Raw genomic sequence first — 57,671 nt, 5'->3', positions numbered from 1 at the left:
CGGCCGGAAACGCTGCAGGCATGCCTGGAAGATCGCCTCATCAGGGGCAAGCCCCAGCCGCCGCTCGGCCTGCAAAGCAAAATCGACCAGCATGATGCCGTTCTTCTTGACGATGCCGATCAGCAGGACGATGCCGATGAAGGCGATGATCGTCAGCTCCGTCCCACTGATCATCAGGGCGAGCAGGGCACCAAGCCCCGCAGACGGCAGGGTCGAGATGATCGTCAGCGGGTGCGCGAGGCTCTCGTAGAGAATGCCGAGCACGATATAGACGGTCAGGATGGCCGCAGCCATCAATAGGGGCTGATTGTTCGACGAGCCCCCGGCACCGGCGTCACCCGCAAATTCGGCATGCAGCGAATCCGGAATATGCAGTTCGCCCACCGCATGCAGCACCGCATCGTTGGCATCCTGCAGCGTGCCCCCGAGCTTGACGTTGTAAGACATCGTCACCGAGGGAAACTGGCCCTGGTGATTGACGACAAGCGGCGCGAGCGTCCGCTCGACCGCGGTGACGCTTGAGATCGGCACCAGCTTCCCGCCCGCCCCCGGCACGTAGAGCGCGGAAATGTCCGACGGGTCGCGCGCAAAGCGCGGATCGGCTTCCAGCACCACCCGGTATTGATTGCGCTGCGTGTAGATCGTCGAGACCTGCCGCTGGGCAAAGGCGCTGTTGAGCGCGCTGTCGATCGACTGGATGCTGACGCCGAGGCGCGCCGCCTCGTCGCGATTGATATTGACCGTCGCCTGCAGCCCGTTCGGCTGGCGGTCGGAATTGACGTCGGTGAGCACCGGCTCCTTGCGGAGCGCGTCGAGAACCTTTGGCGCCCAGGTCGTCAGTTCGTTGAAATCCTCGTCCCAGAGCGTGAACTGGAACGGCGACGGCGCCGAACGGGCGCCGATGCGGATATCGGACGGCGAGAACAGGTAGCTGTTGAGCCCGGGAATGGTCGCCAGTTCCTGGCGCATCCGCTCGATCACCTCCGCGGTCGATGACCGCTCGGAGGGCGGCTTCAGCGCGATCGTCAGCTGACCGCGGTTGACCGAGCCGAAAAATCCGCCGCCGGCAGACGAGCCGATGCCGGATACCGCTGGGTCCCGGCCCGCAATCTCGGCAGCCTGTTTCTGCAGGGCGACCATTGCCGGATAGGAAATATCGGTCGAGGCCTCGGTGCCGCCCTGGATGAAACCGGTATCGTCCTGCGGAATGAAGCCCTTTGGAATTTTCACGTAGAGATAGGCGGTCAGGCCGACACAGGCGAGGATCACCACGACGGCAGCGACCTGATGGTGGAGCACGGCTTTCAAGGTACGACCATAGAAGCTGACAACCGCTCCCAGCACTCCCGCACGTTCCGCATCCCCCTTATGGCCGCGCTTTTCATGCGCCCGCAGGCGATGCGCGCAGATCATCGGTGTCAGCGTCAGCGAAACCACCGTGGAGATCACGATCGCAAAGCCGAGCGTCAGCGAAAAACTCTGGAAGAACTTTCCGATGATGCCGCCGAGGAAGAACATCGGAATGAAGGCGGCCAGCAGCGAGGCGCTGATCGAGATGACGGTAAAGCCGATCTGCCGCGCCCCCTCCGTCGCCGCCTGCATCGGCTTCATGCCGGCTTCGAGATTGGCATCGATGTTCTCGATCATCACGATCGCATCGTCGACCACGAAACCGACCGACACCGCCAGCGCCATCAGGGACAGGTTGTCCAGCGACAGGCCGCAGGCCCACATCGCCGCGAATGTACCAGCCAGAGACAGCGGCACGGTGACGCCAGCCGCAACCGTTGGCGTCCCGCGGCGTAGGAACAGGAAGACTACCATCATGACCAGCGCCACGGTGATCAGCAGCGTCCACTGCATGTCATCGACGCTCGCATGAATGGTCGTCGTGCGATCGGCAAGGATCGCGACCTCCACACCCGCCGGCATCAGCGCCTGGAGTTCCGGGATCAGCGTCTTGACGGCATCGACCGTCTCGATGACGTTGGCATCGGTCCCCTTGGTGATGTTGAGCAGCACCGCCGGCTTGCCGTTGTACCAGGCATCCGAACGCCGGTTGCGCACGCCCGGCTCGACGATCGCGATATCCGACAGGCGCGTGGCGACGCCATTGCTGCTGTGGATGACAATCCGGCCATACTCTTCCGGTGTTCGCAACTGGCTGTTCATGCCGATCGAAAAGGCGAGATCGCTGCCGTTGATCGAACCGATCGGCCCCAATGTGGCGGCGCTGACGATAGCCGTACGGACGGCATCGAGCGAGAGCCCTATCGCCGCAAGCCGGCTGGGATCGAGCCGAACGCGGATGGCGGGCTGGTCTGCCCCGCTGACACTGACATCGCCAACCCCGTCCACCTGTGAGATGCGCTGCACGACCAGCGTATCGGCCACATCGTAGATCGCGCTCGGCGCGACATTGTCGGAGGTTAGCGCCAGGATGAGGATTGGCGCGGCGGCGGGATTGACCTTGCGAAACGACGGCAGCGACGGCAGATCCGACGGCAAATCGACCGCCGCCGCATTGAGCGCCGCCTGCACATCCTGCGCCGCGCCGTCGATCGTCCGCGCGATATCGAACTGGATGGTGATATTGGTCGAACCGAGCGCGCTCGACGAGGTCAGTTCTGTGACGCCGGCAATCGCGCCGAGATGCCGCTCAAGCGGCGCGGCAACGCTCGCCGCCATGCTGGACGGATCCGCGCCCGGCCGGCTTGCCGATACCCGGATGGTCGGCAGATCCACGGAGGGAAGATTGGAAACCGGCAGGAAATGGTAGGCGGTGATGCCAAGGATCATCAGGCCTATCGCCAGGAGCGTCGTGCCGACCGGCCTGCGGATGAAGGTTTCCGAGATGTTCACGGCAACCCTCCGAGCTCTCTTTCGGCCGGAGAAGGCGATTGTCCCGTCGGCCGGCCGATGATGCGGCTGCGCAGGTTCTCGAATGCCAGGTAGATCACCGGCGTCGTGTAGAGCGTCAGTAGCTGGCTTAAAAGCAGGCCACCGATGATGCTGATTCCAAGCGGGATGCGCAGTTCGGAACCCGTCCCTTGCGCCATCGCCAAGGGCAAGGCCCCGAAAAGCGCGGCAAGTGTCGTCATCATGATCGGACGGAACCGCAGGATCGAAGCCTTGAGGATCGCCTCGCGGGGAGACAGCCCCTCCGTCCGCTCCGCCTCGAGCGCGAAATCGATCATCATGATCGCGTTCTTCTTGACGATGCCCATCAGGAGCACGATGCCGATCAGCGCGATCAATGACAGGTCCTGGCCGAACAGCATCAGCGCCAGCAAGGCGCCCAAGCCCGCGGACGGCAGGGTCGACAGGATGGTAACCGGATGGATGGCGCTTTCATAGAGCAGGCCAAGCACGATGTAGATCGTCACGATCGCCGCCAGGATCAGCCACGGCTCACCGGCCAGCGAATTGGCGAATTCCTCGGCATCCCCGAAATAGTCCCGCTGGATCGTCGCCGGAACGCCGATCTCCTCTTCCGCAGCCTTGATGGCGCTCACCGCCTCGCTGAGCGACGCGCCGGGAGCCATGTCGAAGCTGATCGTCACCGACGGAAACTGCTCGTTGTGGCTGATCACCAGCGGCACTGCCGTAAACGAGGTCTTGGCGAAGGCGCCGAGCGGGATCTGCGTATTCGAGGCGCCTGACACGTAGAGCCGCTCAAGCGATTTCGGATCGGACTGATATTGCGGCGCGGCCTCCAGAATGACGCGGTACTGGTTGGACTGCGCATAGATCGTGGTGATCTGGCGCTGGCCGAACGCGTCGTTCAGCGTATCGCTGACCGCCTGCATCGAGACACCGAGGCGCGACGCCGTCTCGCGATCGATATCGAGCAGCAGGCGACCGCCGCCCATCTCGACTTCCGACGAAACGTCGACCAGTTCCGGAAGCTGCTCCAGCCGTGTCGCCAGCCTGTCGGCCCAATCCGCCACGCTCGCAGCCGTTGCGCCGGTCAGGATGTATTGATAGGGCGCCCGGCTGACGCGGGTACTGATGCTGATATCCCGCACGCCCTGGAAGGTGACGCGCACGCCCGGCAATTGCGAGACCTCCCGCCGCAGCCGGTCGATGACCTCGGACACGGAGGAGGTCCGCTCGCCTCTGGGCTTGAGGACCAGGCTCAGCGTGCCGGTATTGAGCGTTAGGTTATTGGCGCTCGCGCCGACCACGGAGACGATGCCGGTCACGTCTTCGTCCTGCCGCAGCCTGTCGGTGACGATCGCCTGAGTCCGCTTCATCGCATCGAAGGATGTCGTCGGTTCCGTTTCGATGACGGCGGTGATCAGGCCCGTATCCTGCGGCGGCAGAAAGCCCTTGGGAATGAAGACGTAAAGCGCGACTGTAGCCGCCAGCGTCGCGATCGTTAGGATGAGCATCAGCGCGCTGCGGTCGACCACCCAGACCAGGCTTCGGTGATAGCCTGCGATCACCCTGTCCATGAAACGATCGGCACCGGCAAGCAGACCGCGCCGCCCTTCGGCCGGCTTGCGCAGGATACGGGCGCACATCATCGGCGTCAGCGTCAGCGAAATCACCGCCGACACGACGACGGCGATCGTCAGCGTCAGGGCGAACTCCCGGAACATCCGGCCGACAATGCCTGACATGAACAGCAGCGGGATGAACACGGCAATCAGCGAGGCGGTCAGCGAAATGATCGTGAAGCCGATCTCGCCCGCCCCTTTCAGCGCCGCCTGCATCGGGTTCTCGCCCTCTTCGATATGCCGCGCGATATTCTCGATCATCACGATCGCATCGTCGACCACGAAACCGGTACCGATCGTCAGCGCCATCAGCGACAGGTTGTCGAGGCTGAAGCCGGCAAACCACATCACCCCGAAAGTAGCGACCAGCGAAAGCGGCAGCGCGACCGCCGCGATGATGGTTGCCGTCAGCGTCCGCAGGAACAGGAAGACGACAAGGATGACCAAGCCGATGCTGACTCCCAGCGTCCATTGGACGTCATGGATCGAGGCCCGGATCGTCTCGGTGCGATCGTTGACGATATCGAGCGAAATGCCCGCCGGCAGCACCTCCCGCAGGCGCGGCACCTGCCTCAGAATGCTGCCCACCGTATCGATGACATTGGCGCCCGGCTGCTTCATGACATCCAGGATCACCGCCGGCTCGCCCTGATACCAGGCGCCCACGCGGGTGTTTTCAAGCCCCTGGACGATATCCGCCACGTCCTTCAGCCGCACCGGCGCATTGTTCCTGTAGGCGACGACGACATTGCCGTAGATTTCGGGGTCGATGATCTGATCGTTGGCAGCAAGCGTGAAGGACTGGTGCGCGCCGTCAAGCGCGCCCTTGGCGCCGGCGACGCTAGCGCTGGAGATCGCGGTCCGAATATCCTCCAGGCCGATGCCATAGGCGGCAAGGCGCGGAATATCGGCCTGGACGCGGATGGCCGGCCGCACGCCGCCCTGGATCGAGACATTGCCAACCCCGGAAACCTGGGCAAGCCGCTGCGCGAGCAGCGTATCGGCGAAATCGCTCAAGTCGCGGATCGGATAGCTGGTCGAGCGCAGCGCCAGCGTGATGATCGGCGTATCGGCCGGGTTCACCTTGGCGTAGGTCGGCGGGTAAGGCAGGTTGCGCGGCAGGCCCGAACCGGCCGCATTGATGGCCGACTGAACGTCCTGCGCGGCGCCGTCGATATCCCGGCCCAGAGCGAACTGCAGCGTCACCTGGCTGATGCCGAAAGCGCTCGACGAGGTCATCGAGGTCAGCGACGGGATCTGGCCGAGCGGGCGCTCGAGCGGGGCAGTCACCAGCGCCGCCATCGTCTCGGGATCCGCACCCGGCAATTGCGTCGTCACCCGGATCGTCGGAAAATCCACCTGCGGCAGCGGGGCGACGGGAAGGTTGAGATAGCCGAGAATGCCGCCCAAGAGAACGGCGACGCCGAGCAGCGAAGTCGCGATCGGGCGTTTGATGAACAGCGTCGAGGTGCTCATTGTTTTGCTTCGGGCGAGACGACCGGCGCAGCACTGGCCGCTTCGGCCCCCGTGGCGCCCTGCGGCCTCCGGTTCGGCCTTCGGTCTTCATTCGGCTTGCCGGGTACCACGGACGGCGGCGGCTGCGAGGCAGCAACCTCGACATGCTCTCCATCCCTCAGCCGCGAAAACCCGGTCGTCACCACCTTGTCGCCATCCGCCACGCCTTCGGCGATGACGGTTTGCACATCGTCCTGCTGGCCCAGCTTGACCATCTTCATGGCGACCGTCTGGTCGGGCTTCAGGAGATAGACGAAGGTGCCGTTCGGCCCCCGCTGGACCGCGCCCGTCGGCACGACGATCACGCCCTTCAGCGTCTCGACGAGGAGCCGGGCATTGACGAAGGCGCCTGGCCAGAGCGCCAGCTTGTCGTTCGGGAAATTGGCCTTGATCCGGACGGTGCCGGTGGTCGCATCCACCTGGTTATCCACCGCCGCAAGCACGCCGTTGTCGATCACGCTCTTGCCGTCGCCGGCAATCGCCTCGACGCTGAGCTGTCCGCCGCCGCTTGCTGCATTCACCTTGGCAAGCTGCTGCTGCGGGATAGAAAAGACCACCGAGATCGGCTTGATCTGCGAAAGGGTGACGATGCCCGCAGCATCGGAAGAGCTGACGATATTGCCGACATCGACATTGCGTATGCCGGTGCGGCCGTCAATCGGCGCCCGGATCGTCGTATAGTCGAGCGAGGCCTGGGCGCTGGCGATCGCCGCGTCGTCGGATTGTACCGCGGCCCGATATTGCTCGACCTGCGAGCGCGCCGTGTCGAGCTGCTGCTGCGTGCCGGAACTCGATTGCACCAGCTTCTGGTAGCGGTCCAAAGCGAGTTCGGCATTCTGGAGCAGGGCCTGGTCCTGGGCCTTCTTACCGATCGCCTGGTCGAGCTGCGCGCGATAGACCGCATCGTCGATGCGCACCAGGATATCGCCCTGCCTGACGTCCTGCCCTTCATCGAAATGCAGTTCGACGAGCTTGCCGCTCACCTGCGGGCGGATAGTGACCGTGTTCAACGGCCGGACCGAACCGACACCATCGATGAACACCGGCACATCGCTCGCCTTGGCATCGGCCACCAGAACAGGAACTGACTCCGGCTGCCCCGATTGCCGACCAGAGCGCCGCCGCCCACCGGCCGGTCGTCCTGAAGACTGCGCCGCGGTTGCCTCCGTCGGCGCCAACCCGAGCATGGTTTCCACACGGCCCAGCCAGCGGTCCCGAAGCGCATAGGCTCCGAAGCCCGCTGCGCCCAGAATTATCACCGAGACCAGGACCCAATGCCTACGCGCCATCGATCGCAACTTCTTGAATGCTTGAAAAGTCAGCTGGATTGAACGCTACCGGTCTAACGCCCCCAATGGAAGGCGCTTTCAGCGGCCCCGGATTACAAATTGGAGAGATTGGGCCGGATGCGGGAAGTGCCGAACTACCGACCGAAGCGAAGAAAGGCGTTGACAGGCGCGCAGTCGGTTAGAGACAAGCGGAGTGGATTTCACGCTTTGCCCTGTTCGCGGCAGGCGTCAACGAAGGCGGCGGATCGACTTTGATCGGCAGCATAGTAAGGGGACTTGAGAGCATGACCGATTTCAATGCCGTGCACGAACGCCGGGGCACCGGCAGCTCGAAGTGGAGCAAGTATCCGGACGACGTGCTGCCCATGTGGGTCGCCGACATGGACTTCCCCGCGGCACCGGAGATCGTCGACGCCATCCGCAACCGGCTCGAACATCCGATGCTCGGTTACGGCGTCGCCCGCGATGAACTGCGCGCCCGGATCGTCACCGATATGCAGGAAAAATACGGCTGGACCGTCTCGCCCGACGAGATCGTCTTCCTTCCGGGCGTCGTTCCCGGCTTCAACATGGCGCTGCACGCGATGCTTCAGCCCGGCGACGGCGTCCTGGTCCAGACGCCGGTCTATCGTCCCATCCTCGAAGCCCCGGCGAATTGGAACCTTGTCCGCCGCGAAGCGCCCCTCGCGCCGGCTGCCGAAGGTTATATGATGGATACCGACGCCTTCGCAGCGGAACTGGCAAAGTCGAAGGCGCTACTCTTCTGCAATCCTCAGAACCCGACAGGCAAGGTGTTCACCACCGAAGAGCTGAAGACGATCGCCGACCTCTGCCGCCAGAACGATACGCTGATCATCTCCGACGAAATCCATTGCGACCTTCTGTTCGACGGCCGCCGCCACGTGCCCATCGCCACGCTTTCGGAAGACGCAGCGAACCGCACGATCACCCTGATGGCCGCCAGCAAGACCTACAATATCGCCGGCCTCAAGACCGCCTTCGCGATCGTCGGCAACAAGGCGATCCGCGAGAAATTCAACCAGGCCCGGCTCGGAATGGTCGACAACGCCAATATTATCGGGCTTGAGGCAACCCTTGCGGCCTTCTCGAAGGCGGGCGACTGGAAAACGCGGATGCTCGCCTATATCGAGGCCAACCGCGATTTTCTGTCGGCCGAAATCGCGCGCCGGTTTCCGAAGATCAAGCTCATCCCGTCGGAGGGCACGTTCCTCGCCTGGCTCGACTGTACGGAACTCGGTTTGGCTCCGAATGCGCAGAGCTATTTCCTGGAGCACGGCAAAGTCGGCTTCAATGCCGGATCGGAGTTCGGTGAAGCCTATGGCAACTTCGTCCGCGTCAATTTCGGATGCCCGCGCACGCTGCTTGAGGAAGGCCTCAGCCGCATGGAGCGCGCACTCGGCCGGAATACCTGATCGGTTTACTCGATCGGACCACAAGAATTGGCCGCCGGCGGAACCCACCCGCCGGCATCATTGCAGGCTGGAGGGATCAGACGATCCCGCCGCCGCCGCTGGCTGAGGCCGGACGTTCGAGTGCAACTTGTTTCCGATACCCGCTGGCGCGATAGGTCGCGACCGGATCGATCGCTCCGCCTGCACGGCGGCGGGCTTCGGCAAGGATCGGCTCGACATCGGTGCGGTACGCCCGCTTCAGCGTCTCGGACGCCATCAGCGCATCGTTCTCCTGCTGGAAGCCGTCAAGCGCTCCCCGATCGACCAGCAATGCCTGGGCATAGGCGCGGCGGATCTCGTTGGCGCTGGAAATCAGGCTTTCGATCGGATCGGTGACGTTGTGCGACTGGTCGATCATATGCGCCGGGCGGAAATCCTTGATCTCCCGATGCTCGGCATCGACCAGTTCGTTGAAGACCAGGAACAGGCGGTAGGGCTCGATCGCACCGGCATCCAGATCGTCATCGCCATATTTGGAATCGTTGAAGTGGAAGCCGCCGAGCTTGCCGAACTGGATCAGGCGGGCGACGATCATTTCGATATTGGTGTTCGGCGCGTGGTGTCCGAGATCGACGAGGCAGAAGGCCTTTGGTCCCAGCGTATTGGCGATCAGGTAGTTCGTGCCCCAGTCCTGCACCACCGTCGAATAGAAGGCCGGCTCGTACATCTTGTGCTCGGAAAACAGCCGCCAATCGTCCGGCAGTGCCTTGTAGATCTCAGCCATGGAAGCGAGATAGCGCTCGAACACCCGCGTGAAATGGCTTTGGCCCGGAAAATTCGAGCCGTCGCCGATCCACACCGTCAGCGCCTTGGAACCGATTGCCTTGCCGATCTCGATACATTCGAGATTGTGCTCGATCGCCTGGGCACGCGTCGCAGCATCCGTATGGCTGAGCGAGCCGTATTTGTAGGAATGCGCCTGCCCCGGCGCATCGGAAAAGGTGTTGGAATTCATGGCGTCGAAACCGAGGCCCAGCGCATCGCCCTTGGCGCGCAGTTCCTTGGCATCCGCCTTGTCCCAAGGGATATGCAGCGAAACGGTGGGCGTCGCCCGCGTCAGTTGGTGAATGACGGCGCAATCATCGAGCTTGTCGAAAATGCCCCGCGGCTCGCCCTGCCCCGGAAATCGGGCGAAACGTGTGCCGCCGGTGCCGACACCCCAGGAGGGGACGGCGACGAAGAACTTTTCGACCTCTCTGGTGATCGTTTCGATATCGATGCCGCGCCGTGACAGGTTATCGCCCAGCGCGTCGTAGTCGGATTTGAGCGCTGCTGCGCGCTTGCCGTTTTCGGCGGCGATCACATCCGCGGCGATTTTTAACTCGACCATTCGGCCCTCCCATCTGATCTTTGTTTCTTCTCCCCAGCGGGGAGAAGGTGGCCCGAAGGGTCGGATGAGGGGGGACTTCGCGGCACATTCTGCCTTTCGCTTCTCGCTCAAGGCGTCGCTTCACTCCTCCCCCTCATCTGTCCTGACGGACATCTTCTCCCCGCCGGGGAGAAGAGAGTACCTTACCGCGTAAAACTCTGCGCGTTGCCGGCATCCACGTTGATGATGTTGCCGGTCGACTTGGCGGATGCATCCGACGCGAGGAAATAGATCGCCTCGGCAATATCCTCGGGGAAGACGTTGAGCTTCAGCAGCGAACGCTTGCGGTAATGCTCCTCCAGATCGCTCACTTCGATCTTGGACGAGGCCGCCCGCTGTTCGCGCCATTCGCCATTCCAGATCTTCGATCCGCGCAGCACGGCGTCTGGATTGACCGTGTTGACGCGAATGCCGACGTCGGCGCCTTCCAGAGCCAGGCAGCGGGCGAGATGGATTTCGGCTGCCTTGGCGGTGCAATAGGCCGACGCGTTCGGCGAAGAGGCGAGCCCGTTCTTGGACGCGACGAAGACCACATTGCCGCCGAGCTTCTGGCGGCGGAACAGCCGGAAAGCCTCGCGCGACACGAGGAAATAACCGGTCGCCAGAATGTCGATATTCTTGCTCCACATGGCGAGCGTCGTCTCCTCGACCGGCGCGGAAGAAGCGATACCAGCGTTGGAAACGAGGATATCGACGCCGCCGAATTCCACGCAGGCCTCGGCAAACGCCGTGATCACCGCATCCTCGGTCGTCACGTCGAGCAGAACCCCGCGCACCGCATCCCTGCCGAAGGATTTTTCGAAATCGGCTTTGGTCGTGTCGAGCGCGCCGCCGTCGATATCGGCAAGCACCACGCAGGCGCCCTCGCCCATCAGCCTGGCCGCGGTCGCCCGCCCGATGCCGCCGGCGCCGCCGGTGACGAAGGCGACCTGCCCGGCAAGGCTCTTCGGCTTCGGCATGCGCTGCAGCTTGGCCTCTTCGAGCAGCCAGTATTCGATGTCGAAGGCCTCCTGTTCCGGCAGGCCCTGATATTCGGAAACGGTCGATGCGCCGCGCATCACGTTGATGGCGTTGACGTAGAATTCGCCGGCAATGCGGGCCGTCGCCTTGTCACGCGCGAACGACAGCAAGCCGACGCCGGGAACCAGGAAAATGACCGGGTTCGGGTCGCGCATCGCAGGCGAATTGCCGTGCTTGCAGGTCTCGTAATAACGCGAGTAATCGGCGCGGTAATCTTCGAGCGCCTTGTCGAGCGCAGAGATCACCGCATCGACATCCGGCTTCGCGGGATCGAAATCGACGATCAGCGGACGGATTTTTGTACGCAGGAAATGGTCCGGGCAGGAGGTTCCGAGCGCGCCGAGCGGCTTCAGGTCCCTGGAATTGACGAATTCCAGCACCGCATCCTGATCGTCGAAATGGCCGAGCTTGCGTTCCGCCTTGCCGATCCGGCCACGGATCTCCGGCATCAGTTTTGCAACGATCGCCCGGCGCTCCGGCGCGGGCAGGCTCTTCGCCACCGCACCACCGAAGATCGTTTTGCCCTCGGTCTCCTTGGCAAACCATTCGATCGCCTTGTTGACGATGTCGAGCGTCAGCTCGTAGCAGGCCTTGGCGTCGTCTGCCCAGGTGAACAGGCCATGGCTTTCCAGCACGACGCCCTTGGCATTCGGGTTAGCCTTGACGAACGCTTCGAGATCGAGCCCGAGCTGGAAACCGGGCCGCCGCCAGGGCAGCCAGCCGATCTCGGCGCCGAAGATCTGCTGCGTCAGTTCCTTCGAGTTCCTGGAGGCCGCGATCGCGATGATCGCATCCGGGTGCATGTGGTCCACATGCGTGAACGGCACGAAACCATGCAGCGGCGTATCGATGGAAGCAGCGCGCGGATTGAGATTGAAGGTGCAGTGCGGCAGGAAGCCGACCATGCGGTCCTCATCCTCGACGCCCTTGTAGAGACCCTTCAGCGCTTCCAGCTTGTCCATGTAGAGGGTGGCGAAACCATCGAGCTTGATCGTGCCGACATCGCCGCCCGATCCCTTTACCCACATGACCTTCACTTTTTCGCCGGTCAGCGGGTCGGTTTCCATCACCTTGGCCGAGGTATTGCCGCCGCCGTAATTGGTGATGCGCTTGTCGGCACCGAGAAGATTGGAGCGATAGAGCAGCTTGCCGGGCTCATCGAGCTTGGCGGCCTGAACATCATTCCAACGGTTTTCGAGAAGGCGGGTTTGGCCCGACATCGCTTGTCCTCCCAACGTGTTTCGGCTCACGGCGACGAGGCGGCCGCCATCTCCCTGTTTTGGGTATCGCGCATTGCCGCGCCCTCTGTCAATCACAAACGATCATAAACTTTCATTGTGCAACGCAATAAAAGCGAATTTGATCGTTTCTGATTGACATCATAAATTTTCCGGCAATAGTTGTCGGCGAGGAGGAGCCCATGCACGAACGTGAACGCCATCGCATCATCTTGAGCGCGATCCAGGAAAAGCCCGTCATCACGGTGCAGGATATCGCCGAATTGACCGAGGCTTCGGAAGCAACGATCCGGCGCGACATCGCTTCCCTGCACGTTCAGGGCAAGCTCCGGCGCGTCCGCGGCGGCGCGGAAGCCGTTCATCCTCCGCAGATCGGCCAGCTTGCCGCCCGATCGTTCCGGGTGTCGGAATCGGTCAATATCGACAAGAAGCGCGCAATTGCCAGGCGCGCGGTCGAACTTTGCGACGAAGGCGACAGCGTCATCATCAACGGCGGCACGACCACGTTCCAGATGGTGCATTTCATGTCGGCGCGCCGCTTGCAGGTGATGACCAATTCGTTCGCGATCGCCGAACATCTGGTCAAGCACTCGAAGAGCACGGTGACGATACCGGGCGGCGCGATCTATCGCGAGCAGAGCCTGATCCTGTCGCCCTTCGACAATGATGCGATCCGCAATTTTTATGCGCGGCGCATGTTCATCGGGGCACAGGGGGTCGGCCCGCTCGGTGTGATGGAAGCCGACGCGCTGGTGATCCAGAGCGAGCAGAAGCTGATGCACCAGGCTGAAGAACTGATCGTGATGGTGGATTCGTCGAAATTTTCGCGCCGCTCGAGCCTCATCCTCTGCCCGCTGGAGCGGGTGACGACCGTTATCACCGATGACGGTGTAACCGACGACGCCGCACGGATGATCGAGGATGCGGGCGTCAAGCTGATCATTGCCGGTGCCGCAGCCGCGGACCTGGCCAAGGAGGATTCCTCGTCGGCCGCATGAGGAGCGACCGGCGGGAGGAAGATCGAACTATCAACTGGGAGGACCAACCATGAAACTTGCAAAGAAACTTGCCCTCGGCGTGGCACTTGCCTTCGCCGCAATGACGACGGCAGCAGGTGCCGCCGACATGAAGATCGCGCTTGTCGTCAAATCGCTCGGCAACGGCTTCTTCGAAGCCGCCAACAAGGGCGCTCAGGAAGCCGCCAAGGAACTCGGCGGCGTCCAGGTCATCTATACCGGCCCGACGTCCACGACGGCCGAAGGCCAGATCGAAGTGATCAACTCGCTGATCGCTCAAGGGGTGGATGCGATTGCCATCTCCGCCAACGATCCGGATGCCGTCATCCCGGCGCTGAAGAAGGCCGCACAGCGCGGCATCAAGGTGATCTCCTGGGATTCGGCGGTGGCCAAGGAAGGCCGCATAATGCACCTGAACCCGTCCTCCAACGAGCTGATCGGTAAGATGTGCCTGACGCTCGCCAAGGACCATCTCGAAGGCGGCAAGGGCGATTTCGCCATCCTCTCGGCCACCACCACCTCGACGAACCAGAACACCTGGATTGCCGAGATGAAGAAGCAGCTCAAGGATTTCCCCGGCCTGAACCTCGCAACCACGGTCTATGGTGACGACCTCGCCGACAAGTCCTACCGCGAAGCGCAGGGCCTCCTGAAATCGCAGCCGAACGTCAAGGTCATCGTCGCCCCGACCACGGTCGGCGTGCTGGCCGCCTCGCAGGCCGTCAAGGATGCCGGCATGATCGGCAAAGTCTACGTGACCGGTCTCGGCCTGCCGTCCGAAATGGCCGGCGCCATCAAGTCCGGCGCGACCAAAGAATTCGCCATCTGGAACCCGATCGACCTCGGTTATTCGGCCACCCAGATCGCCTACCACCTCGTCAAGGGCGATACCGACGCCAAGCCCGGTTCGGCGATCAAGGCCGGTCGCATGGGCTCGATCAAGGTGGGCGACAATGGCGAAGCCGCCATGGCCGACCCGTTCGTCTATAATGCCAAGAACATCGATGAGTTCTCCAAGATCTTCTGATCCGGAGAACTCCACTTGCCGGCAGGCGGGAGCGCCCCCTCATCCGCCTGCCGGCATCTTCTCACCGCTGGGGAGAAGATGTTTGCCGCGCCATAGCTAAACGGCCGCGTATATCTCATGATCTGTCGGAAATGTGCTGATGAACGGCGTAACGAAAATTCAAGACCGATCGCCCCAACCGGCACCGACGACGGAAGCAATGCCGATCCTGGAAATGCGCGGCATCAGCCAGATCTTTCCGGGCGTCAAAGCCCTGGATGGGGTCAGCATCAAGCTTTACCCCGGCCAGGTGACGGCACTGATCGGCGAAAACGGCGCCGGCAAGTCGACGCTGGTCAAGATCTTGACTGGCATCTACCGCCCGAACGAGGGCGAGATCCTGATCGACGGCGTGCCCACTACGTTCGCCAGCGCGCAGGCAGCGATCGATGCAGGCGTCACCGCCATCCATCAGGAAACCGTGCTCTTCGACGAACTGAGCGTCGCGGAAAACATCTTTCTCGGCCATGCCCCGCGCACCCGCTTCGGCACGATCGACTGGCGGAAGATCAATTCCGGCGCCAAGGCCCTCATGCTGCAGCTCGAAAGCGAGATCGACCCGACGATCCGGCTGCGCGACCTCTCGATCGCCCAGCGCCATCTTGTGGCGATCGCCCGGGCGCTGTCGGTCGAGGCGCGCATCGTCATCATGGACGAACCGACGGCAGCCCTGTCCCGCAAGGAGATCGACGACCTCTTCCGCATCGTCGAAGGCCTGAAACGGCGGGGCAAGGCGATCCTTTTCATCAGCCACAAGTTCGACGAGGTCTACGAGATCGCCGAGAATTTCGTGGTTTTCCGCGATGGCCGCGCCGTCGGCCAGGGCCGGTTGAAGCAGACGCCGCAGGACGAGATCGTCCGGCTGATGGTCGGCCGCGACGTGAAGGACGTTTTCCCCAAGGTCGAGGTTGCGATCGGCGCGCCGGTCTTCCGCGTCGAGAACTACTGCCACCCGACGGAATTCCGCGACATTTCCTTCGAACTTCGCCGCGGCGAAATCCTTGGGCTCTACGGCCTGATCGGCGCCGGCCGCTCGGAACTCTGCCAATCGCTGTTCGGCGTGACCCGGCCCTCGTCCGGCCAACTGGTGCTGGAAGGCAAGCCGCTCGACATCCGCTCCTCGGGCGATGCAATCCGTGCCGGCATCGTCTACGTGCCGGAGGAGCGCGGCCGCCACGGCCTGGCGCTGCCCATGCCTATTTTTCAGAACATGTCGCTGCCGTCGCTCGGCAAGACATCGCGCTCCGGTTTCCTCAAGGCCGCCAACGAATTGGCGCTTGCGCGAAAATATGCCGAACGGCTGGACCTGCGCGCCGCCGCCCTTTCGGTCCCGGTCGGCACGCTCTCCGGCGGCAATCAGCAGAAGGTCGTCATCGGTAAGTGGTTGGCGACACAGCCGAAGGTGATCATTCTCGACGAGCCGACCAAGGGCATAGACATCGGCTCCAAGGCCGCCGTTCACGCCTTCATCGGCGAACTCGCCGCCGAAGGCCTGTCGATCGTCATGGTCTCGTCCGAGCTTCCCGAAATTCTCGGCATGTCGGACCGGGTGATGGTGATGCGGGAAGGCCTGGCCGCCGGCATGTTTGAGCGCGAGGCCTTGAGCGCCGAAGCGCTGGTGCGCGCCGCGACCGGCAATCAGTGAGGAGAAACCCATGAACCGCCTCCTGAAGAACCGCGAAATCCTGCTTACCATCATCATAGCCTTGATGATCGCTGGCTTTTCTACCCGCGCACCCGGCTTTGCCGAGCCCGGCAATCTCGCCAACATCTTCAACGACACCTCGATCCTGATCATCCTGGCGCTCGGCCAGATGACGGTGATCCTGACCAAGTCGATCGATCTCTCGGTCGCCGCCAACCTTGCCTTCACCGGCATGGCGGTCGCCATGACCAATGCCGCCTACCCCGACCTGCCGCTGGCCCTGCTCATCGTCATGGCCATCGGCATCGGCGCCTTTCTCGGGGCGATCAACGGCTACCTCGTCTGGGCGCTGCGGATCCCGCCGATCGTCGTCACGCTCGGAACGCTGACCATCTATCGCGGCATGGCCTTCGTGTTGTCGGGCGGCGGCTGGGTGAATGCCCACCAGATGGGACCTACCTTCCTCAACATCCCGCGAATGCCGGTGCTGGGCCTGCCGATTCTCTCCTGGATCGCCATCCTCATCGTGCTCGGCGCCTGGTTCGTGCTGAACCGCCTGCCCTTCGGCCGCGCGGCCTATGCATCCGGCGGCAACCCGACCGCGGCGATCTATGCCGGTATCGATATCGGCTGGACCAAGTTCCTTGCCTTCGTCGTATCGGGCGCGCTCGCCGGCCTTTCCGGCTATCTCTGGGTATCGCGCTACGCGGTCGCCTATGTCGATATCGCCGCCGGTTTCGAACTGGACACGGTTGCGGCCTGCGTGATCGGCGGAATCTCGATTGCCGGCGGCATCGGCTCGGTTGCCGGCGCCGTGCTCGGCGCGCTTTTCCTCGGCGTCATCAAGAACGCGCTGCCCGTCATCGGCATCTCGCCGTTTGCGCAGATGGCGATCTCCGGCATCGTCATCGTGCTCGCCGTCGTCTTCAACGCCCGCGCCGAACGCAAGGCCGGCCGCATCATCCTGCGTGATCGCGGCGCAAGGGAGGTCTCCGCATGAGCGACGTCGTTTCCGCAAAACGGGTCATCCCCGATAGGCTCGGCAGCAGAACCTCGCGCCTCCTGGCAAGCTGGGAAGTCCTGCTTTTCGGCGTGGCGGTGCTGATATTCGTCTTCAATTCGTTCGCCTCGCCTTACTTTCTGAACGCCTGGAACCTCTCCGACGCCACCTTCAACTTCACCGAAAAGGCGATGATCGCCTTTGCCATGGCGCTGCTCGTCATCGCCGGCGAGATCGATCTGTCGGTGGCGGCGATCATCGCGCTCGCCTCGACCGCGATGGGCGCCGCCGCCCAGGCCGGCATCGGCACACCGGGGCTGGTGGCGATCGGCATCGGCACCGGGCTTGTCTGCGGCGCGTTTAACGGCCTGCTCGTCGCCGGCCTCAGACTGCCGTCGATCGTCGTGACCATCGGCACCATGAGCCTCTTCCGCGGCATTTCCTATATCGTCCTCGGCGACCAGGCCTATGGCAAATATCCGGCAAGTTTCGCCTATTTCGGCCAGGGCTATGTTGCCTGGGTCTTTTCCTTCGAATTCGTGCTGTTCATCGTGCTTGCCGCAGCTTTCGGCATCCTGCTGCACGCCACGAATTTCGGAAGGCAGGTCTATGTGATCGGCAACAACGAATTCGCGGCGCGCTTTTCCGGCATTCCGGTGGAGCGCGTGAAGTTCATCCTCTTCTTGCTGACCGGGCTGATGGCCGGCGTCGCGTCCGTCTGCCTCACCTCCCGGCTCGGCTCGACCCGCCCTTCGATCGCGCAAGGGTGGGAACTCGAAGTCGTCACCATGGTCGTGCTCGGCGGCGTCTCCATCCTCGGCGGCGCGGGTACGATCGCCGGTGTCGTCATCGCCGCGTTTGTCATGGGCCTCGTCACCTTCGGGCTCGGCCTGCTCAACGTGCCCGGCATCGTCATGTCGATCTTCGTCGGCCTGCTCTTGATCATCACCATCGCCATCCCGATCATCGCCCGCCGCATCAAGGAAATGAGCTGATGACGCTCGAAAAGCACGCCTTCAAGATGAAGCTTTATCCGGGCATGGAAGCAGAGTACCGCAGGCGCCACGACGAGATCTGGCCGGAACTCGTGGATCTCCTGCACCAAGCCGGCGCCAGCGACTATTCAATCCACCTCGACCGCGAGACCAATACGCTGTTCGGCGTGCTGACACGACCTGCGGACCATACGATGGCGAGCCTGCCCGAACACCCGGTAATGAAGAAATGGTGGGCTTACATGGCCGACCTCATGGAAACCAATCCGGACAATTCGCCGGTCCAGAGCGATCTGGTGACGGTCTTCCACCTGCCATGACGAAGCCGCAAAAGATCGCCGTCCTCGATATCGGCAAGACCAATGCCAAGGTCGTCGTGCTCGACTGCGCGACCGGCGAGGAGAGCGCCGAAAGGCGCGCGCCGAACCGGGTTCTGTCAGGGCCGCCCTATCCGCACTACGATATCGAGGCGCTCTGGGCTTTCGTGCTCGAAGCGCTGTCCGTCTTTGCCGCGCAGCCCGGCTTCGATGCGATCTCCATCACCACCCACGGCGCATCGGCGGTGCTTCTCGATGCCGAGGGCGGACTTGCCCTGCCCGTGCTCGATTACGAACACGAATATCCGGAAGATATCCGCAGAGCCTATCAGTCGATCCGCCCGCCCTTTTCGGAAACCTTCTCGCCGTCCCTGTCCGGTGGCCTGAATGTCGGTGCCCAGCTTCATTACCAGAAGACGGCGTTTCCCGAAGCCTTTGCCCGCACCCGCACCATCCTCACCTATCCGCAATATTGGGCGTTCCAGCTGACCGGGGTGGCGGCGAACGAAGTCACCTCGCTCGGCTGCCACACCGATCTCTGGCGGCCGCGCGAAGGCACCTATTCCCCGCTGGTCGATGCGCTCGGCATCCGCGACCTGATGGCGCCGGTCCGTTCGGCCTTCGACACGCTCGGTCCGCTATTGCCACACATCGCAGCCCAGATCGGCCTTCCGACACCCATCCCGGTCCACTGCGGCATCCATGATTCCAATGCCTCGCTGCTGCCGCATCTAGTCGGCCGCGAGCCGCCCTTCGCAGTCGTCTCCACCGGCACCTGGGTTATCAATTTCGCCGTCGGCGGCGATCTCGATCATCTCGATCCGCAGCGCGACGCACTTGCCAATCTCGACGCCTATGGCCGCGCCGTGCCCTCGAGCCGCTTCATGGGCGGCCGCGAGTTCGAGATGCTGACAGCGGAACTCGGCGCACTTTCGCCGGAAGCTGCCCTTGCAGCCATGCCGGATGTCATCGGAAAAGGCCTGATGCTCCTGCCCAACATTGCCGCCGGCTCCGGCCCCTTCCCGGGCCACGAGCGCCAATGGATCAACGAAACCACTGCTTCGACCGACCAGCGCTGGGCGGCAGCCTGCCTCTATCTCGCGCTGATGACGCAGACCTGCCTCGACCTCATCGGCGCCAAGGGGCCGGTTCTGGTCGAAGGCCCTTTCTCCACCAATCCGGCCTATCTTCAGGCGCTGACGGCTCTGCTCGGCCGCCAGGTGGTCGCCCTCCCCGGCTCGACCGGCACCAGCCAGGGCGCAGCGCTTCTGGCCGGCATTTCGCCGAACACCAAACCCGGCCGCGCCGTGCCCGCGCCATCCTGGGACGTTGCAGCCTATCGCACCGCCTGGCACGAAAGGCTGGAGCGCTGATCAGCCCGCGCTGGCCCGCCTACGGTTGCGGCGAAGGCGTCGTCCGGTCTGTTCCTCAAGCGCATTTTCCAGAATGCCGAGCCGCATTTCGGTGATCTCGGAGATCTGCGCCGGATCGCCGGATTCGATCGCCTGCATCATGATCTCGACCAATTCGAGCGACAGCGCGAGATCGGCCCGCGTATGCAGCGTCCCGCGCCGCATCGGCTCCACCCATTGCAGCAGCAGTTCCATCAGTTCCAGGACAAGGCTGTTGCGGGTCGCCTGCGCCAGGGCGAGGTCGAACCGCATCGAAGCGATGATGATCGAATTGATATGCTCCGGGCTGCTCTTGGTCACCTCCGGCGGCGGCAGTGCATCCCGGCCGAACCGGATCGCCTCCCGCATCCGGTCGAAATCGACATCCTCGGCATATTGCGAGGCGGTCTGCGCCACCCAGGGCAGGATCAGCCGGCGCACCTCGATGGCCTCGTCGATATCCCCCGGCCGCATGTCCGGCCTCGGCACGATCAGGTCGAGCGGCACGATCTCGCTGCTGACGAACGTGCCGCCGCCGGCGCCCGGCTTGACGTTGAGGATGTTGGCCTCGACCAGCAGCTTCACCGCCTCGCGCACGGTTGGGCGGCTCACCTGCATCTGTTCGGCGATGCTGCGTTCGGAAGGAAGGCGGGAGCCGAGCCGGAAAAATCCTGTCCTGATGGCATCGGCAAGCCGGCGCGCCACCTCTTCGTTCGGCAGCAGCACCTTGACTGGCTGAAAATGTCGATTCACCGGCACCTCCTATCCCGCTCAGACGGAAAGCACTTTTCCGGTATTCAGAATGTTGTTGGGATCGAGCGCCACCTTGATGCGCGCCATCAGCGCCAATTCTTCCGGCGTACGCGACAGCTTGAGATAGGGCTTCTTCAGAAGGCCGATCCCGTGTTCGGCGGAAATCGTGCCGCCTTCGCGCGCAATCGTGCCGAAGACGAGTTCGGTGATCTCCTTGTGCGGCTGGTCACTGCCGGCCGACGGAATGTTGCAGACGAGATGCAGGTTGCTGTCGCCGATATGGCCGTAGCTGAGCGCGATCGCGTCCGGCCAACGGGCTTTCATCGCGGCTTCGATCTCGTCGACCACCCGGCCGGCGGCGCTGGTCGGCAGGCCGACGTCGAAAGCGGTCAGCGGCCCCATCAGCTTGCCGTATTCCGATACGCTTTCGCGCACCGCCCAGAGGTCCCTGGTCTCGCGCTCCGAGAACGGCAGAACCGCATCGGAAACCCAGCCGGCTTCCAGCGCATCGGAAAGAACCTGCTCCAGCAGCGCCCGGTTTTCTTCGGCATTGCGGCCGCCGGTTTCGATCAGCACATAGATCCCGTGCGGCTCCTTGAAGGCGCGACGCAGGTCAGGAAGCTTACCCGTCATGAAATCGTAAAAGCTCGGCCACATCACCTCGAACGAGGTCAGCGCCGATCCCATGCCCTGGCGGGCGCTCTTCAGGAGCTCCAGAAGCGAGGGGAAATCCGGGCAGCCGCAGAAGGCGCTGGCGAGTTCCGCGGGCTTCGCCTGCAGCCGCAGCACGGCACGGGTGATGACGCCGAGCGTGCCTTCCGAGCCGATGAACAGCTGCTTGAGGTCATAGCCCGCATTGTTCTTCAGCATCTTGTTCAGCGATGTGACGATCGTGCCGTCCGGCAGCACCACTTCGAGGCCGAGCACGTGTTCGCGCGCCATGCCGAACCGAATGACGCGATTGCCGCCGGCATTGGTGGCGAGATTGCCGCCGATGACGCAGGAATCCCGAGCTCCGAGATCGAGACCGAAGAACAGCCCCGCCTCTTCCGCCTTCGCCTGGATGACACTGAGCGGCGTGCCGGCCAGAACCGTCATCGTCGCCATCACCGTATCGACTTCCTCGATGTCGTTCATGCGGTCGAGCGACAGCGCCACGCCATTTTCGATCGGCCGCGCGCCACCGGCAAGACCAGTCAAACCGCCCTGGGGTACGACCGGCACCTTGAACTCGTTGCAAAGGCGCAGCGTTGCCGAGACCTGTTCCGTCGTGCGCGGCCGCACCAAAGCCAGCGGCACGACCGGCGAAAGACCGCCCCAATCGTTGTGGAAGCGGACGGGAATATCCTCACCAAAAAAGACATCGGGAGCGAGTTCGCGCTGGAGCGCCTGGATGAATTCTTGTGTCATGAGAAGCGTTACCTCCGGAGGCCATCGATAAAGGTAAGCTTAACTGCCACTTTCGGTAAAATAAATATACCTATGGAATTTATCTGGGAAGAGCGCAGCGCGGACACGCCGCCACGATCGATGCCGAGATCTACAAGATGTCCGGCAGCCCAAAATGAAATCGGCGGACCGGCAACAAACCAGCCCGCCGATTCTCCCTGGGAGGAGAGTTGGGGTTCAGCGCAAGGCCCCGGCCACGCGCTTCTGTTCGTCCTTCATGAAGGCGATGTCGCCGACGACGCGCACCCGTACCCGCCGGGAGTCACCCGGCAGATAGGCGATCGGGATATCCTCGGTATCGAGCGTCACGATCGTATCGGCACTGGCACCCGCTTCGACGGCGCGGGCGCGGGCAATGCGCTCGGCCTCGGCAATCGCCTTTTCGCGCGACATGCCGGAAAACACCTGGTCGACTTCGCCGGAAACCTGCGCCATCGCAGCACCAAGCGCGTTCGCCACGCCGGCATGTTCGACGCGCAGCACTTCGCTGGCACCTTTGAGCTTTTCCGGGATCAGGAACGCACCACCACCGACGGCAATCAGTTGCACGCCCTCGGCCGAAGTCTTCATCCGGTCGACGCCGTCTTCCACCATCGCCTCGACACGCTTCAGGAGGTCGGCCACCAGCGCCTTGTCGAGATGCTTGACCCGGTCGCGGTCGCCGATCTCGACGAGGCCGGCGGCCACCGCCACGTCCGTCGTCGTCAGCGTGTCGCCGCCGAAGACCAGCGCCTTTTCGGTGATCCGGTAACCGACCGAACGCGGGCCGATCTTGCGGGTTTCCGGATCGATGATCGTGCCGCCGCCGAGTGCCATCGGCAGCAGGTCCGGCATGCGGAAGAGCGTGCGCACGCCGCCGACTTCGACGACATTGTTCGCCTCGCGCGGAAAGCCGCCGACCAGGCAGCCCACATCCGAGGTCGTGCCGCCGACATCGATGACCATGGCCTCCTTGAGGCCGGTCAGGAACGCCGCGCCGCGCATCGAATTGGTCGGGCCGGACGCAAAGCTGTAGACCGGGTTGGCGGCTGCAACATCCGCCAGCACCACGGTGCCGTCATTCTGGGTCAGATAGAACGGCGCATCGATGCCGGCCTGCTTCAGCGCATCCTTGAACGCATCGATCGTCTTGCGGCCGAGCCCCTGCAGCGCAGCGTTCAGCAGCGTGACGTTCTCACGTTCCAGAAGGCCGATGCGGCCGAGCGTATGGGAAAGCGTGATCCGCGCATTCGGGATCACCGACCGGACGATCTCGGCCGCTTCGAGCTCGCATTCCGCCGTCAACGGCGAAAAGAGCGCCGTGATGCCGATCGAATCGACGCCGGCATCGCGGATCTTCATCGCCGCGTCGCGGATTTCATCCTTTGCAAGCGGCACCAGCGGCCGGCCGTCGTATTCATGGCCGCCATGCACCATGAAGGAGAGCGGATCGACAGCATCGCGCAGCTCGTCCGGCCAGTCGACCATCGGCGGCAGCGAGGCGCCGGCCGGCATGGCGATGCGGATCGCCGCGACGCGATCGAGACGGGCGCGCTCGACCACCGCATTGGTGAAATGCGTCGTACCGATCATCACCGCATCGACCGGTGCCGACCCCGGCGCCTGCGAGGCGACCACATGGCCGATCGCATTGACCACGCCCTGCATCACATCCGCGGTGGTGGGAAACTTGATGGCCGAGAGAACCTTCTCGCCATCGATGAGCACGGCATCCGTATTGGTGCCGCCGACGTCAATTCCGATCCGCTTCATGCTGCAAACACCGATTTGAAATCCAGGTCATATCCGAAGGCCCGCGGGCCGACGTGTTCGAGGCCCTTGGCGCTGGTCAGAACCTCCGGCGCCGGCAGGGCGACGACCGTGACGCGCTGGCCGTAACGTACCGTTTCCGTGCCGATCGCCTCACCCGACACCGTGTCGAGCAGGCAGATCAGGTCCGGCGTCATGGCGATCGGCTGGCCGTCGCGGAAGGCGACTGCCCATTCGTTCTGGAAGGCGAGCTCGACCTTCGAGCCGCGATCACCATCGAGGCCTTCGATCATCGCCGAGCCGCGCAGGAAGCCGCCGGTCGTGGTGCGGTCGACATCGGCGATCTTGCCCTTGAACAGCACCTTGCCGCCTTCATGGGCAAGCACCGCTTCGACCGGATCCGAATGGGCGGCGCGGGCCTCAAGCACGGCGCGCCCGAGGCTGACCGCCTTGGTGACCGTGTAGAGCACGCCCCAGTCCTTGACTTCCCGGCCGGTGCGCGGCGCCTTGCAGGTGGCCGCCGTCGAACCGACTTCGGTGCAGATCTTGCGGGAAATCCGTTCCATCCACTTCCAGGAGGCAGCCTTGGCGACGATCGCCTCGTTGTCGCGGCAATCGACCAGCGTCAGCGGATACATCGGCAGGTCGCCGATCGCAAAGCTCGTCATCTGCGCTTCCGGATAGGCGCGGCCCATCGCGTCCGCATCGACGACCGGGATATCCAGCATGGCGCCGGCGAGGAATGGCGACAGCGCGTTGCCGCCGCCGATCTCGACGCTCATCACAGCGCGGAACTTGCGGCCGGTATACTCTTCCATCAGCTGCATGGCCCGGGCGAGATGCGCGGGATCGACGAGGCGCTCCTGGCCGACCAGCGGCGCACCCATCTTGGAGACGACCGCGACGGCATCGCCGTCATCGAGCGCCTGGGGATCGATAAGCTTGACGCGCTTGCCGTCCTTGTAGAGCTTTTTCAGGTTGAGCTGCGCCAGATAGGGGCTGCCACCGCCGCCGGTGCCGAGAATCCAGGCGCCAACGGCAAGCGGGTCGATCTCGCCCGCTTCGAAATCACGGATCATGTTTACCTCCGAAGAATGTGCTAGAACCTAGCCATGAGTGACGAAGGATGCCTATAGGGGACTGCCCCTAGAATGAGCTTGCCTTGATTTTAGGCATGCCCGGCGCCATCATGGTTTGACGATCGAAAGGACCGATTCCCTGCACATGTCGAAGAGCCCATATGCGCTGGCCCCGACCTCACCGGAAGGTGCGGAACCGCACCACCGGGTGATGTTCCTGAGCGTCGGCCAGACGCCGCGTGCCGATCTCATCGGGGACATGCTGACCAATCTCGACGTTCCGATCGAAGCGCTCGAGATCGGCGCGCTGGACGGGCTTTCCAAGGCAGAAATCGACGATCTGAAAGTGCGGCCGGGCGAACAGAGCATCGTCACCCGGCTTGCCGACAATACCGATATCGTCGTCTCCAAGCCGCGGATCGCCGAGCGCATGGCGAAGATCGCCGCCGCTTTCCAACCCAATGAATTCGATCTGGTCGTCATCCTCTCGACCGGCCTGTTTCGCGATTTCGAAAGCACCTGCCCGACCGTGAATGCCCAGCGGGCCATGGAATCGGCAGTGATTTCGCTTGCCGCGCACGGCGCTTCCGTCGGCCTCATCCAGCCGCTGCAGCAGCAGATAGCCGAACTCGATATCCCGGCGCTGGCGCCCTACAAGATCTGCGCCAGCTACGCCGCCGATGGTGACCGGAAACTGCTGGCCGGCGCGCTCGTCGATCTCGCCGATGCGGAGATCATCGTCCTGAATTCCGTGAGCTTTACCGAAGCCGACCGGCAAATGGTGGCGAAGGCCAGCGGCAAGCCCGTCGTTCTCGCCCGCCGCATCGTCGCAAGCGCCATCCGGCTTCTCCTGCATCGTTCGCAGCCCGTGACCCTGCCGGGCGTTTCGCCGGAATTTGCGGAAAAGTTGCTTCGCCTGACGCCGCGCGAGCGGCAGGTGTTGTCATTGGTGGCCGAAGGCCTGTCCAACAAGGCGATTGCCCGCCAGCTCGGCATCAGCCCGAAGACGGTCGAGATCCATCGCTCGAACGTCATGAGCAAGATGGAAGTCACCTCGTCCAACGCGCTCATCCGCATGGTCATCTCCGCCGGCCATCCCTGATCGAAAATAAGTGCGTTCGCGCAAGAAAATTGCGCCAAATGACCTGTTTGCCTAAAAATTGGTCGCCATGAGCATGTCAGAATCATGTCGTTCTAGGGGCATTACCCTATAGTGAAGCCGCGCTTCCGAGCGTTAGGCTCCGTTCCCATAATGCCATGCAAGGAACGATGAGAGCATGCCTTCCACATCCAAGATCGCCTTCGTGACCATCGGCCAGACACCGCGGATCGACTTGGTTCCGGAAATGATGGCCGAGATCGGCATCGGCCTGCCAGAAGGTCGCCTCGAGTTCCGTGAATTCGGCGTGCTCGACGGCATGGACCCGGCTGAACTGGACGCGATGCGCGCCGTGGATGGCGAACATTCCTTTGCGACGCGTCTCAAGAGCGGCGAGGAAATCGTCACCTCCAAGGCCCGGACCGAAGAGAAACTCAATGTCCTCCTGAAGACGATAGATGCAGAAGGCTTCGACCTCGTCGTTCTTCTCTGCACAGGCACCCGGATCGATCCGCTCGAAAACACGCTGGTCGTCGAAGCCCAGCGGATCGTCGATTCGACCGTCGAGGCGCTCGCCGCTTCCTCCCGCAAGCTCGGCGTCATCCTGCCGCTTGATCGGCAGGTCAAGGATTTCGCCGATCGCCACGTCTTCAGCGGCGAGCCAAAATTCGTGGCCGCCTCGCCCTATGCCGGCGACGATATGGGTGAGCGGGCGAAGACGCTCGAAGGCTGCGACCTTATAGTCATGCATTGCATGGGTTATTCCGCCGGAATGCTGGAAGAGGTGCGCCGCGCCGTCGATGCCCCGGTTCTTTTGTCGCGCCGCGTCGTCGCGGGCGTCGTCCGCCAGATGATCTGATTACCGAGCCACATTAAAAACAGAGGGAACCACATGTTCGGAAAAATCCTGAAAAACGTCGCGATCGCGGGGCTGCTCGCCTCCTCGATCCTCGCCGCGCCCGCCGGGGCCTTCGAGCGTACCGACAAGGGCAATGTCATCGTCTTCGGCGGCCGCCAGGCGATCCCGGTGCTCGATCCGCATGTCCGTTACGACTGGTCGACGCGCATGATCCAGCAGTCGGTCTATGACGCCCTGGTCAAGTACGAAGGCAACCCGGCCGAGATCAAGCCATGGCTCGCCGAGAAGTGGGAAACCAGCGCCGACGGCAAGAGCTGGACCTTCCACCTCGCCAAGAACGCCAAGTTCCACAATGGCGACCCGGTGACCGCCGAAGCCGTACGTTATTCCTTCGAGCGCGGCCTGAAGCTTAACAAGGGCGTCGCCTGGATGCTCAAGGACTTCCTCGCACCAGAAAATATCGTCGCCGTCGACGCCAACACCGTTCGCTTCGACCTCAGGGCACCCTATGCGCCGTTCCTCTCCTTCTTGCCCTGGTGGTTCGTCGTCAACCCGGCCGAAGTGAAGGCCCACGAGGTGGATGGCGACTACGGCCAGAAGTGGCTGACCGACCATGCCGCCGGCTCCGGCCCGTTCAAGCTCGGCCGCTGGGAACCGAACGTTCTTTATGAGATCGAAGCCAATGACGGTTACTGGAAGGGTTGGCCGCAGGGCGAAAAGAACCGCCCGGCCGGCGTCATCTACAAGATCATCCGCGAACCCGCCGCCCAGAAGGCCGCCCTGCAGCGCGGAGAAGCCGACATCGTCGAAGGTCTGACGCCGGACGACTATATCCAGATCAAGCGCGTGCCGGGCGTGGTCATCCAGGACCACAAGGGCATGACCACCTTCGGGATCAAGTTCAACACCCAGAAGGGTCCGACCGCCGACATCAACCTGCGCAAGGCGATCGCCTATGCGCTCGACTACGACGCGCTGATCCAGATCTATAACGGCGCCGCCTCGCTCGAGACCAGCCCCCTGCCGGACGCCATGAAGGGCCATGTCGCCGTTCCGGGCATGCCGCGCAAGGATCTTGCCAAGGCCAAGGAATACCTCGCGAAATCGGCTTATCCGAACGGCGGTATCACCCTGCCTTACGTCCATGTCGCAGGCCTCGAAGAAGCCCGTCGCATCGGCCTCGTCCTGCTCGACAACCTGAAGGAACTCGGCATCACCGTCGAGGTCAAGCCGGAACAGTGGCCGAACATGGTCGCCGCCGGTTCCAAGGTCGAGACCTCGCCGGCCATGACTTCGGTCTTCACCACGCCTGTCTCGACCGACCCGGACGCCGTCGCCTACCAGTACCACAAGGCGAGCTGGGGCCAGTATTACGCGATGATGTTCTACGACAATCCGAAGGTCTCGGAGATGATCGACCAGGCCCGCGCCGCCACCAGCTGGGACGACCGTGCCAAGCTTTATGCCGACATCCAGAAGCAGATCGTCGCCGACCAGCCGGAAGTCTTCGGCATGCTGCAGAACCGCCGCTGGGCGCATCGCGACTATCTGCAGGGCTTCAAGTTCAGCCCGGTCCGCTTCACCGGCGAGGTCGATCTCTATCCGATGTGGGTGAAGGCCGAATAACCTCTGGCTTGCGCCCCCTCCCGCAGCCAGAATGATGCGCATGGCCCGGACCATCCCAACCGGCCGGGCCATGCGCAGTTTTTGAGAGAATAGCCACCGGAGAAGACGATGTTGACATTCGCCTTCCGCAAAGTGCTGACGCTGGTCGGAACCATGATCGGCATTGCGGCACTCACCTTCGTCATCACCAATGTCGCGCCGGGCGATCCGGCCCGCCTGGTCGCCGGCCCCAATGCGACCGAAGACATGGTGACGACCATCCGCACCGAATACGGCCTCGACAAGTCGCTGCCCGAGCAATTCGTCGTCTATATGGGCGACCTCGTCACCGGCGATCTCGGCCAGTCGATCGTCACCACAAGGCCGGTGCTGGAGGAAGTGCTACGTTATGCGCCGGCAACGCTGGAACTCGTCTTCGTCGCCATGGCGCTCGGCATCATCGTCGGCGTGCCGATGGGCATGCTGTCGGCCGTCTACAAGGACGGCCCGATCGACCATGCGACCCGCATCTTCTCGATCTCGGGCGTCGCGTTGCCGGCCTTCTGGTTCGGCATCATCCTGCAGCTGACATTTGCGGTCGACCTCGGCTGGCTGCCGGTCTCCGGCCGCCTGCCGCTGGTCACCCGCCCGCCGGAAACGGTCACCGGCCTGTTGCTCGTCGACAGCCTGCTCGCCGGCCGGCTGGATACGTTCTGGACGTCGCTACGGCACATCATCCTTCCGGCGATCGTGCTCTCCTTCCCCTGCCTCGCCTCGATCCTGCGCGTCAACCGCGCCGAGATGATCGAGGTGCTGCAGTCCGACTACATCGTCGCGGCCCGCGCTCACGGCATCGCCTCCTTCCGCATCGTCGCCATCTACGCGCTGAAGAACGCGCTGCTGCCGACGCTTGCGATGATCGGCCTGCGCTTCGGCTGGATGCTCGGCTCCACAGTTCTCGTCGAAACCGTCTTCGATTGGCCCGGCATCGGCCTTTATGCCGTCTCCTCGGCGCTTTCATCGGACTTCAAGCCCGTCATCGGCGTCACGCTGGTAATCGGCTTCTTCTTCATCGTCGCCAACACCCTCGTCGATCTCGCCTATGCGTGGATCGACCCCCGCCTCAGGAGCGCCTGATGACGACGCCCGTGGAACTCTCCCGGCCCCTCACCTTCCGCGAACGGCATGAAAGCAAGATCCGCCAGTGGCGGCTCTATGCGCACATGTTCGGCAAGAGCTTTTCCTCCATGCTCGGCCTCGGCCTGGTCGTGCTCTTCCTGTTGCTTGCCGCTCTCGGACCATGGCTTGCGCCCTATCCGGAAGACACCGTTGGCGCCTTCAACATGGCCAACAAGCTGATGGGGCCAAGCGCGGGTCACTGGTTCGGCACCGACGAGATGGGCAGCGACATCCTTTCGCGCGTCATCATCGGCGCCCGCACCTCGCTCTGGATCGGCCTGATCATCACCGGCGTCGGCGCCATCATCGGCGTGCCGCTCGGCATCATCGCCGGTTATCGTGGCGGCTGGGTGCGCGCCGTCATCATGCGCATCACCGAACTTTTCCTCGCCGTGCCGGGACTGGCGCTGGCACTGGCGATCGTCGCCGCACTCGGACCGGGCATTACCAATTGCGTGGTCGCCTTGTCGCTCGTCTGGTGGCCGGGTTATGTGCGCCTGGTGGAGGCGAAGACGCTCTCCGTCAAGGAAGAACTGTTCGTGGAATCGGCCCGCTCGATCGGTGCCAAAACGCCCTGGATCCTCTGGCACCATATCCTGCCGAACTGCATGTCGCCGATCATCGTCAAGATGAGCATGGACATGGGCATGGCGATCCTGTCCGCCGCCAGCCTCGGCTTCATCGGCCTCGGCGCTCAGCCGCCGGCGCCGGAATGGGGGGCGATGATCTCGGTCGCCCGCACCTACATGCCGGACTGGTGGTGGTATTCGCTGTTTCCGGGCGCCGCAATCTTCCTGACCGTGCTCGGCTTCAACCTTCTCGGCGATGGCCTGCGCGACATTCTCGATCCCCGGAGCCGTGACCGATGACCGGACCTCTTCTCGACATTCAGAACTACCGGCTCGACATCGCCACGTTCGACGGTCCGGTGCATGTGCTGAAGGACATCAACCTGACCGTCAACCGCGGCGATACGCTCGGCATCGTCGGCGAAAGCGGTTCCGGCAAGACGGTGCTGGTACGCTCCGTGCTCGGCATCGGCCCGAAGGCCTCGAAGGTTATCGAGGGCAGCATCGCCTTCGACGGACAGGACATTACCGCACTATCGGAAAAAGACTGGACCAAGATCCGCGGCATCCGCATCTCGATGATCTTCCAGGATCCGATGACCTATCTGAACCCGCTCTTCACGATCGGGCAGCAGATTTCCGACGTCATCGCCGCCCATGAAAAGGCGGCCGGACACGGCGTCTCCTCGAAGGCCGCCCGCCGTACCCGCACCGAGGACCTGCTCGACCAGGTCGGCCTGCCGAACCCGGCCATGCTGTTCGACCAATATCCGCACCAGCTTTCCGGCGGCATGCGCCAGCGGGTGCTGATCGCAATGGCGCTGTCCGGCAAGCCGGACCTGCTGATCGCCGACGAGCCGACGACGGCGCTCGACGTGACGGTCCAGGCGCAGGTGCTTGACCTCATCAATTCGCTCGTCGAAAAACTCAATCTCACCGTCATCATGATCAGCCACGATATCGGCGCGATCGCCACGATCGCGAAGCGCTGCGCGGTCATGTACAAGGGAGAGATCGTCGAACAGGGCCTGACCGCGGATATCCTCAGCGCCCCGAAACACGAATACACCAAGCGCCTGCTCGCCGCCGTGCCGGACATCGATACCGCATCGGCAAAGGTTGCCGCCGAACCGGCGGTCGGCGCCTCCCCGAAACCCGGCATTCTCCTGGAAGCGATCGACCTCAGGAAGGTCTATCGCAGCCAGTCCGGCACCGAGGTGACGGCGGTCGACAGCATCAACCTCTCCGTCGCGACCGGCGAAATCTTCGGCGTGGTCGGCGAATCCGGCTCCGGCAAGTCGACGCTGGCGCGCATGCTGCTGCGGCTGATCGAGCCGACCTCCGGCGATATCATCTTCGACGGCAAAAACATCTCCGGCCTGACCGGCGAACCTCTGCGGTTGATGCGTCGGCACATGCAGTTCGTCTTCCAGAACCCGCATTCGGCGCTCAACGGCCGTCACACGATCGGCGACGCGATCGGCGAGCCCCTGCGCATCCAGACGAACATGAGCCGCCGCGATATCGAGGCGCGCGTCGAAGCGCTGCTCGACATCGTTCAGCTGCCGAAGATGTTCAAGTACCGTTATCCGCACGAACTGTCCGGCGGCCAGAAGCAGCGTATCTGCATCGCCCGCGCCATCGCCCTCAATCCACGCCTGCTGATCCTCGACGAACCGACGTCCGCGCTCGATATCTCGGTGCAGGCGCAGGTGCTCGACTTCCTGCAGGAACTGCGCGCCGAACTCGACCTCACCTATGTCTTCATCTCGCACAACCTTGCCGTCATCCGCCAGATCTGCGACCGGACCATCGTGATGAAACGCGGCGAGATCGTCGAACAGGGCGAGACGGAACGCCTCTTCCTCTCGCCGCAGCATGAATACACCAAGGCGCTGATCGAAAGCGGACGCAAAACCTCGCGGGCAGCGAACCTTTCGGCTCCCGCCGGCTCGTAGTGAAACGCATTCCGCAAAAAAATAATTGTGCAGTGCAGCAACGTTACCCATATAGGGAACGTTGTCGCTGATCACTGCCATCCCGGCAATGATTGCCAGGAGCCATTATGAGATCGTTGTCGGATACGCTGGAGCGGCTTGCCCGCTTGAAATCACTGGGTCGGGAACAGACCGACTCGCCCAGCCATCTGGAGGAACTGAGCAGTTTCGGATCCAATCCCGGGGCGCTGGCAGCCAGGGTATACGTTCCCTCCCTGCTTCCCAAAGGCCCCGCCCTCGTCGTGGTTCTGCACGGATGCACGCAAACCGCGTCCGGTTATGATCACGGCGCCGGATGGTCGAAGCTCGCCGAACGCCACGGCTTCGTGGTCCTCCTGCCCGAACAGGTCCGGGCCAACAACGGTAATCTCTGCTTCAACTGGTTCGTTCCGGGCGACATGCGCCGCGGCCAGGGCGAAGCGCACTCGATCCGCCAGATGATCGATGCCGTAGTCTCCCGGCATGGGATCGACACTTCGCGCATCTATGTGAGCGGCTTGTCCGCAGGGGGTGCGATGGCCAATATAATGTTGGCCACCTATCCGGAGGTTTTCGCAGGTGGCGCAATCATCGCCGGCTTGCCCTATGGCGTCGCCGCGACGGTTCCCGAAGCCTTCGACCGGATGCGCGGGCAAGGCCTGCCGGCACCATCGGCGCTTCAGTCGCGGCTGAAGGCCGCTTCCACCCATCAGGGACCCTGGCCGACCATCTCGGTATGGCAGGGCACCCAGGACAATACGGTCGCAGAAGCAAACGCGCAGGCGATCATCGACCAGTGGCGCGCCGTTCACGAGGTAGGGTCACGGCCGGACCTGGAGCAAAAGGTCGATGGCCAGTCGAAAACCGTCTGGAAAGATGCCCGCGGCAGGCAGGTGATTGAATATTACAGCATTGCCGGTATGGGCCACGGAACACCGATCGACCCCGCGCTCGGCTATGAGAACGCCGCGCCCTACCTGCTGGATGTCGGCATATCGTCGACGCTTCATTCGGCAAAAAGCTGGGGCCTGCTTCGCGAAGGCGTGGAGCCGTTGCAGGCGAAGAGCGACGGCCCCAAGCGGGCATCGGCCTCTTCCGAGCAAGCAAAGGAGCCTGAAGGTATCCAGCAGATCATCGAGAATGCGCTTCGCATGGCCGGCCTGATGCGCTGAATTTCGCGCAGGATGAAACCGGGTGAATAAGCGCAGCGGCGGCCAGGGGAGAGGGAATGGCCGCCGCCGGACGGACCCCCCGCTTAAACGCCGGAAGCAGCGATATCCGCGTCAAGACGTTCGCGGGCCTTTTTGGGCAGTTTCGCGGTCTTGACGGCTTCGAGATTGGCAGGAGCGTTGCCGACGACGACGAGACCGATCATGCCCATGCCGACATGCGGCGAGCATTTCACGGCATACGCCCCTTCGATGTCAAACGTCACCTTCACGCTTTCGTTCATCTGGCCCTTGAACGGCTTTGCGCCTTCCGGGATCAGCCCGTCGATGGTTTCGGCGTTGTGAGATTTGTCGGTTGGAATGAAGGTGACGGTGTCGCCCTTGGCGATCTTGAGGGAGCTCGGTTCGAATACCATCGCGCCGTCCTTGCCCTTGTTGAGCATATGCACTTCGAAGTCGGCAGCCGACGCCGCCGTGGCGCAGACGGCCGTAACGATCGCCGCACCGACCAGGGATGCCAAAATCTTCTTCATTTTCTTACTCCTTGTGTGGAAGCCCTCGGCTTCGTTGAATTCACACTAGAGCAAAACCGCCGGCCCTCTTTGACGTACGACAAACGGTTTTGGGTTTGTCGCAGCTCGCTTTTGCGTCGGCGTACGCCCGGATGGCGCAGTGATGGTCACGTTGTCCAACCGCTTGGCGAAGCGTCTGGTCATCTGAATCTTGTCGGTCCTGGTTTCTTTCCTTCGGAACAAGGGGCGGAGTAAATCGCCGTCCTCTGGAAATAGAACCTATGTCCACGCCAACCTCTGCTCTTTGACGTGAAACAAACAGGGCGTGGGCTTTTACTTGCGCTTTCGCAGGAACGCCGGGGGGGGGGGAACCTGGTCCCAGGAGCGGCTAACCGTGAAAGTCTCGCCGTTCTCCTATTTCTCCGCCTAAAGAGCGTGGCGGACGATGGCATCCCGGTCCAAGGACATCCCCCAGCCAGGCGCATCGGGAATCCGGGCCGTCCCGTCAACGAGCGTTATCGTCTCCTCGTAGAGCGGCGCGAACCATTCCACGTATTCCAGGGAATGGGCGGTCGGGACATGTGCCAACAGCTGCAGGCTCATTTCGGGGAAAAGATGCGATGAGATCGGCAGATCAAAGCTTGCCGCCAGGGCGCCGACGCGGGCGAATTCGGTAACGCCGCCAACCCGCTGGAGATCCGGCATGAGAATGGAGGCGGCACCCGTCTCGATCATCCGCCGGAAACCGTAGCGGGTATATTCGTTCTCGCCGGAAGCGACCGGCATGCGCAGGGCTCTTGCCACCTTGGCCGAGTCTTCCAATGCGTGGGCCGGCACCGGCTCCTCGAACCAGGCGATATCAAACGGCGCCAGCGCATCGCCGAGCTTGATCGCCGCATCAGCGTCGAGCACCTGGTTGGCATCGATCATCAGCCCGATATCGCTGCCGATCGCCGCCCGAACGGCCTTCACACGCGGCAGGTCCACGTCGATCCTCCCGGCAAGCCGCAGCTTCATTGCCTTGAAGCCGGCTGCGACAAACCCTTCCGCCTGCCGGACGAGTGAGGGAATGTCCTGGGTCAGCCAGAGGCCGCCGCTCGCATAGGCCGGAATGGTTTCCCGGCTGCGCCCCAGCATCCGCGAGATCGAAAGCCCGGCGCGCTTGGCTCTCAGATCCCACATGGCACCATCGATCGCCGAAATGCCCATGATCGAGACGCCCGTAAAGCCGATGAAGTTGATGCGCCGCCAGGCATCGGCCCAGAAGGCGCCGGTATCGTCCGGGTCGCGCCCGATCACCGCATCCCGCAGCACATGCACCATGCTGTCCAGAAGCTTCAGCTGCTCCGGCCGGATGGTGAAGATCAGGTTTTCCCCCCGCAATCCCTCATCGGTAACGAGATCGACGACGATGCAGGAGAATTGATGAATGGTCGCCGTGGCATTGCCGAACGGTTCGGCAAGCGGCAGGCTGACGGCGTTGGTGGTGAGATCCGTAATCTTCATGGGACGTTACCGGTTCGCAGTGCGGGGAGGTTCGGTGTAGATGGGATCGTCGACGAAACCGCCGCCCTGCCATTTCGCCTGCGACGACCCCTTGTCCGGAATGCCCGGATTGCGTTCCAGTTCCGAGCGATAGATTTCCGAACTGTCCTTCGGAACCCAGCCCAGGTAGGCGGAAGCGGAATTGTCCCACCATTTCGGCTGATTGTCCGAAACACCCCAGATGGTTGGGCAACCGAGGTAAGGCGCCCTGAAGACCCGTTCGGAAAGCGACGCCATGTCGTCGAAACTCAGCCAGATCGACAGCATCCGCACCGTCGTCGGCTTCGGCCAGCAGGCACCGATGCGGACGATCGCCGTTTCCTGGCCGAACTTGTGGAAATACATCTGCGCCAGGCCCTCGCCGAAGCATTTCGAGGCGCCATAGAGGCCGTCCGGTTTGGTGGGCTGATCGACCCCGATGAACTGATCCTGCCGATAAAAGCCGACCGTATGGTTGCTGCTGGCAAACAGGATGCGCGGTTTTCCCTGCTTTCGCGCCGCCTCGTAGAGATTGTGCAGGCCGCGGATATTGCTGTCGAGAATGCTGGCAAAGGTGTTCTCGGAAGGAATGCCGCCGAAATGCAGGATGCCGTCGCATCCTTCCACCATGCGCAGAACCGCGTCCGGATCCGCCAGATCGCAGGTAACCGGCTCTTCGTTGGCCGCGACATTGTCCAGGGGAGAGATATCGGAAATGCGGATGACCTCCGCCAGGTGCCCGAGCCGCTGGCGCATGGCCTTGCCCATGTTGCCGGCCGCTCCGGTGATCAGAAGCCGCTTCATCGCAATTTTCCTCCTCGACATGCTGCCTGCAATCTAGAAGGCGCCCCGGATACCCGTCAACTCATAATATGACTTGGAGCTTGAAATAGGATGCCGCAGTATTGGCCACCTCAACCTCGGCGTTAAAGCAACGCAAATGCGCGATTTCCAATGCCATATCGATTGACGAAGATTAAGTTTTGAGTCTTCATACAACACGGCATCTCATGTGACGTCATACTCTCATATGAGCGCCTCGAATGGAGGAACCCCAAATGAAATGGATGAAGCATGTGGCGCTCGCCACGGCTCTGACGCTGTCTGCGCCGATCGGCGCATTCGCCGATACCCCCGCCGACCAGCTGATCGTCGGCCTGAGCATGAACAATATCCTGACCCTCGATCCGGCGGCGATTTCAGGCCGCGAGGCGACGGGCGTCATCGCCAATCTCTATGATACGCTGGTGGAGCTCGCCGCCGACAAGAAGACCGTCAATCCGGGTCTCGCCAGCGCCTGGACGGTCGCGGATGACGGCTCGATCACCTTCACGCTGAGGGATGGCGCGAAGTTCACGTCCGGCAACCCGGTCACAACCGAAGATGTCGTCTGGTCGATCAAACGCAACATCAGCCTCGGCCTGGTCGGCGCGGGCGTCTGGTCGTCCTTCGGCTACAAGGCGGGCAATATCGACCAGCTGCTGACGGCTGACGGCAACAAGATCACCCTCAAGCCGGCTCAGGCGACCGATCCGCAGCTCACGCTCGACATCTTCGGCAAGCCGGACGCCAGCGCGGTCGTCGACATGAAGACCGCCATGAGCCACGAGGCGAACGGCGACAAGGGCGCGGCCTGGCTGAAGATCAATGTCGCCGGTTCCGGCGCCTTCAGCCTGACACGCTGGGCCTCCAACGAAATGCTCATCCTGACACGCTTCGACGATTACTGGGGCGAAAAGCCCAAGATGAAGCGGGTGATCTTCCGGCACATGCCGGAATCCCAGACCAAGCGGCTGATGCTGGAAAAGGGCGACGTGGACGTCGCGATCGGCCTTTCGGTTCCCGATATCGCCGCGCTCGGCAAAAACAAGGACGTCGAAGTGCAGAGCACGCCGAGCTCGGGCTTCTACTTCCTCGCCGTGAGCATGAAGGACGAGCGCTTCAAGAACCCGGACGTGCGGCTCGCGATCCGCCACCTGATCGACTATGACGGCATCAACAAGTCGATCATGCCGAATTACGGCACCAAGCGTCTTCGCCCGGTCGCCGAAGGCGTCATCGGCAGCTTGGCCGATCCGGACTACAAGGTCGATGTCGCCAAGGCCAAGGAACTGCTCGCCAAGGCGGGTTACCCCGATGGTTTCCCGGTCAGGCTCCTGACGCTCAACGAACCGCCTTTCACGGACACCGCTACAGCCATTCAGGCCACCCTCGCCCAGGCCGGCATCAAGGCCGAGATCGTCCAGGGCGCTGGCGACCAGATCTATGGCCCGATGCGCGAGCGCAAGTTCGAAATGCTCGTCGGTCGCGGCGGCGGCGGCCAGGAGCCGCATCCGCATTCCAACCTGCGCGCCCTCGTCATCAACCCGAACAATGCCGACGACGCCAAGCTCAGCGGCATCATCGGCTGGCGCACGTCCTTCTTCGACCAGCAGCTGAACGACATGTCCGCCAAGGCGCTGGTGGAACGTGACCAGGCGAAGCAGAAGACCGCCTATGAAGACATTCAGAAGCGATACGAGGAACTCGTTCCTGCGCTGCAGCCGATCTCGGCGGTTGTCGACAGCGTCGTCTATCGCGCCGACGTGAAGGGCTATGTGAACCACTACGGCTGGACGGTCCGCCTGCGCACCGTCTCCAAGCAACGCTGATCATCAACCGACAAGTCCCTCCCAGGACGGCGCTCGCAACTTCGGTTGCGGGCGTTTTTATTTGCCGCGAACGCTCGGGCCACGAAAACGAAAAAGCCGGCAGGGTGGACCTGCCGGCTGATGCTCGCGGGGGGGGAGGTGTTGGAGGAGGACGCCTATTCAGCCGCCTGCGCCCCGGGAGCGTTGGTGCGATAGGGCTCGCAGAGAGCCTCCATCATCCTGACCTCTTCGGCGGTCAGGTCGGTCAGCGGGGCGCGAACCGGACCTGCATCGAAGCCCATCAGCCGCACGCCAGCCTTGATGGCGGAAACTGCGTAACCCTTCTGGCGGTTGCGGATCTCCATGAACGGATAGAAGAAGTCGATGAGGATCCGGTTGGTGGCCGCCGTATCGCCAGCACGGAGCGCCTTGTAGAACGTCTGGGCCAGCGCCGGAACGAAGTTGAAGACAGCCGACGAATAGGTGGTGACGCCGGCGCCGAGATAGGCATCCGCGAAAAGCTCGGCCGTCGGCATGCCGCCGAGATAGGTCAGGCGGTCGCCCATGACCGCGGTGATCTTGCGCACCAGGCCGATATCGCCGGAACCGTCCTTGAAGCCGACCAGATTGGGGCAGGCCTCGCAAAGGCGGGCCAGCGTTTCCGCCGTAAGGATGGAATTGTCGCGATTATAGACCATCACGCCAATGCCGACCGACTGGCAGACGGTCTTGATATGCTGGTAAAGGCCTTCCTGGCTGGCATCCATCAGGTAGTGGGGCAACAGGAGGATGCCGTCGGCACCGGCCTTTTCGGCAGACTTGGCGATCGAGACCGCGATACGCGTGCCATAACCGCAGCCGGCAACGATCGGCGTGCTGCCGGCCGAAGCCTTGGCGGCGATGATGATTTCCGGAATTTCGGAAGGCTCCAGCGAGAAGAACTCACCCGTGCCGCCGGCGGCAAAGAGCACCGAAGCATCAAACCCGGCCAACCAGCCGACATGCTGCTCATAGGCCTTGCGGTTGAAGAGGCCATCCTTGCCGAACGGCGTGACGGGGAACGACAAGAGCCCGGCGCCGAGCGCCTGCTTCAGTTCATTTGGATCCATAGACATGGCTGTCCCTTCCTGGTTGATTTCCAGAAGGCTACCAAGTCATATTATGACTGTCAATACTCATATTATCTTCAATGAGGTCTCAGGGGCGCCGTATCAGTGACCGGTAGCGTTGCTGGCTCCCTTTGAGATGCATACGCATGGCATCGCGAGCAGCCGAATCGTCACCATCGGTGATCGCGCGGGCGATATGGGCGTGCTCATCCTGGATCTGGGCCAAGTACTCCGCCGGCGAAATGTCGATATCGCCCTCCTGCAACAGCGATCGCGGGATCATCTGCTTGCCGATCGCTTCCAGGAGTTCCCGGAAACGCGGATTGTTGGTCGCATCCGCGATGGCGAGGTGGAAAGCCCGATCGCTTTCAACCGTTGCCGCGCCGGCGGCGATCTGCCGCTTGATCGTCTCGAGACATTCGAAGATCAGCTCCTGTTGCGCTGGCGACGAGCGGACGGCGGCGAGGCCCGCGGCCTCGATCTCGATGGCGGCACGGACTTCCAGCATCTCGATGATGGAGGAAACGCGGTTGATATCCACGGTGCGGAAGCCACCCTGCAGGCCCGCTTGCGGAGCCAGAACAAAGACGCCGACGCCGTGACGGACTTCGACGAGATTGTCTGCGCGCAGCGAAGCGATCGCCTCGCGGATGACCGTGCGGCTGACCTGATATTGCAGCGTCAATCCGCTCTCCGTCGGCAGCTTGTCGCCGGGTTTCAGCTCCCCGCTTGCGATCGCCTCCCGCATGCGCCGGCCGACCGTCTCGACCAGATTGCGGCCTTTTCGCGAAGGTGCCTCTCTGGTGATGTTATCTGCTCTCTTCAAAGTGCACCCGTTCCCGTCGCTTTGGCATTTCAGTCACTTAGAGGGGTAAAACCGCAGTGTCTTGTCAAGCGCTTAGGAAGAAATTAATTGACGCCCAGGACTGGACCTATAGTATGACATGACCTATGAGGTATTACGACGTAGCGGATCGATGCTGTTTCACCGTTGATCCGCCCACGAGGGAAGAATGCTCAAGAGACTGCTTTTAACCGGCGCCGCAGGTGGTGTCGGCCGGGCAATTCGGCCGATGCTCAAGGAGATCGCCGAACACGTCGTGCTGTCGGATATCGGCGAGATCACCGATGCGGGCGCGATTGAAACCTTCATCCAATGCGACCTTGCGGATGCCGCGGGCGTCGCAAAGCTGGTCGAGGGTGTGGACGGGATCATTCATCTCGGCGGCATTTCCGTCGAAAAGACATTCGACCTCATCGTCCAGGGCAATATTGTCGGCCTCTACAATATCTACGAAGCCGCGCGCCACAACGGCCTGCCGCGCATCGTCTTCGCAAGCTCCAACCACGTCGTCGGCTACTACCGGCGCGATGAAAGGCTCGACAACACGGTCGTGCCGAAACCGGATTCGCTCTACGGCGCTTCGAAGGTTTTCGGAGAGGCGATCGCCAGCCTCTATTTCGAAAAATTCGGACAGGAGACCTTGTCCGTCCGCATCGGTTCGTGCTTCGAGAAACCGGCCAACACCCGCATGCTGGCGACCTGGCTCAGCTATCGTGATTTCTTCTCGCTCTGCCGGCGCGCCTTTGCAGCGCCACGGATCGCGCACACCATCGTCTATGGCGCTTCTGCCAACGACGAGCAGTGGTGGGACAATCGCAATGCGGCCTTCCTCGGCTGGAAACCCGAGGACACATCCGCAAAATGGCGCGTGGAGGTGGAAGCCGCCGCCGGCAGGCAAGATCCGACCGATCCGGCCATCATCTACCAAGGCGGCGCCTTCGCCTCGGCCGGCCACCCGGACGATGCTTGAACGACAGATTATTGCTGCCCATCGGGCGGCTCCGATCCGGCCACGGCCAGGTCCCGAAATGAAATGGCGGGGGCTCGTCCCTCCGCTTCTGACAGGAGGAAATTCGTGAAGATCGTAGACGTCAATGTGCGTGTATTTTCCCATACCACGCGTCGCCACCAGGATACCGCCGGCCATGCTCACCCCGGCCCGCCGCACAAGGTCAACCTGGCGCTGCTGACCATCGTCGATGACGATGGTGCCGAAGGTTACTGCTTCGCTCCGCCGGAAATCGTTCGCCCGCATGTGATCGACAAGTTCGTCAAGAAGGTGCTGATCGGCGAAGACCCGTTCGCGCGCGAAAGACTGTGGCAGGACCTCGCTCACTGGCAGCGCGGCAGCGCCATGCAGTTGACCGACCGCACACTTGCGATCATCGATTGCGCCCTGTGGGACCTTGCCGGCCGCAAGTTGAACATGCCGGTCCACAAACTGATCGGCAGCTATCGCGAAAAGATCCCGGCCTATGGCTCGATCATGTGTGGTGACGAGCTGGAGAACGGCCTCGCAACCCCGGAAGATTACGGCCGGTTCGGCGAAAAGCTCGTCAAGCGCGGCTACAAGGGCATCAAGCTGCACACCTGGATGCCGCCGGTTTCCTGGGCACCGGATGTCAAGATGGACCTCAAGGCCTGCGCCGCGGTTCGCGAGGCGGTCGGCCCGGATATCCACCTGATGATCGACGCCTTCCACTGGTATACCCGCACGGAAGCGCTGGAACTCGGCAAGGGTCTCGAAAAGCTTGGCTTCGACTGGATCGAGGAGCCGATGGACGAGCAGAGCTCGGCCTCCTACGCCTGGCTTGCGGAAAACCTCGACATTCCGGTCCTCGGTCCGGAAAGCGCCGGCGGCAAACATTTCAGCCGCGCGGAATGGATCACCAGCAAAGCCTGCGACATCCTGCGCACCGGCGTCCACGATGTCGGCGGCATCAGCCCGGCGATGAAGACGATGCATCTCGCCGAATCCTTCGGCATGAACTGCGAAATCCACGGCAACGGCGCCCCGAACCTGATCATTGCGGCCTGCACCAAGAACGCAAAGTGGTACGAGCGCGGCCTGCTGCACCCGTTCCTCGAATATGACGACGGCTTCGAATACCTGAACGCCCTTGTCGATCCGATGGACGAGGATGGCTTCGTTCACATCTCCGACAAGCCGGGCATGGGCGAAGATATCAACTTCGACTTCGTCAACGCCAATCTGGTCGGCTGATAGACCTTGCAGCGGCCCCCTTGAGGGGCTGCTTTCCTCCGTCATTCGAATTGACGCCGGCCTTGCAGCCGCGCGGCAATCATCCCGTCCTGATTTTTCCACTCATCGACGACGCTTGGGGTCGATGCTTTCGAAAAAACTTATCGGGCCGGAGTGACATCCAATTTGTCCCGGTGATCCATCTCGACGAATATCAAGACGCCGATCCGTATAGGAAAGGCGCATTCAATCGACACAGGCCGCAAACCGCGCCTGTGCCGCAGAAGCAGTGCGTTTGCCGCACTGCCCAGGGAGGATTCCTCATGAAATCGATAGCCTCGGCCATCCTGGCGGTTGCCATTGGCCTGTCGCCCGCACCGCTTTTCGCGCAGCAGGCAAATGCACCGTCGTCGGCGAAGGCCGATAATTTCACCTCGCAATATATTCGTCTCGACCAGGATACGGAGGGGCTGCTGCTGGAGCCCAAGGTTGCGAGCCCCAATTCCCGCATCGCATTCGTTTTCTCCCACCCGAACCGCGACAACTTCAAGGAATTGCCGGGACCGGCAGTTGCTGCTCACGGCTATCGGGTGATGCTGGTGAACTATCGCGGCGATCGTGACGATCCCGATGCGCCGCCGGAAGACTTCCTGCCCAGTATTTCCCAGGGCATCGCCTATCTGCGCAAGTTGCCCGGCGTGGAGAAGGTGGTTCTGCTGGCTCATAGCGGCGGCAGCCATATGGGAACCTTTTACGAGAACGTCGCGGAACACGGCCCCGCTGTTTGCCAGGATGCCAAGAAGATCGTTCCGTGCGATGGCGAGAAAATCTCGAAGCTCGAAAAGCCGGACGGCTTTATTCTGCTCGATCCGACGCTCGGCGCCGCCCATCAGATGAGTGCCGTCGATCCGGCCGCCACCGGCGAGGAAAGGGACAAGACCGTCGACATGTTCGCCAAGGAAAACGGTTACGACGTCGAAGGCAAAAAAGCGGCCTATACGCCGGAATTCGCCAAGCGCTTCTATGCCGCACAGGCCGCCCGCAACAACCAGATCGTCGATGCGGCCGTCAAGCGGCTGAAATTGATCGAAGCAAGAAAGGGCGAGTTTTCCAACGACGAGCCGTTTGTGGTCAGGGGCGTCGGCATCAGGGCGCTCGGCGCCCGGCTTTATCAGCCGGACCTGAGCTTCGCGGCGCATACCAAGCAGCCGCACACCTTGCTCAAGGCGGACGGAACCAAGAGTGAGGAAATCATCAAGTCGGTGCGCCCGACTGCCGGCGGCAAGCAGGTTCTCGGGATGTTGAACGAGCTTGGGGCCATGAACTATTCGACGACGGTCCGCGGCTTCCTGGCGAACTCGGCGATCAGGGCAAATGCTGACTTTGCCTTCACCGCAGACGACATTGTCGGAATAGACTGGGCATCCTCATACACGTCGACACCCTCGAACGCCGAAGGCGTGACGGTGCCTTCTCTGGTTCTGACAATGAGCTGCCACTATCTGATCGTGCCCGGGGAGGTGATCTTCAACCGCCTGGGCGCAAAGGACAAGACCTATGCTTCGGTTGAAGGCGCGACCCATCTTTTTGCGCCCTGCAAGCCTGAATACGGCGATACGAAAAAGCGGGTCTTCGACTTCGTCGACGAATGGGTATCAAAGCCGGGCAGGTTCTGAAATACGGGAGACCCTGCCGGCAAAACCGGCAGGGCCTTCTCTTCCTTCTCAGGCAGGATCAGCGCGAAAGCGCCCGGTCGAGCCAGTCGATCGCATAGTCCTGCTGCTCGACCGGGAAGCAATGCGCGCCCGGCCAGAGGCGGGTCTCGACGCGTTTCGCAGCGCCGGCCGCGCTCCAGATATCGTGGATCTGCTGGTGGGCCGCCAGGGCAGCAGGCTCCGGAAAATGACGGTCTTCGGTACCGCTGAAGATCAGGGCAGGCTTCGGCGCTGCGAGCCCCGCAAAATGCGGATGGTCCAGCTTTCCCGCGATCGGCGGATGCAGCATGGAAAAGGCCGACTGGCCACGAAGCTGGTTGTTGCCCGGCTGCATGAGAGCCTGGAGCGTCCCCATCCAGCCGCCGGCGACACAGGCCCTGGCGTCATCCGACAGTGCGGCCACCTGCCAGGCGCGCGAACCGCCCATCGAATAACCGAAGCTCGCCACGCGGCTTCCATCGACGCCGGCCAGTTCACGGAGCCATGCCAGGGACTCGAGGTCTTCGAGCAGGATGACGGAGGCGTAGGAAACCCCGAACTGCATGAGATTGGCCGCCAGCGCCTGCTGCGCCTCGTAACCATTGCCTTTCCGGCTTCCCCAGCCGAGCGCGTCGGCGCAAAGCACGGTGTAACCGCGACGGGCGAGTTCGTTGCCCACATGCCGTCCACCGTAAAGCGTCGCCGTCCACTGATCGACGTCCGCGGCGACCTCGGAAGGCTCGTCGGCCCGGCGGATCATCTTTTCCTTGCCGATCGAGAAGAACGAGCCGTGGTCGTGCAGGAGCAGGACAGCGGGCGTGACGCCGTTCGTCGCATCCGGGCGAAGCAGGTAGGCTCTCGTCGTCTCGCCGTTCGAGAAGCCAAGCTCGAGCTCCTGCCCGGAGCATCCGTCTTCAGCCCACTCCGCGACAACCAAAGCGCTGGCGGGCGCGATCCGCTCGACGCCGAGGGCCTCCCGCACCTTGTTCCGTGTGCGGTCCTGCCAGTCCGGAAAGCTTTCCACAGCCGGCTGAAAATTCCAGTCGAACGAGAGGTTGTCGCGCAGCCTCACCGCGAGGCTGGACATGTTCTCGCCGTCGATCATTGTTCTCGCCGCAGCCGTTCGAGCATCCGGTCGCGGCTGTCGCCCAGATGCGTGCGCATCGCTCCGCGGGCGCCCTCCACATCACGGGCCTCTATCGCCCGCAAAATGGTCCGGTGCTCTTCATTGACGCGCGCCAGATGCACGGAAAGGCTCGCGTCATCGACGGCATGGGTCGAAAGCCGCATGCGGGGCATCAGGGTTTCGCCGAGATAGTTGAAGATACGGAAAAAGTGCTCGTTGTGGCTGGCGGTGGCAACCGCGCGGTGAAAATCGAAGTCCGCCTGCGTATCCCGGCTGGCACGGCGGACGGCGGCATCCATCGCCTTGCAGGCTGCGGTCATGGCCTGGATATCCGTCTGGGTCCGCCGATCGGCGGCAAGCGCTGCAGCTTCGGATTCGATGCCGATGCGCAGCTCGAGCCCCTTCACCAGGTTTTCGACCAGCATCAGGTTTTCATCGCCCAGACGGAAAGGCGTGACACCCGCGTCCTGACGAACGAAGACGCCGATACCATGATGGATCGAAACCAGGCCGCTTGCCCGAAGATTGGCGATCGCCTCCCGAACCACCGTCCGGCTGACCCCCAGTTCGTCGATCAGCGCCTTTTCCGTCGGAAGCTTCGATCCGCGCGGGTATTCCCCGAGCTTGATGCGCTCGGCGATCATCCGCACCACCTGCGAACTCAGGGTTTCTCTGCGCGTCCAGGTGGCGGCTGGCAGATCGGTTTTCCCGGCTTCGACTGTCATCGTGGCACCTCCCTGCCGTTTGCTGCCGAAACTCACACAGCGTGGTCGTATTCGAGGCTCGCCTGGATCAATTCGCGCGCATAGGGATCGTTGGCTTCGCCCGTCGCCAGCACGTCTCGGCTCATCACCTCGACCACGCGACCGTGCTGCATCACCGCCAGCCGCTCGCACATATGATCGATCACCGCAAGATCGTGGGAGACGAAGAGATAGGTCAGCTTGCGTTTCGCACGCAGGTCGGCAAGCAGATTGAGCACTTCGGCTTGTACTGAGACGTCGAGCGCCGAGGTCGGCTCGTCGAGAAGCAGGATGCGCGGTTCGAGAATGAGCGCCCGTGCGATCGCCACGCGCTGCCGCTGGCCGCCGGAAAGTTCGTGGGGATAACGCGCCAGGAAGGCCGGATCGAGGCCGACATCGATCAGAGCCCGTTCCATGCGCTCGACCTGCCGGTCCATGCGATGGATGCGGAGCGGCTCCTGAAGCGCCGTACGGATCGACTGGCGGGGATGGAGCGAACCATAGGGATCCTGGAAAACCATCTGGACCGTGCGGCAATATTCGGCAAAAGGCATGTCGTTGACCGACCTTCCCTCAAGCTGGATATCCCCCTCCCAGACATTCAGAAGGCGGGCGATGCAGCGCAGGATGGTCGATTTGCCGGAACCGGATTCCCCGACAAGCCCGAAAGATTCGCCGGCCTCAACCGAAAAGCAGACATCGCCGAGAATACGCTTCTTTGCCGAACTGTAACCCAGATCGATCGAGAGATTGCGAACGTCGATGGCGGTCATGCGCGCACCTCTTTGGTCTCTTGGGAGATGACTTCGCGGTTCAGGACCGGAAGCGGCTTGCGGCTGCCGCCGATATGCGGCTGTGCTGCAAGCAACCCTTGCGTATAGGGATGCGTACAGTTGCGCATATCCCGGGCGGCGCGTTCCTCGACAACCTCGCCATAGCGCATGACCAGCACGCGGTCACAGAAATTGCGCACCAGGTTGAGGTCGTGGCTGATCATGATGAGGCCGATGCCCTTGTTGGTCACCAGTTCGTTGAGGATGTTGAGAACCTGCATGCGCACGGTAACGTCGAGCGCCGAGGTCGGCTCGTCGGCGATGATGATCTGCGGTTCGGGGATCAGCATCATGGCGATCATGATGCGCTGGCCCATGCCGCCAGAGACTTCATGCGGATAGAGGCCGTAGACGCGCTCCGGGTCGCGGATCTTCACCGCTTCCAGCATTTCCAGCGTCTTCTGCCGGGCGACTTGCGCCGAGGCCTTGTAGTGAACACGATAGGCCTCGGCGATCTGGTCTCCGACGCGATGCACCGGGTTGAGCGAGAATTTCGGGTCCTGGAGGATCATCGAAATGCGCCGGCCGCGGATCGTCAGCATCTGCTTTTCACTGGCGGAAAGCAGGTCGATGCCGCCGAAATCCATCCGGTTGGCCTCGATCTTCGCGGTCGGCAGGAGCTTCAACAGCGCGCGGCCGATGGTCGACTTGCCGGAACCGGATTCGCCGACAATCCCGAGCCGCTCACGGCCGAGATCGAAGGAGACGCCTTTGACGACGGTGTTGTAGGTCTTGCCGCTGCGATAGCTGACGCGGAGATTTTCGACCTTCAGGAGTGGTTGGCTGTTATCCATGGCGGAAAATCCTAACGCTGTTTCGGATCGAGCGCGTCACGCAGGCCGTCGCCGAGAAGGTTGAAGGCGAGGCTGACGAGCAGGATGGCGCCGCCCGGGAAGGCGACCAGCCACCAATTGTCCAGCATGTAGCGCCGCCCGGTGGCGATCATCGCCCCCCATTCGGGCAGCGGCGGCTGGGCACCGAGACCGAGGAAACCGAGGCCCGCGGCAGTCAGGATGACGGTCGCCATGCTGAGCGTGATGCGCACCAGGACCGAAGGAAGGCACATCGGCATGATCGACTTGATGATGATGCGCAGCGCCGATGCCCCCTGCATGCGCGAGGCCGAGATATAGTCGGCACCGCGGAAGGTCAGCGTTTCGGCACGTGCGAGGCGGGCGATCGGCGGCCAGGTGGTGAGACCGATGGCGATGATCGCATTTTCAAGGCCGGCACCGAGCGCCGCCACGAAGGCGAGCGACAGGATGAGGCTCGGGAAGGACAGGAAGATATCGGTGATCCGCATCATAATCGTGTCGTACCAGCCGCCGAAATAACCGGCGGTCGTTCCAACCAGCAGCCCGATCGGACCAACGATGACCGAAACGATGGTGATGATCGTCAGGCTGATGCGCGTGCCGTAGATGATGCGGCTCATGATGTCGCGGCCGAGCTCGTCGGTCCCGAACCAGTGTTCGATGCTCGGCGGCTTCAATGTATTGCCGAGATTGATGACATTTGGATCATAGGGCGCAATCAGCGGTGCGACGATCGCCGTCAAGACCAGGATGGTGATGACAACGAGGCCAAAACCCGAAGACGGGTTGCCGAGAAGCTCGCGGATGATCGCAAGCAGGCGTCGGAAGGCCGAATTTGGATTCGAGCGAGAACCTGACATAGCTTTATCCTGGGCCGCATCCTGCAGGGAAAGTGATTTTGCCGTCATGTCAGCGCGTCCTCGGATCGAAGATCTTGTACAGCGCGTCGGAAAGCAGGTTGAGCGCGATGAAGATGACGCCGACCAGCAGAACGCAGGTCATCACCGCGTTCATGTCGCCGATCAGCATGTTGTTGGTGATATATTGGCCGAAGCCCGGCCATGAGAACACCGTCTCGATGAGGACCGCGCCTTCCAGCAGGCTGCCATAGGCAAGTGCCACGATCGTCACCAGCTGCACCCGGATGTTCGCGAATGCATGGTGCCAGATGGTGCGGCCCTTCGACAGCCCCTTCACCCGCGCCGTGATGACATATTCCTGGTTCAACTGGTCCAGCATGAAGCTGCGCGTCATGCGGGTGATATAGGCCATCGACGAATAACCGAGGATGCTCGCCGGCAGCAGAAGATGGTTGACCGCATCCCGGAACACTTCCCAGTCGCCGGCAAGGATCGCGTCGATCAGCAGGAAGCCCGTCGTTTCCGGCACCAGGCCGATATAATAATCCGACAGACGGCCGCCGCCGCCGACCAGATCCAGCGCCGCATAGAAGATGATCAGGCCGATCATGCCGGTCCAGAAAATCGGCATGGAATGCCCGATGAGGGTCAGGAAGCGGATGACGTGATCAATCGGACGGTTGCGGCGCACGGCTGCGAGAATACCGAGCGGAATGCCGAGGCCCGCCCCGACAATGATCGCGAAGGTCGCAAGTTCGATCGTCGCCGGCATGACATGCAGGATGTCGTTGATGACCGGCTGCCCTGTCCGGATCGACGTCCCGAAATCGCCGTGCAGCAGATCGTTCACATAGCGAAAGAACTGCTGATAGAGAGGAAGGTTCGCGCCGATCCGTTCCGCGACCGCGTCGTACGTGGCCTGGTCGGCCTCTTCACCGACAATGGCGCGGACCGGATCAACCGGCATCAGTCGTCCAATGCAGAAAGTCAGGATCAGCAGCCCGAGAAGGGTTGCCAATATGGTGCCGGTCTGCCGCGTGAAAGCGGTGAGACGCTCGTTGTTCATGGGGCTTCCTCAAGATCGTACCGGACGCCGCGGCGCTTCCGGGCCACAGGGCCCACGCCGCGGCAGCCGAGGATTATCGTTCTTTCTTGACCGTACGCAGCTGGGTCGACCAGGACGGGTTCAGTTCGAGCCCCTTGATGTCGGCCCGGAAGCCGACGCTATCGACCACTTCGGAGAAGGGCTGGATAGCTGGCACCATATCCGCGTAATAGGTCTGGATGTCCTGATATTCCTTGATCTGCTTGTCCTTGTTGCCTTCGACGAGGGCGTCATCGATCATCTTGTTGATCTTCTCATCATAGAAGGACGTGCGCCAGCCCTGGAAATTCGTCAGCTTCGCCTCATCCGCATTGTTGGGATTGTAGACGATGGCACGGAAATTCGAGTCCGGATGCGGCAGCTGGCCGCCGCCGCCGCGGCCGACGACAAGCTCATATTTGCGTTCGCGCATCGCGCCGTAGATCTGGTCGCCGGAGCCGGTGATGATCTCGGCCTTGATGCCAGCCTGCGCAAGCGTCGCCTGGATGGCGGTCGCAAGGCTCATGAACGGCACGTCGGAAATGGCGCGCAGCGTGGTCGAGAAGCCGTTCGGATAACCGGCTTCGGCAAGGAGCGCCTTGGCCTTTGCGACGTCGAGCTTATAGCCCGCATTCGGCAAGGCGCCGAAGATGCCTGCGGGAACGGGACGATCGCGCAGCTTGCCGAAATAGGGCAGCACACTGTCGTTCAGGCCCTGGTAGTCGATGAGATAACGCAGCGCCTCGCGAACCTTCGGCTTCTGGAACTTCTCGTCCTTCATGGAAACGGCGAGATAATAGAAGCCGCTGCCGCCATTTGTCTGGATCTTGACGTCCTTGCTGCTCTCGAGCGCCTTCAGGTCGGCTGCCGACATGGAAAAGGCGATGTCGATATCGCCCTTTTCGAGCATCAGCCGCTGGCTCTGCGATTCGGCCAGATGGCGCATCATGATCCGGCGCATGGCCGGCTTTTCACCCCAGTATTTCGGGTTCTGCTCGAGAGTGACGCGCTCGTTCGACTGCCACTGGCCGAGCGTGAACGGACCGGAGCCGGCGGAATTGTTGGTAAGCCAGGCAGCACCCATGTCGCCGTTCTTGTCGTGCTCCATGACCGTCTTCATGTCGAGGATGGAGCCCGGACCGACGATGCCGAGCGTCTGCACGACGATCTGCGGATCGACCTTCTTCGGCAGCTTGATGACGACCGTGCTGTCGTCCGGAGCGGTGAAGCTCTGATCGGCATTGGCCGCAGAGAAGCCATGTGTCTTGAGGAACGACGCCTGGGCAAGGTTGAGCTTCATCAGGCGCTTGAAGGACCAGACGATGTCCGCCGAAGTGACGGGATTTCCGGAAGCGAAAGTCGCGCCCTTGCGCAGCTTGAAGGTGATCGAGCCGTTATCGTCGGCGATCGTCCAGCTTTCCGCCAGCTGCGGATCGACCTGGGCGCGGTTGACGGCATTGAGCGCCACAAGGTTATCATATATGTTTGCGAGAACCTGTACGGTCTCCTTGCCGGTGATGGCAGCGGGATCGAGCGTCAGGATATTCGTCATCGAGAAGCCGACGACCAGCATAGTGGGCGGGGTTTCGGCATAGGCAGGCTGGAAAAACAGGGTAGAACCGAGCAATATCGGTCCCATCATTCTCATTAGCGGCTTCATGGCCGGTCCTCCCTTGGGTTGCCGGTCTCCTCCCGGCAGGTCGACAATAACAATCCAAGAGATATGATGTCTTACGACACGTGTCAATCCGAAATGCCGCTTTAGCCGACTCCTTGCGAAGTGGCTGAGAGCGAGCACCAGACATGTTTCCGAATCTGCTTTCTGAAGCACCGCGGGGCATCGCATATGAGAATGTATGGCGGCGCGGCATTCGTAACCCTCCCCCTTGTGGGGAGGGTGGCCGGCAGGCGGGAGGGGTCTTGATGCCGGGAAGTCCCCTCCCCAACCCCTCCCCACAAGGGGGAGGGGCTCCACGCGCGCCATGCACCCTCATATGCGATTGTCTGCCGGTCGCCGGGCTGAGCCGGTCAAGCCTGATCAGCCGGCTATGTCGAAAATCGAGGCGGCGATGAAGCGTTCCTGATCGCTGTCGTAGTTGTAATAATAGACGCTCAGCAGTTTCCCATCCGGCCGCACGACCGTGCGTGGATAGCCGAGATCGGACATGCCGCCGTCGTCGCGGATGATGATGTCGTCGCTCCAGGTCTTGCCCTCGTCCGAACTCACCCGGACGCGCAGGCCATAGGGCGCGTCGCGATAACCGAACACGAGCGCCAGCCGGCCGTCGTTCAATCGGTTGATCGTCGGCGGATTGCCGGCGTAACCCGTATTCGGCACCGGCCGGCCGATCAATTCCCAGTTTTTGCCCTCGTCGCTGGAGGTATAGGCCTCGATCCAGGCCTTGCGGTCCGGCCCGCGAGTTGCCGTCGAGCACCGCACCAGCGTCAGCACCTTGCCGTCCTTCAGCCGGATCGACGCCGGCATGATCGCAAAACCTTCCGGTTCCTTCCCGACGAAGCTCTCGAAACTGAAGCTCTTGCCTCCGTCGCGGGTGCGGATGCAGAAGACCTGGCCTTCCTTGCCGTCCGGCTTGGCGGCGCTCAGCAGGAAGAGCGCGTCATGCTTGCCGAGCGGCACGATGTCGGTGCGGGCCGAAATGCCAGGCAGGCCGAAATCGCCGAGCCGGTAGGGACCGCGCCACGTTCTCGCCCGGTCGTTGCTGACATAGAACCAGCTGATCGCACCGCCCAGCAGGCCGGTGCGGGCGCACATGACGATCGTTTCCGGATCGGTGAAATCGATCGGCTGGTCGAGCGGGCGGAGGTCCCGCTCGATGTCGATCTTCGGCTGAGCCTCGAGTTCCGGAAGCACATGTTCGTCACCCGAAAGCGTCTGACTGCCGGGCACGAAGGCGTTGAACCGCTCGATCGTCCAGGTCTCGCCGCCATCCATGCTACGGGCTTGCACCGGAATGAACGGCCTGGTCTTGTCGCGCGCATGCAGGTTCTCCGCCTCGCCGCGAAACCCCTGGACAAAGATCGTCACCGCCTCATCACCCCAGAGCCAGAGGCCGTAATTGGCTGGCCATGCAGCAAATTCGTCGGGTTTGCGGTAGACTTCTACATTCTTGATCGCATCTGACGTGATCACAGGCATCCTCCTTGCCGCCGAAGCGGTCTCATTCATTTCACTATCGATGATCAGCCCTTGACGCCGCTGGTCACGGCGCCGTCGATCACGTGCCGCTGCGCCAGAAGGTAGACGATGATGACCGGCAGGGTGATGAGGGTCGCCATCGCCATGACGACATTCCAGCGCGCATCCGGTCCGCTCTGCAGGAGCTGCAGGCCGATCTGCAGGGTCGCCATCTCCCGGTGCGAATTGAGGATGAGCGGCCAGACGAAATCGTTCCAGGCGCTCTGGAAGCTGAGCACCCCGAGCACGGCGAGCGACGGCCGGGCAAGCGGCAGCAGGATGCGCCGAAAGATCGTGAACGGCGAAGCGCCGTCCAGCTTGGCCGATTCCTCGTATTCCATCGGGATGCGGGTGAAGAACTGCCGCATCATGAAGATGCCGAACGGCGTTGCGGCGGTCGGCAGGATCATGCCCCAATAAGTGTTGAGCAGGCCGGTGCCGCCATTGCCGAGCCAGTCGTTGCCGCCGGCAAAAGGTATCTTCTGCACGATCAGGAAAACCGGCACGATCTGGCTCTGGGCCGGCACCATCAGCAGGCCGACGACAAGCGCGAAGATCAGGTTGCGGCCGGAAAACTGCATGCGGGCCAGCGCGTAACCCGCGAGCGAGCAGAAGATGAGGTTCGAGACCGTCGAGCCCAGCGCGTAGATCAGGCTGTTCACCAGCTGACGGCCGGCATCCGGCGAGGCCATGGCATCGAGATAGTTCTGCCATCGCAGCCCGTCCGGAATGAAACTCGGCGGAAACCGGAAGATTTCCTGGTCCCCCTTGAAGGAAGTCGAGACCATCCAGAGGAAGGGCATCACGGTGGCGAGTGCTGCAAACAGCAGCAGCAGGTAACCGATGACGTTCATCACGTCGAAACGCGGGAATTCCCGTTTCCGACCGCGGGCCGCGATCTGTCGTTCCATCGCTGCGGGTTGTGCAAGGTCGGTCATACGTCTTTCCTCCGCATGATCCTGGTACCGATGATCGAGAATGCCAGGATGGTCAGGAAGAGCACGGTCGACATGGCCGCGCTATAGCCGAATTCGGTATACCCGAAGGCGGTCTGGTACATCTGGTAAACGACGGTTTCCGTCGAACCGAGCGGCCCGCCCTGGGTCATCACGTAGATCGCACCGAACACCTGGAAGGTCTGCACGATCAGGATGATCAGCAGGTAGAAGGTGACGGAACTCAGCATCGGCACGGTGATGCGAAGGAAGATATCCCTGCCCTTGGCCCCATCGAGACGCGCCGCCTCGTAGAGGTCGTTCGGGATATCCTGAAGGCCCGCCAGATAGATGATCATCGCGGTGCCGAAGTCGCGCCAGATCGCCATGATGATCAGCGCATTCATCGCAAGGCTCGGGTCCTGCAGCCACGGCTGCGGCGGCAGGCCGACCCGGGTCAGGACACCGTTCAGCGGCCCGGCATAGGGCTCGTAGACATAGGCCCAGACGACGGCAGCCGCGATCAGCGATGTCAGAACCGGCAGGTAGAAGATCGTCCGGAAAGCCATGCGCCCCGGCACTTTTTGATTGAGCGCGACCGCGGCCAGCAGCCCGAGCACCATCGTCGGAAAGGTCACGCCGATCGTATAGTGGATCGTATTGCCGACCGCCTGTTGGAAGCGTGTGTCGTTGAAAAGCTTGATGTAATTGTCGAAGCCGACGAAACTCGTCGGCTTCAGGAACGAGACGTCGGTAAAGCTCATCAACAGCGTCGCCACCGCCGGCAGCAGCAGCGACAGGAACAGGATGACGAGCGCAGGTGCGAGGAATGCGTAGGCGCTCCAGTTCTGATGAAAACTGACCGTCTTGATCGGTCCGGATGTCGAGTTCCGAAGCGACATACCTTGGTCCTCAGCCCTTTTTCAGCAATGTCTGCACTTCGTCCGCGGCCGCCTTCAGCGCTTTGTCGGGCGTGTTCTTCTGGAAGATGACTTCCTGAACGCCACGCGCGACGAGCGTCATCATGCGGGGGAATACGGGCGTTGCCGGCGCCGTCGGCGGGGCGTAGCTCGCGGTCTTGATGAACTTGGAGAGATAGGGGTCGGCCTGCACGTCCTTGTTCTGCTGGGCGGACTTCAAGGCCGGCACGTTCTTGCTGGCGACCGCGAAGGCGACCTGCTGCTCCGACGACATCGCAAATTCGACGAGCTTGAGGGCCGCCTCCTGGTTCGGCGCCCCTGCCCGGACGGCGAAGCAGAAGGGATCGACAAGCGAGGTGAACCCACCGCTCTCCTTCGGGAAGGGAACGACGTCGAATTCGACGCCAGCCTTCAGCGCGTTGTTGGTCGAATAGTTGCCGGCGATCAGCATCGCGGCGCGTTGCTGGTTGAACGGGTTCGCCATGCCGCCCGGGCCGACGCCGAAGCCCGGATCGGTGATCTTGTCCGTGACGACGAGGTCGCGCAGGAAGGTCAGCGCCTTGACGCCTTCCGGACCGGCAAAGCCCGGCGCCGATAGATCCGCCGTCAGCAGCGAACCGCCCGCCCCCTGCAGCAGCAGCGTGAAGAGTTCGAAGGCCTCGAGATCGTTCTGGTAGAGCTGGATACCGGAGACCTGCAGCATGCCGCCGCCCGGGCGCTTCGTAACCGCCTTTGCCCATTCGCGAAGTTCGGCCCAGTTCTGCGGTCCCTTGTCAGGATTGAGGCCTGCTTCGCTGATGAGCTTGCGGTTGATGCCAAGGCCGCGCGAGGTGCCGTAGAGCGGCATGGAATACTGACCGCCGTCGATATGGCCGTAGGCGAGCAGCGACGGGTCGAGATCTGCCGTCTTCACATTCGGCAGCGCCTTGCCGAGTTCGACAAGCTTCTTGCCGGAAGCATAGGTGAGATTGTAGTCCCAATGCTGAACGATCAGGTCCGGGCCGGTATTGCCGTTGATCGCCGTCAGCATCTTTTCATTGAGCTGCGACGGTTCGGCATAGAGGCTGGATTGCAGCGCGACTTCCGGACGTGCGGTCTTGAAAGCCGCTTCGAGCGCTTCGCCGGCGGCCTTCTTGCTGCCTGCGAGCTGAGACCAGAAAACCAGTTGCTGGTCGGCCGCGAGCGCCCGGCCGGAAGCTGACATCAGGATCGGCAGACTGGCGAGGCCGGCAGCGGTGCCTGACAGAAATGCGCGGCGTGTGGGCTTGATGGCATGCATGACATCGTTCTTCATCGTAAACTCCTCCCGATTTATCGACGACGATTATTTCCGACTGACTGTAGTCCCGGCGGCATCAAAGACGTGGATGTTCGCCGCATCGCAATAGACGTTCAGCTCCCGGCCCGGCTCGACGATCTGGTCGCCGGCAAAGATGCAGGTGAAATTCTGGGCTTCGATGGCACTGTGGACGATCGTCTGGGCGCCGAGCCTCTCGACCGATCGCGGAACGACGCCGATCTTCACCAGCGGCTCGCTGCCGGCCGGATGCGGCGCCAGGAATTCCGGACGAATGCCGAGGACGACCTCCTCGCCGACCTTGAGACGCTCCGCCAGCCCGTCGATGACGATCGTCCCGATGCCGGGGGCTTCGAAGGAATAGTATTCGCTTTCGATCGCCTTCACCTTGCCGCGCAGCATATTCATCGGCGGACTGCCGATGAAGCTCGCGACGAAACGATTGACCGGCTTGTGATAGAGGTCCATCGGCCTGCCGACCTGCTCGACCCGTCCGCCGTTCAGCACCACGATCCGGTCGGCCATGGTCATGGCCTCGAGCTGGTCGTGGGTGACATAAACCATGGTGGCGCCAAGCTCCTTGTGGAGCTGGGTAAGTTCGGTCCGCATCTCGATGCGCAACGCCGCGTCGAGATTGGAGAGCGGCTCGTCCATCAGAAAGATTTTCGGCTTGCGGACGATGGCCCGGGCGATCGCGACGCGCTGCCGCTGGCCGCCGGAGAGCTTCGACGGCTTGTCCTTGAGCCGCGTGGAGAGGTGTACGGTGTTTGCAGCCTTCTCGACCTGCTGCCGGATGTCGCCCTTCGAACGGCGCTCCATCTGCAGCGGAAAGGCAATGTTGTCGTAAACGGTCATATGCGGATAGAGCGCGTAGGACTGGAAGACCATGGCGACGCTGCGCGTGCCGGCCGGCCGGCGGGTCACGTCATCCTTGCCTATTCTGATCGCGCCGTCGCTGATCGGATCGAGCCCCGCGATCAGGCGCAGCAGCGTGGACTTGCCGCAGCCCGACGGGCCGACAAAAACCGCGAATTCTCCGTCCTCGATGGCAAGCGATACGTCCGTGATGGCGTCGAATGCCCCGTAGCTTTTCGATACGTTGGATAGCTCCAGACGCGCCAAAGCTCGGTCCTCCCTGATTGCCTCTCCCACTGGTCAGATACCTGACAGCCTCACCATGCAACAAAAAATCGAACCTGTAAACATGTTGTTCGACAACTTCTCTGCAAACTTATATGATCAGTCATACATTAAGCGCGCAACATGCCTGAGGACCCCGCCTCCTTAAGCAGGCGCGGCCGAAGCGGCAGGCAGTCAGATATAAAACCGGGGACCGTTAGAGTTCGATCGCCCGTTCGCGGGCATGCATGATGTGACGGTCGATGGCATCGCCTGCCGCATGCGCATCGCGGGATTTGATGGCGTCGATGATCGCCAGATGATCGGCGAAGGCCGGCGGCAGGACCTGCTCGGAAAGGCTGATCCTGTCGAGCTTGATGAGCCGCATGCGGATCGCGTTGACCGCATAGGCCTGGATCAGCAGGTCGTTCTGGGTCGCCTCGATGAGCAGGTTGTGAAACCCGTCGTCGACCTTCTGGCCGCGCTCGAAGACATCCCGCGAGGGAGCATTGCGGACCTCGTCGAGGATCGACTGGTGAAGCCTGGCCTGCTCGTCGAGGATGGCGTCGGGCATGCGCCTCACGGCGGTCAGCACCGCCTCGCGCTCCAGCGCCATGCGCACCTGGAAAGCCTGGCGGATGATCGAGAGATCGATCTGGGTGATCTGGATGCCCCGCTGCGGCATGACGACCAGGAGGCCTTCATATTGCAGGCGCGGCAGCAGTTCGCGCAGAGCGCCGATCGAAAGACCGAGCAGAGCAACGAGCTCCCGCTGGGACACGAACTGACCCGGCCGCAGCCGGCCATCGAACAGCGCTTCACGAAAACGGTCGTAGGCGACCTGTTTTACCGAGCGGAGCTGTGGCTGTTCAGTGCCGGGCGGTGCAGTACGTGCGCTCATCTGTC

General features: G+C 62.4%; 46 protein-coding genes (1 of these 46 running past the window's edge). 19 read left to right on the top strand and 27 right to left on the bottom strand.

What is annotated here, in order from left to right; translation table 11 throughout:
• The 3 genes in view from PMI07_RS18660 to PMI07_RS18650 are tightly spaced (each overlapping or abutting the next) and all read right to left on the bottom strand, a layout consistent with a single transcriptional unit that may run on beyond the window.
• Window positions 1–2,862, bottom strand: partial view of an efflux RND transporter permease subunit gene (locus PMI07_RS18660; RefSeq protein WP_024163918.1) — the 5' portion only. It extends 240 nt beyond the left edge of the window; 2,862 of the gene's 3,102 nt are visible here — the first part of the coding sequence; it begins with the start codon at window positions 2,860–2,862; its stop codon lies beyond the left edge, outside the window.
• Window positions 2,859–5,978 (bottom strand): efflux RND transporter permease subunit, encoded by a 3,120-nt coding sequence (locus tag PMI07_RS18655; RefSeq protein WP_007751782.1) that lies wholly within the window; start codon window positions 5,976–5,978, stop codon window positions 2,859–2,861. Before PMI07_RS18655 ends, PMI07_RS18660 begins: the two co-directional genes overlap by 4 nt.
• The gene (locus PMI07_RS18650; RefSeq protein ID WP_007751778.1) at window positions 5,975–7,306 is read right to left on the bottom strand and encodes an efflux RND transporter periplasmic adaptor subunit; all 1,332 of its coding nucleotides are present in this window, start codon (window positions 7,304–7,306) and stop codon (window positions 5,975–5,977) included. Before PMI07_RS18650 ends, PMI07_RS18655 begins: the two co-directional genes overlap by 4 nt.
• A gap of 284 nt (window positions 7,307–7,590) precedes the next feature.
• Between PMI07_RS18650 and PMI07_RS18645 the strand changes: the two genes are divergently transcribed.
• Entirely contained in the window at window positions 7,591–8,739 is a 1,149-nt protein-coding gene (locus PMI07_RS18645; protein ID WP_007751769.1) for a MalY/PatB family protein, read from the top strand.
• 76 nt (window positions 8,740–8,815) lie between these two features.
• On the opposite strand, the gene rhaI is transcribed toward PMI07_RS18645, so the two are convergent.
• Both rhaI and PMI07_RS18635 read right to left on the bottom strand, forming a co-directional pair.
• A complete protein-coding gene (rhaI, locus tag PMI07_RS18640; RefSeq protein ID WP_007751766.1) occupies window positions 8,816–10,108 on the bottom strand; it encodes an L-rhamnose catabolism isomerase in 1,293 nt (430 codons plus the stop codon).
• Between the two features lie 182 nt (window positions 10,109–10,290).
• Entirely contained in the window at window positions 10,291–12,387 is a 2,097-nt protein-coding gene (locus PMI07_RS18635; RefSeq protein WP_007751764.1) for a bifunctional rhamnulose-1-phosphate aldolase/short-chain dehydrogenase, read from the bottom strand.
• Window positions 12,388–12,587: 200 nt separating this feature from the next.
• Here PMI07_RS18635 and PMI07_RS18630 point away from each other — a divergent pair, with 200 nt between their 5' ends.
• The 7 genes from PMI07_RS18630 (at window position 12,588) to PMI07_RS18600 (ending at window position 19,817) form a co-directional block, all read left to right on the top strand.
• A complete protein-coding gene (locus PMI07_RS18630; protein WP_007751761.1) occupies window positions 12,588–13,403 on the top strand; it encodes a DeoR/GlpR family DNA-binding transcription regulator in 816 nt (271 codons plus the stop codon).
• Window positions 13,404–13,452: 49 nt separating this feature from the next.
• Window positions 13,453–14,448 carry a rhamnose ABC transporter substrate-binding protein gene (gene rhaS / locus PMI07_RS18625; RefSeq protein WP_007751758.1) on the top strand — a complete coding sequence of 332 codons (996 nt, stop codon included), beginning with the start codon at window positions 13,453–13,455 and terminating at the stop codon, window positions 14,446–14,448.
• 199 nt (window positions 14,449–14,647) lie between these two features.
• Entirely contained in the window at window positions 14,648–16,132 is a 1,485-nt protein-coding gene (locus PMI07_RS18620; protein WP_007751755.1) for a sugar ABC transporter ATP-binding protein, read from the top strand.
• A gap of 10 nt (window positions 16,133–16,142) precedes the next feature.
• Entirely contained in the window at window positions 16,143–17,132 is a 990-nt protein-coding gene (locus PMI07_RS18615) for an ABC transporter permease (protein WP_007751752.1), read from the top strand.
• Window positions 17,129–18,127, top strand: a complete 999-nt coding sequence (locus tag PMI07_RS18610) for an ABC transporter permease (RefSeq protein WP_007751750.1) — start codon at window positions 17,129–17,131, stop codon at window positions 18,125–18,127. The genes PMI07_RS18615 and PMI07_RS18610 overlap by 4 nt, the downstream gene beginning before the upstream one ends.
• Entirely contained in the window at window positions 18,127–18,447 is a 321-nt protein-coding gene (gene rhaM / locus PMI07_RS18605) for an L-rhamnose mutarotase (RefSeq protein WP_007751748.1), read from the top strand. The genes PMI07_RS18610 and rhaM overlap by 1 nt, the downstream gene beginning before the upstream one ends.
• Window positions 18,444–19,817, top strand: a complete 1,374-nt coding sequence (locus tag PMI07_RS18600; RefSeq protein WP_007751746.1) for an FGGY-family carbohydrate kinase — start codon at window positions 18,444–18,446, stop codon at window positions 19,815–19,817. The genes rhaM and PMI07_RS18600 overlap by 4 nt, the downstream gene beginning before the upstream one ends.
• Here PMI07_RS18600 and PMI07_RS18595 read toward each other — a convergent pair whose 3' ends face one another.
• From PMI07_RS18595 to PMI07_RS18580, 4 genes are all read right to left on the bottom strand, one after another.
• Window positions 19,818–20,588 carry a GntR family transcriptional regulator gene (locus tag PMI07_RS18595; RefSeq protein WP_007751744.1) on the bottom strand — a complete coding sequence of 257 codons (771 nt, stop codon included), beginning with the start codon at window positions 20,586–20,588 and terminating at the stop codon, window positions 19,818–19,820.
• 18 nt (window positions 20,589–20,606) lie between these two features.
• Entirely contained in the window at window positions 20,607–21,998 is a 1,392-nt protein-coding gene (locus tag PMI07_RS18590) for an FAD-binding oxidoreductase (RefSeq protein WP_007751741.1), read from the bottom strand.
• 216 nt (window positions 21,999–22,214) lie between these two features.
• Complete coding sequence (locus PMI07_RS18585) at window positions 22,215–23,789, bottom strand: hydantoinase/oxoprolinase family protein (protein ID WP_024163917.1); 1,575 nt, start codon at window positions 23,787–23,789, stop codon at window positions 22,215–22,217.
• Window positions 23,786–24,865, bottom strand: coding sequence for a DUF917 domain-containing protein (locus tag PMI07_RS18580; protein ID WP_007756814.1), 1,080 nt, complete (start codon window positions 24,863–24,865; stop codon window positions 23,786–23,788). Before PMI07_RS18580 ends, PMI07_RS18585 begins: the two co-directional genes overlap by 4 nt.
• A 145-nt stretch (window positions 24,866–25,010) precedes the next feature.
• On the opposite strand from PMI07_RS18580, the gene PMI07_RS18575 reads away from it, so the two are divergent.
• From PMI07_RS18575 to PMI07_RS18545, 7 genes are all read left to right on the top strand, one after another.
• Window positions 25,011–25,967 (top strand): AroM family protein, encoded by a 957-nt coding sequence (locus PMI07_RS18575; RefSeq protein WP_007756813.1) that lies wholly within the window; start codon window positions 25,011–25,013, stop codon window positions 25,965–25,967.
• 175 nt (window positions 25,968–26,142) lie between these two features.
• Window positions 26,143–26,823 (top strand): AroM family protein, encoded by a 681-nt coding sequence (locus PMI07_RS18570; RefSeq protein WP_007756811.1) that lies wholly within the window; start codon window positions 26,143–26,145, stop codon window positions 26,821–26,823.
• Between the two features lie 33 nt (window positions 26,824–26,856).
• Window positions 26,857–28,449 carry an ABC transporter substrate-binding protein gene (locus PMI07_RS18565; protein ID WP_007756810.1) on the top strand — a complete coding sequence of 531 codons (1,593 nt, stop codon included), beginning with the start codon at window positions 26,857–26,859 and terminating at the stop codon, window positions 28,447–28,449.
• A gap of 108 nt (window positions 28,450–28,557) precedes the next feature.
• Window positions 28,558–29,565, top strand: a complete 1,008-nt coding sequence (locus PMI07_RS18560) for an ABC transporter permease (RefSeq protein WP_007756804.1) — start codon at window positions 28,558–28,560, stop codon at window positions 29,563–29,565.
• Window positions 29,565–30,476: an ABC transporter permease gene (locus tag PMI07_RS18555; protein WP_007756803.1), complete on the top strand. Its 912-nt coding sequence runs from the start codon at window positions 29,565–29,567 to the stop codon at window positions 30,474–30,476. Before PMI07_RS18560 ends, PMI07_RS18555 begins: the two co-directional genes overlap by 1 nt.
• On the top strand, window positions 30,473–32,134 hold the full coding sequence (locus tag PMI07_RS18550; RefSeq protein WP_007756802.1) for an ABC transporter ATP-binding protein: 1,662 nt from the start codon (window positions 30,473–30,475) through the stop codon (window positions 32,132–32,134). Before PMI07_RS18555 ends, PMI07_RS18550 begins: the two co-directional genes overlap by 4 nt.
• A 107-nt stretch (window positions 32,135–32,241) precedes the next feature.
• On the top strand, window positions 32,242–33,324 hold the full coding sequence (locus tag PMI07_RS18545) for a PHB depolymerase family esterase (RefSeq protein WP_007756799.1): 1,083 nt from the start codon (window positions 32,242–32,244) through the stop codon (window positions 33,322–33,324).
• Window positions 33,325–33,407: 83 nt separating this feature from the next.
• On the opposite strand, the gene PMI07_RS18540 is transcribed toward PMI07_RS18545, so the two are convergent.
• The 3 genes from PMI07_RS18540 to PMI07_RS18530 all read right to left on the bottom strand — a co-directional run bounded on the left by PMI07_RS18540 (window position 33,408) and on the right by PMI07_RS18530 (window position 36,161).
• Window positions 33,408–33,854, bottom strand: coding sequence for a pseudoazurin (locus PMI07_RS18540; RefSeq protein WP_007756796.1), 447 nt, complete (start codon window positions 33,852–33,854; stop codon window positions 33,408–33,410).
• A 405-nt stretch (window positions 33,855–34,259) separates the two neighbouring features.
• Window positions 34,260–35,339 carry a mandelate racemase/muconate lactonizing enzyme family protein gene (locus PMI07_RS18535; RefSeq protein ID WP_007768007.1) on the bottom strand — a complete coding sequence of 360 codons (1,080 nt, stop codon included), beginning with the start codon at window positions 35,337–35,339 and terminating at the stop codon, window positions 34,260–34,262.
• A 6-nt stretch (window positions 35,340–35,345) separates the two neighbouring features.
• Window positions 35,346–36,161: an NAD(P)-dependent oxidoreductase gene (locus PMI07_RS18530; RefSeq protein WP_007768006.1), complete on the bottom strand. Its 816-nt coding sequence runs from the start codon at window positions 36,159–36,161 to the stop codon at window positions 35,346–35,348.
• Between the two features lie 254 nt (window positions 36,162–36,415).
• Here PMI07_RS18530 and PMI07_RS18525 point away from each other — a divergent pair, with 254 nt between their 5' ends.
• Window positions 36,416–38,008 (top strand): ABC transporter substrate-binding protein, encoded by a 1,593-nt coding sequence (locus PMI07_RS18525; protein WP_024163916.1) that lies wholly within the window; start codon window positions 36,416–36,418, stop codon window positions 38,006–38,008.
• A 155-nt stretch (window positions 38,009–38,163) separates the two neighbouring features.
• Here PMI07_RS18525 and kdgD read toward each other — a convergent pair whose 3' ends face one another.
• Together kdgD and PMI07_RS18515 are read right to left on the bottom strand one after the other, a co-directional pair.
• Entirely contained in the window at window positions 38,164–39,096 is a 933-nt protein-coding gene (gene kdgD, locus PMI07_RS18520) for a 5-dehydro-4-deoxyglucarate dehydratase (RefSeq protein WP_037087488.1), read from the bottom strand.
• Between the two features lie 88 nt (window positions 39,097–39,184).
• Entirely contained in the window at window positions 39,185–39,922 is a 738-nt protein-coding gene (locus PMI07_RS18515) for a FadR/GntR family transcriptional regulator (protein ID WP_051484211.1), read from the bottom strand.
• Between the two features lie 187 nt (window positions 39,923–40,109).
• On the opposite strand from PMI07_RS18515, the gene PMI07_RS18510 reads away from it, so the two are divergent.
• The 3 genes from PMI07_RS18510 (at window position 40,110) to PMI07_RS18500 (ending at window position 43,819) form a co-directional block, all read left to right on the top strand.
• Entirely contained in the window at window positions 40,110–40,910 is an 801-nt protein-coding gene (locus tag PMI07_RS18510; RefSeq protein WP_007766642.1) for an NAD(P)-dependent oxidoreductase, read from the top strand.
• 105 nt (window positions 40,911–41,015) lie between these two features.
• Window positions 41,016–42,164: a mandelate racemase family protein gene (locus PMI07_RS18505; protein WP_007766640.1), complete on the top strand. Its 1,149-nt coding sequence runs from the start codon at window positions 41,016–41,018 to the stop codon at window positions 42,162–42,164.
• 302 nt (window positions 42,165–42,466) lie between these two features.
• A complete protein-coding gene (locus PMI07_RS18500; protein WP_007766639.1) occupies window positions 42,467–43,819 on the top strand; it encodes an alpha/beta hydrolase in 1,353 nt (450 codons plus the stop codon).
• Between the two features lie 58 nt (window positions 43,820–43,877).
• On the opposite strand, the gene PMI07_RS18495 is transcribed toward PMI07_RS18500, so the two are convergent.
• From PMI07_RS18495 to PMI07_RS18435, 13 genes are all read right to left on the bottom strand, one after another.
• On the bottom strand, window positions 43,878–44,942 hold the full coding sequence (locus PMI07_RS18495; protein WP_007766636.1) for a dienelactone hydrolase family protein: 1,065 nt from the start codon (window positions 44,940–44,942) through the stop codon (window positions 43,878–43,880).
• Window positions 44,939–45,688, bottom strand: coding sequence for a FadR/GntR family transcriptional regulator (locus PMI07_RS18490; RefSeq protein WP_007766633.1), 750 nt, complete (start codon window positions 45,686–45,688; stop codon window positions 44,939–44,941). Before PMI07_RS18490 ends, PMI07_RS18495 begins: the two co-directional genes overlap by 4 nt.
• Before the next feature lie 32 nt (window positions 45,689–45,720).
• On the bottom strand, window positions 45,721–46,479 hold the full coding sequence (locus PMI07_RS18485; RefSeq protein ID WP_007766630.1) for an ABC transporter ATP-binding protein: 759 nt from the start codon (window positions 46,477–46,479) through the stop codon (window positions 45,721–45,723).
• The gene (locus PMI07_RS18480; RefSeq protein ID WP_024163915.1) at window positions 46,476–47,333 is read right to left on the bottom strand and encodes an ABC transporter ATP-binding protein; all 858 of its coding nucleotides are present in this window, start codon (window positions 47,331–47,333) and stop codon (window positions 46,476–46,478) included. Before PMI07_RS18480 ends, PMI07_RS18485 begins: the two co-directional genes overlap by 4 nt.
• Before the next feature lie 11 nt (window positions 47,334–47,344).
• Window positions 47,345–48,214 carry an ABC transporter permease gene (locus PMI07_RS18475; RefSeq protein WP_037087607.1) on the bottom strand — a complete coding sequence of 290 codons (870 nt, stop codon included), beginning with the start codon at window positions 48,212–48,214 and terminating at the stop codon, window positions 47,345–47,347.
• A gap of 49 nt (window positions 48,215–48,263) precedes the next feature.
• Window positions 48,264–49,280: an ABC transporter permease gene (locus PMI07_RS18470; RefSeq protein WP_007762663.1), complete on the bottom strand. Its 1,017-nt coding sequence runs from the start codon at window positions 49,278–49,280 to the stop codon at window positions 48,264–48,266.
• A 73-nt stretch (window positions 49,281–49,353) separates the two neighbouring features.
• Window positions 49,354–50,946 carry an ABC transporter substrate-binding protein gene (locus PMI07_RS18465; protein WP_245277200.1) on the bottom strand — a complete coding sequence of 531 codons (1,593 nt, stop codon included), beginning with the start codon at window positions 50,944–50,946 and terminating at the stop codon, window positions 49,354–49,356.
• A 390-nt stretch (window positions 50,947–51,336) separates the two neighbouring features.
• The gene (locus PMI07_RS18460) at window positions 51,337–52,449 is read right to left on the bottom strand and encodes a sialidase family protein (RefSeq protein WP_007766621.1); all 1,113 of its coding nucleotides are present in this window, start codon (window positions 52,447–52,449) and stop codon (window positions 51,337–51,339) included.
• 50 nt (window positions 52,450–52,499) lie between these two features.
• Window positions 52,500–53,432, bottom strand: coding sequence for a carbohydrate ABC transporter permease (locus PMI07_RS18455; RefSeq protein WP_007766619.1), 933 nt, complete (start codon window positions 53,430–53,432; stop codon window positions 52,500–52,502).
• Window positions 53,429–54,331 carry a sugar ABC transporter permease gene (locus tag PMI07_RS18450; protein WP_007766616.1) on the bottom strand — a complete coding sequence of 301 codons (903 nt, stop codon included), beginning with the start codon at window positions 54,329–54,331 and terminating at the stop codon, window positions 53,429–53,431. Before PMI07_RS18450 ends, PMI07_RS18455 begins: the two co-directional genes overlap by 4 nt.
• A 10-nt stretch (window positions 54,332–54,341) precedes the next feature.
• Complete coding sequence (locus PMI07_RS18445; RefSeq protein ID WP_007766613.1) at window positions 54,342–55,643, bottom strand: extracellular solute-binding protein; 1,302 nt, start codon at window positions 55,641–55,643, stop codon at window positions 54,342–54,344.
• A gap of 30 nt (window positions 55,644–55,673) precedes the next feature.
• The gene (locus PMI07_RS18440; RefSeq protein ID WP_007766612.1) at window positions 55,674–56,768 is read right to left on the bottom strand and encodes an ABC transporter ATP-binding protein; all 1,095 of its coding nucleotides are present in this window, start codon (window positions 56,766–56,768) and stop codon (window positions 55,674–55,676) included.
• A gap of 214 nt (window positions 56,769–56,982) precedes the next feature.
• Entirely contained in the window at window positions 56,983–57,666 is a 684-nt protein-coding gene (locus tag PMI07_RS18435) for a GntR family transcriptional regulator (protein WP_007766601.1), read from the bottom strand.
• Window positions 57,667–57,671: the final 5 nt, after the last annotated feature.

It is taken from the genome of Rhizobium sp. CF080, from assembly GCF_000282095.2.
Taxonomy (GTDB): Bacteria; Pseudomonadota; Alphaproteobacteria; order Rhizobiales; family Rhizobiaceae; genus Neorhizobium.
This window is presented reverse-complemented; position numbering and strand designations above follow the sequence as displayed.

What these genes read in the sequence shown, in the direction of transcription:
- PMI07_RS18655 (WP_007751782.1), bottom strand. Translation starts at nt 5,978, where the DNA reads ATGAGCACCTCGACGCTGTTCATCAAACGCCCGATCGCGACTTCGCTG.
- PMI07_RS18650 (WP_007751778.1), bottom strand. Translation starts at nt 7,306, where the DNA reads ATGGCGCGTAGGCATTGGGTCCTGGTCTCGGTGATAATTCTGGGCGCA.
- PMI07_RS18645 (WP_007751769.1), top strand. Translation starts at nt 7,591, where the DNA reads ATGACCGATTTCAATGCCGTGCACGAACGCCGGGGCACCGGCAGCTCG.
- rhaI (WP_007751766.1), bottom strand. Translation starts at nt 10,108, where the DNA reads ATGGTCGAGTTAAAAATCGCCGCGGATGTGATCGCCGCCGAAAACGGC.
- PMI07_RS18635 (WP_007751764.1), bottom strand. Translation starts at nt 12,387, where the DNA reads ATGTCGGGCCAAACCCGCCTTCTCGAAAACCGTTGGAATGATGTTCAG.
- PMI07_RS18630 (WP_007751761.1), top strand. Translation starts at nt 12,588, where the DNA reads ATGCACGAACGTGAACGCCATCGCATCATCTTGAGCGCGATCCAGGAA.
- rhaS (WP_007751758.1), top strand. Translation starts at nt 13,453, where the DNA reads ATGAAACTTGCAAAGAAACTTGCCCTCGGCGTGGCACTTGCCTTCGCC.
- PMI07_RS18620 (WP_007751755.1), top strand. Translation starts at nt 14,648, where the DNA reads ATGCCGATCCTGGAAATGCGCGGCATCAGCCAGATCTTTCCGGGCGTC.
- PMI07_RS18615 (WP_007751752.1), top strand. Translation starts at nt 16,143, where the DNA reads ATGAACCGCCTCCTGAAGAACCGCGAAATCCTGCTTACCATCATCATA.
- PMI07_RS18610 (WP_007751750.1), top strand. Translation starts at nt 17,129, where the DNA reads ATGAGCGACGTCGTTTCCGCAAAACGGGTCATCCCCGATAGGCTCGGC.
- rhaM (WP_007751748.1), top strand. Translation starts at nt 18,127, where the DNA reads ATGACGCTCGAAAAGCACGCCTTCAAGATGAAGCTTTATCCGGGCATG.
- PMI07_RS18600 (WP_007751746.1), top strand. Translation starts at nt 18,444, where the DNA reads ATGACGAAGCCGCAAAAGATCGCCGTCCTCGATATCGGCAAGACCAAT.
- PMI07_RS18590 (WP_007751741.1), bottom strand. Translation starts at nt 21,998, where the DNA reads ATGACACAAGAATTCATCCAGGCGCTCCAGCGCGAACTCGCTCCCGAT.
- PMI07_RS18585 (WP_024163917.1), bottom strand. Translation starts at nt 23,789, where the DNA reads ATGAAGCGGATCGGAATTGACGTCGGCGGCACCAATACGGATGCCGTG.
- PMI07_RS18580 (WP_007756814.1), bottom strand. Translation starts at nt 24,865, where the DNA reads ATGATCCGTGATTTCGAAGCGGGCGAGATCGACCCGCTTGCCGTTGGC.
- PMI07_RS18575 (WP_007756813.1), top strand. Translation starts at nt 25,011, where the DNA reads ATGTCGAAGAGCCCATATGCGCTGGCCCCGACCTCACCGGAAGGTGCG.
- PMI07_RS18570 (WP_007756811.1), top strand. Translation starts at nt 26,143, where the DNA reads ATGCCTTCCACATCCAAGATCGCCTTCGTGACCATCGGCCAGACACCG.
- PMI07_RS18565 (WP_007756810.1), top strand. Translation starts at nt 26,857, where the DNA reads ATGTTCGGAAAAATCCTGAAAAACGTCGCGATCGCGGGGCTGCTCGCC.
- PMI07_RS18560 (WP_007756804.1), top strand. Translation starts at nt 28,558, where the DNA reads ATGTTGACATTCGCCTTCCGCAAAGTGCTGACGCTGGTCGGAACCATG.
- PMI07_RS18555 (WP_007756803.1), top strand. Translation starts at nt 29,565, where the DNA reads ATGACGACGCCCGTGGAACTCTCCCGGCCCCTCACCTTCCGCGAACGG.
- PMI07_RS18550 (WP_007756802.1), top strand. Translation starts at nt 30,473, where the DNA reads ATGACCGGACCTCTTCTCGACATTCAGAACTACCGGCTCGACATCGCC.
- PMI07_RS18545 (WP_007756799.1), top strand. Translation starts at nt 32,242, where the DNA reads ATGAGATCGTTGTCGGATACGCTGGAGCGGCTTGCCCGCTTGAAATCA.
- PMI07_RS18540 (WP_007756796.1), bottom strand. Translation starts at nt 33,854, where the DNA reads ATGAAGAAGATTTTGGCATCCCTGGTCGGTGCGGCGATCGTTACGGCC.
- PMI07_RS18535 (WP_007768007.1), bottom strand. Translation starts at nt 35,339, where the DNA reads ATGAAGATTACGGATCTCACCACCAACGCCGTCAGCCTGCCGCTTGCC.
- PMI07_RS18530 (WP_007768006.1), bottom strand. Translation starts at nt 36,161, where the DNA reads ATGAAGCGGCTTCTGATCACCGGAGCGGCCGGCAACATGGGCAAGGCC.
- PMI07_RS18525 (WP_024163916.1), top strand. Translation starts at nt 36,416, where the DNA reads ATGAAATGGATGAAGCATGTGGCGCTCGCCACGGCTCTGACGCTGTCT.
- kdgD (WP_037087488.1), bottom strand. Translation starts at nt 39,096, where the DNA reads ATGGATCCAAATGAACTGAAGCAGGCGCTCGGCGCCGGGCTCTTGTCG.
- PMI07_RS18510 (WP_007766642.1), top strand. Translation starts at nt 40,110, where the DNA reads ATGCTCAAGAGACTGCTTTTAACCGGCGCCGCAGGTGGTGTCGGCCGG.
- PMI07_RS18500 (WP_007766639.1), top strand. Translation starts at nt 42,467, where the DNA reads ATGAAATCGATAGCCTCGGCCATCCTGGCGGTTGCCATTGGCCTGTCG.
- PMI07_RS18495 (WP_007766636.1), bottom strand. Translation starts at nt 44,942, where the DNA reads ATGATCGACGGCGAGAACATGTCCAGCCTCGCGGTGAGGCTGCGCGAC.
- PMI07_RS18490 (WP_007766633.1), bottom strand. Translation starts at nt 45,688, where the DNA reads ATGACAGTCGAAGCCGGGAAAACCGATCTGCCAGCCGCCACCTGGACG.
- PMI07_RS18485 (WP_007766630.1), bottom strand. Translation starts at nt 46,479, where the DNA reads ATGACCGCCATCGACGTTCGCAATCTCTCGATCGATCTGGGTTACAGT.
- PMI07_RS18480 (WP_024163915.1), bottom strand. Translation starts at nt 47,333, where the DNA reads ATGGATAACAGCCAACCACTCCTGAAGGTCGAAAATCTCCGCGTCAGC.
- PMI07_RS18475 (WP_037087607.1), bottom strand. Translation starts at nt 48,214, where the DNA reads ATGTCAGGTTCTCGCTCGAATCCAAATTCGGCCTTCCGACGCCTGCTT.
- PMI07_RS18470 (WP_007762663.1), bottom strand. Translation starts at nt 49,280, where the DNA reads ATGAACAACGAGCGTCTCACCGCTTTCACGCGGCAGACCGGCACCATA.
- PMI07_RS18465 (WP_245277200.1), bottom strand. Translation starts at nt 50,946, where the DNA reads ATGAGAATGATGGGACCGATATTGCTCGGTTCTACCCTGTTTTTCCAG.
- PMI07_RS18455 (WP_007766619.1), bottom strand. Translation starts at nt 53,432, where the DNA reads ATGACCGACCTTGCACAACCCGCAGCGATGGAACGACAGATCGCGGCC.
- PMI07_RS18450 (WP_007766616.1), bottom strand. Translation starts at nt 54,331, where the DNA reads ATGTCGCTTCGGAACTCGACATCCGGACCGATCAAGACGGTCAGTTTT.
- PMI07_RS18445 (WP_007766613.1), bottom strand. Translation starts at nt 55,643, where the DNA reads ATGAAGAACGATGTCATGCATGCCATCAAGCCCACACGCCGCGCATTT.
- PMI07_RS18435 (WP_007766601.1), bottom strand. Translation starts at nt 57,666, where the DNA reads ATGAGCGCACGTACTGCACCGCCCGGCACTGAACAGCCACAGCTCCGC.